This is a genomic window from Neisseria perflava (assembly GCF_024170405.1).
GTDB lineage: Bacteria > Pseudomonadota > Gammaproteobacteria > Burkholderiales > Neisseriaceae > Neisseria > Neisseria perflava_B.
Window position 1 is genome coordinate 1 of the sequence record NZ_JALJYC010000023.1, and the last position, 45897, is coordinate 45897.

The 45897-nt window shown below is 55.1% G+C and carries 40 protein-coding genes and 1 other RNA gene; 25 read left to right on the forward strand and 16 right to left on the reverse strand.

The features are described 5' to 3' along the window. Positions 1-112: 112 nt before the first annotated feature. Positions 113-1222 carry an alpha/beta hydrolase gene (locus J2T37_RS08895; RefSeq protein ID WP_253355243.1) on the reverse strand — a complete coding sequence of 370 codons (1110 nt, stop codon included), beginning with the start codon at positions 1220-1222 and terminating at the stop codon, positions 113-115. A gap of 144 nt (positions 1223-1366) precedes the next feature. Between J2T37_RS08895 and J2T37_RS08900 the strand changes: the two genes are divergently transcribed. Then, positions 1367-2269: a LysR family transcriptional regulator gene (locus J2T37_RS08900; RefSeq protein ID WP_253355244.1), complete on the forward strand. Its 903-nt coding sequence runs from the start codon at positions 1367-1369 to the stop codon at positions 2267-2269. Between the two features lie 58 nt (positions 2270-2327). Here the strand turns inward: J2T37_RS08900 and J2T37_RS08905 are convergent, their stop codons facing one another. The 3 genes from J2T37_RS08905 to bioH are packed head-to-tail and all read right to left on the reverse strand — an operon-like array spanning position 2328 to position 4660. After that, positions 2328-3104, reverse strand: a complete 777-nt coding sequence (locus J2T37_RS08905) for a methyltransferase (protein WP_253355245.1) — start codon at positions 3102-3104, stop codon at positions 2328-2330. Continuing rightward, the gene (locus J2T37_RS08910) at positions 3101-3883 is read right to left on the reverse strand and encodes a hypothetical protein (RefSeq protein ID WP_253355246.1); all 783 of its coding nucleotides are present in this window, start codon (positions 3881-3883) and stop codon (positions 3101-3103) included. The genes J2T37_RS08905 and J2T37_RS08910 overlap by 4 nt, the downstream gene beginning before the upstream one ends. Positions 3884-3916: 33 nt before the next feature. After that, positions 3917-4660 carry a pimeloyl-ACP methyl ester esterase BioH gene (gene bioH, locus J2T37_RS08915; protein WP_301286374.1) on the reverse strand — a complete coding sequence of 248 codons (744 nt, stop codon included), beginning with the start codon at positions 4658-4660 and terminating at the stop codon, positions 3917-3919. Between bioH and J2T37_RS08920 the strand changes: the two genes are divergently transcribed. From J2T37_RS08920 to rnpB, 14 genes are all read left to right on the forward strand, one after another. After that, positions 4659-5384 carry a ComF family protein gene (locus J2T37_RS08920; RefSeq protein ID WP_253355248.1) on the forward strand — a complete coding sequence of 242 codons (726 nt, stop codon included), beginning with the start codon at positions 4659-4661 and terminating at the stop codon, positions 5382-5384. The genes bioH and J2T37_RS08920 overlap by 2 nt on opposite strands. Positions 5385-5450: 66 nt before the next feature. Continuing rightward, the gene (gene trmL / locus J2T37_RS08925) at positions 5451-5915 is read left to right on the forward strand and encodes a tRNA (uridine(34)/cytosine(34)/5-carboxymethylaminomethyluridine(34)-2'-O)-methyltransferase TrmL (protein ID WP_253355249.1); all 465 of its coding nucleotides are present in this window, start codon (positions 5451-5453) and stop codon (positions 5913-5915) included. Between the two features lie 186 nt (positions 5916-6101). Further along, positions 6102-6779 (forward strand): septal ring lytic transglycosylase RlpA family protein, encoded by a 678-nt coding sequence (locus J2T37_RS08930; RefSeq protein ID WP_437179469.1) that lies wholly within the window; start codon positions 6102-6104, stop codon positions 6777-6779. A 109-nt stretch (positions 6780-6888) separates the two neighbouring features. Next, positions 6889-7266: a hypothetical protein gene (locus tag J2T37_RS08935; RefSeq protein ID WP_253355250.1), complete on the forward strand. Its 378-nt coding sequence runs from the start codon at positions 6889-6891 to the stop codon at positions 7264-7266. 87 nt (positions 7267-7353) lie between these two features. Continuing rightward, positions 7354-7938, forward strand: a complete 585-nt coding sequence (gene ruvA / locus J2T37_RS08940; RefSeq protein ID WP_253355251.1) for a Holliday junction branch migration protein RuvA — start codon at positions 7354-7356, stop codon at positions 7936-7938. Between the two features lie 468 nt (positions 7939-8406). Continuing rightward, on the forward strand, positions 8407-10263 hold the full coding sequence (locus tag J2T37_RS08945; RefSeq protein ID WP_253355252.1) for an ABC transporter ATP-binding protein: 1857 nt from the start codon (positions 8407-8409) through the stop codon (positions 10261-10263). Positions 10264-10410: 147 nt separating this feature from the next. Beyond that, on the forward strand, positions 10411-11316 hold the full coding sequence (locus tag J2T37_RS08950; RefSeq protein WP_253355253.1) for a patatin-like phospholipase family protein: 906 nt from the start codon (positions 10411-10413) through the stop codon (positions 11314-11316). A gap of 134 nt (positions 11317-11450) precedes the next feature. Beyond that, the gene (gene prfB, locus J2T37_RS08955) at positions 11451-12554 is read left to right on the forward strand and encodes a peptide chain release factor 2 (RefSeq protein WP_253355254.1); all 1104 of its coding nucleotides are present in this window, start codon (positions 11451-11453) and stop codon (positions 12552-12554) included. A 101-nt stretch (positions 12555-12655) separates the two neighbouring features. After that, the gene (locus tag J2T37_RS08960) at positions 12656-13252 is read left to right on the forward strand and encodes a YdcF family protein (RefSeq protein ID WP_253355255.1); all 597 of its coding nucleotides are present in this window, start codon (positions 12656-12658) and stop codon (positions 13250-13252) included. A 150-nt stretch (positions 13253-13402) separates the two neighbouring features. Further along, a complete protein-coding gene (gene purB, locus J2T37_RS08965; protein WP_253355256.1) occupies positions 13403-14773 on the forward strand; it encodes an adenylosuccinate lyase in 1371 nt (456 codons plus the stop codon). Positions 14774-14886: 113 nt separating this feature from the next. Continuing rightward, entirely contained in the window at positions 14887-15753 is an 867-nt protein-coding gene (rsgA, locus tag J2T37_RS08970; protein ID WP_253355257.1) for a ribosome small subunit-dependent GTPase A, read from the forward strand. A 126-nt stretch (positions 15754-15879) separates the two neighbouring features. Then, on the forward strand, positions 15880-16107 hold the full coding sequence (locus tag J2T37_RS08975; protein WP_253355258.1) for an exodeoxyribonuclease VII small subunit: 228 nt from the start codon (positions 15880-15882) through the stop codon (positions 16105-16107). Then, positions 16091-16987 carry a polyprenyl synthetase family protein gene (locus tag J2T37_RS08980; RefSeq protein ID WP_253355280.1) on the forward strand — a complete coding sequence of 299 codons (897 nt, stop codon included), beginning with the start codon at positions 16091-16093 and terminating at the stop codon, positions 16985-16987. Before J2T37_RS08975 ends, J2T37_RS08980 begins: the two co-directional genes overlap by 17 nt. 163 nt (positions 16988-17150) lie before the next feature. Continuing rightward, positions 17151-17513, forward strand: an RNA gene (gene rnpB / locus J2T37_RS08985) — RNase P RNA component class A. 68 nt (positions 17514-17581) lie between these two features. On the opposite strand, the gene J2T37_RS08990 is transcribed toward rnpB, so the two are convergent. Continuing rightward, positions 17582-19012, reverse strand: a complete 1431-nt coding sequence (locus J2T37_RS08990; protein ID WP_253355259.1) for a basic amino acid/polyamine antiporter — start codon at positions 19010-19012, stop codon at positions 17582-17584. Between the two features lie 428 nt (positions 19013-19440). On the opposite strand from J2T37_RS08990, the gene J2T37_RS08995 reads away from it, so the two are divergent. The 5 genes from J2T37_RS08995 to cydC all read left to right on the forward strand — a co-directional run bounded on the left by J2T37_RS08995 (position 19441) and on the right by cydC (position 25770). Further along, positions 19441-20985 carry a cytochrome ubiquinol oxidase subunit I gene (locus J2T37_RS08995; protein ID WP_253355260.1) on the forward strand — a complete coding sequence of 515 codons (1545 nt, stop codon included), beginning with the start codon at positions 19441-19443 and terminating at the stop codon, positions 20983-20985. 9 nt (positions 20986-20994) lie between these two features. Further along, positions 20995-22128 (forward strand): cytochrome d ubiquinol oxidase subunit II, encoded by a 1134-nt coding sequence (gene cydB / locus J2T37_RS09000; protein WP_253355261.1) that lies wholly within the window; start codon positions 20995-20997, stop codon positions 22126-22128. A 112-nt stretch (positions 22129-22240) separates the two neighbouring features. Next, entirely contained in the window at positions 22241-22372 is a 132-nt protein-coding gene (gene cydX / locus J2T37_RS09005) for a cytochrome bd-I oxidase subunit CydX (protein WP_253355262.1), read from the forward strand. 1 nt (position 22373) lies between these two features. Next, on the forward strand, positions 22374-24104 hold the full coding sequence (gene cydD / locus J2T37_RS09010; RefSeq protein ID WP_253355263.1) for a thiol reductant ABC exporter subunit CydD: 1731 nt from the start codon (positions 22374-22376) through the stop codon (positions 24102-24104). Next, positions 24094-25770, forward strand: a complete 1677-nt coding sequence (gene cydC, locus J2T37_RS09015; RefSeq protein WP_253355264.1) for a thiol reductant ABC exporter subunit CydC — start codon at positions 24094-24096, stop codon at positions 25768-25770. The genes cydD and cydC overlap by 11 nt, the downstream gene beginning before the upstream one ends. A 93-nt stretch (positions 25771-25863) precedes the next feature. Here cydC and J2T37_RS09020 read toward each other — a convergent pair whose 3' ends face one another. From J2T37_RS09020 to J2T37_RS09035, 4 genes are all read right to left on the reverse strand, one after another. Further along, complete coding sequence (locus J2T37_RS09020) at positions 25864-26061, reverse strand: hypothetical protein (protein ID WP_253355265.1); 198 nt, start codon at positions 26059-26061, stop codon at positions 25864-25866. A gap of 2 nt (positions 26062-26063) precedes the next feature. Continuing rightward, positions 26064-26834 (reverse strand): DUF3944 domain-containing protein, encoded by a 771-nt coding sequence (locus tag J2T37_RS09025; protein ID WP_253355266.1) that lies wholly within the window; start codon positions 26832-26834, stop codon positions 26064-26066. 16 nt (positions 26835-26850) lie between these two features. Beyond that, on the reverse strand, positions 26851-27810 hold the full coding sequence (locus J2T37_RS09030) for a GTPase family protein (protein ID WP_253355267.1): 960 nt from the start codon (positions 27808-27810) through the stop codon (positions 26851-26853). A 64-nt stretch (positions 27811-27874) separates the two neighbouring features. Then, a complete protein-coding gene (locus J2T37_RS09035; RefSeq protein ID WP_253355268.1) occupies positions 27875-28180 on the reverse strand; it encodes a hypothetical protein in 306 nt (101 codons plus the stop codon). Between the two features lie 219 nt (positions 28181-28399). Here J2T37_RS09035 and J2T37_RS09040 point away from each other — a divergent pair, with 219 nt between their 5' ends. The 3 genes from J2T37_RS09040 (at position 28400) to J2T37_RS09050 (ending at position 29426) form a co-directional block, all read left to right on the forward strand. Further along, positions 28400-28744: a helix-turn-helix domain-containing protein gene (locus J2T37_RS09040; protein WP_253355269.1), complete on the forward strand. Its 345-nt coding sequence runs from the start codon at positions 28400-28402 to the stop codon at positions 28742-28744. A 129-nt stretch (positions 28745-28873) separates the two neighbouring features. Beyond that, positions 28874-29164 carry a type II toxin-antitoxin system RelB/DinJ family antitoxin gene (locus tag J2T37_RS09045; RefSeq protein WP_253355270.1) on the forward strand — a complete coding sequence of 97 codons (291 nt, stop codon included), beginning with the start codon at positions 28874-28876 and terminating at the stop codon, positions 29162-29164. Continuing rightward, entirely contained in the window at positions 29157-29426 is a 270-nt protein-coding gene (locus J2T37_RS09050) for a type II toxin-antitoxin system YafQ family toxin (RefSeq protein ID WP_437179470.1), read from the forward strand. Before J2T37_RS09045 ends, J2T37_RS09050 begins: the two co-directional genes overlap by 8 nt. Positions 29427-29503: 77 nt before the next feature. Here the strand turns inward: J2T37_RS09050 and J2T37_RS09055 are convergent, their stop codons facing one another. From J2T37_RS09055 to J2T37_RS09075, 5 genes are all read right to left on the reverse strand, one after another. Further along, a complete protein-coding gene (locus J2T37_RS09055) occupies positions 29504-31108 on the reverse strand; it encodes a tannase/feruloyl esterase family alpha/beta hydrolase (RefSeq protein ID WP_253355271.1) in 1605 nt (534 codons plus the stop codon). A gap of 88 nt (positions 31109-31196) precedes the next feature. After that, complete coding sequence (locus tag J2T37_RS09060) at positions 31197-32576, reverse strand: glycoside hydrolase family 1 protein (protein WP_253355272.1); 1380 nt, start codon at positions 32574-32576, stop codon at positions 31197-31199. A 144-nt stretch (positions 32577-32720) separates the two neighbouring features. Beyond that, on the reverse strand, positions 32721-33620 hold the full coding sequence (locus J2T37_RS09065) for a homocysteine S-methyltransferase family protein (RefSeq protein WP_253355273.1): 900 nt from the start codon (positions 33618-33620) through the stop codon (positions 32721-32723). Between the two features lie 72 nt (positions 33621-33692). Further along, positions 33693-37853: a translocation/assembly module TamB domain-containing protein gene (locus tag J2T37_RS09070; protein ID WP_253355274.1), complete on the reverse strand. Its 4161-nt coding sequence runs from the start codon at positions 37851-37853 to the stop codon at positions 33693-33695. A 278-nt stretch (positions 37854-38131) separates the two neighbouring features. Beyond that, the gene (locus J2T37_RS09075) at positions 38132-39982 is read right to left on the reverse strand and encodes an autotransporter assembly complex protein TamA (RefSeq protein ID WP_253355275.1); all 1851 of its coding nucleotides are present in this window, start codon (positions 39980-39982) and stop codon (positions 38132-38134) included. Positions 39983-40355: 373 nt separating this feature from the next. Here J2T37_RS09075 and sstT point away from each other — a divergent pair, with 373 nt between their 5' ends. Next, positions 40356-41579 carry a serine/threonine transporter SstT gene (sstT, locus tag J2T37_RS09080; RefSeq protein ID WP_253355276.1) on the forward strand — a complete coding sequence of 408 codons (1224 nt, stop codon included), beginning with the start codon at positions 40356-40358 and terminating at the stop codon, positions 41577-41579. A 100-nt stretch (positions 41580-41679) separates the two neighbouring features. Here the strand turns inward: sstT and J2T37_RS09085 are convergent, their stop codons facing one another. Together J2T37_RS09085 and truC are read right to left on the reverse strand one after the other, a co-directional pair. Then, positions 41680-43548, reverse strand: a complete 1869-nt coding sequence (locus J2T37_RS09085) for a ribonuclease catalytic domain-containing protein (RefSeq protein WP_253355277.1) — start codon at positions 43546-43548, stop codon at positions 41680-41682. 405 nt (positions 43549-43953) lie between these two features. Beyond that, positions 43954-44676 (reverse strand): tRNA pseudouridine(65) synthase TruC, encoded by a 723-nt coding sequence (gene truC, locus J2T37_RS09090; protein WP_253355282.1) that lies wholly within the window; start codon positions 44674-44676, stop codon positions 43954-43956. 156 nt (positions 44677-44832) lie between these two features. Between truC and J2T37_RS09095 the strand changes: the two genes are divergently transcribed. After that, positions 44833-45702: a pirin family protein gene (locus J2T37_RS09095; protein ID WP_253355278.1), complete on the forward strand. Its 870-nt coding sequence runs from the start codon at positions 44833-44835 to the stop codon at positions 45700-45702. The last annotated feature ends 195 nt before the right edge of the window (positions 45703-45897 follow it).

Here is a 45897-nt window from a genome sequence, read left to right on the forward strand (position 1 = left end):
CGAGCTACTCGGCTCAAGATACCGTTTGAAATGCCCCTTTTAGGAGCTTTAAATATATAAGGCCGTCTGAAACGGGAGTGATTTCAGACGGCCTTCGATGCGCGGGGTCTCCTTATTTCAAATGCGCTTTAAAAAACGATTCAAATTTATCAAACGGAATCTTACCTGCCTGTTTGTCATACAAATCCACATGGGTCGCGCCTTTGACGATATACAGCTCTTTGTCTTTACTGCCCAAGGATTTGAACGCGTCTTCGCTGAAATAACGTGAATGGGCGTTTTCGCCGTGTACCAAGAGCGCGGGGGTGCGCATTTCGGAAGCGTATTGCAGAATCGGCATGTTAATCAAACTAAGCGCACCGGTATTTGCCCAAGAGCCGTTCGGATTAGAATTAACCGCACGCGGATGGAAGCCGCGTTGGGTAGTATAAAAATTAGAATATTCTTTCACAAATTGCGGCGTATCGGCGGTAAATTGCTCGGCACGCAGGTTGTTGGCCGGCAGTAAGTCGGCATAGCCGTTTTTAGAGGCTTCCCAACGGGCGTTGTTCATTTGCTGTTTCATTTGATAGCGGCCTTCTGCATCCACGCTGTCGTTATAGCCTTTGGCCATGACGCGGGTCATGTCGTACATGGTGCTGGTGGCAACGGCTTTAATGCGGGTATCGGAAACGGCTGCATTCAAAGCGAAACCGCCCCAGCCGCAGATACCGAGAATGCCGATTTTGTCGCGGTTGACATTGCTCAGACTGCCTAAATAATCCACAGCCGCGCTGAAGTCTTCAGTATTGATGTCGGGGCTGGCCTGATTGCGCGGTTCGCCGCCGCTCTCGCCGGTGTAAGACGGGTCAAAGGCGAGGGTCACAAAGCCGCGTTCAGCCAATTCCTGCGCATAAATGCCGCTCGACTGCTCTTTGACTGCACCAAACGGACCGGATACGGCAATGGCGGGCAGTTTGCCTTTGGCGCGTTTCGGGATATACAAATCACCGACCAGGGTAATGCCGTAACGGTTTTTAAACGCCACTTTCTGATGGCTCACTTTATTGCTTTGCGGGAAAATCTTATCCCATTCGCTGACCATAGACACAGGCAGGGTTGGGTTTTGCAAATGGGCTTGGGCATGGTTCACGGTTTGGCTTCCTTGTGTGGGGGCAGCGGCTGCGCTGAAAGACAGAGTGGCGGCAGTGGCAGCGGTTTTTAAAAAATTGCGGCGTTGCATGATGTTGATTCCTTGTAGAATGTTGAATAATGATTCGATGGAATGCATTGTAGGCCGTCTGAATTATTCCGTAAATTGAATATATCTGATTACTGTGTTCCGTATTTTGATATAATTAAACCGTTTTTCAGACGGCCTTTTGATATGAACAAACTCGAAGCCCTGCGCCTGTTTTGCGCCGCCGCCGAAAGCGGCAATTTCCGCCAAACCGCCCTGCATTTAGGCGTCTCGCCGCAAGCCGTTACCCGTGCGGTGGCATTTCTCGAACAAGAGTTTGGCGGGCTGCTGTTTGTGCGCAATACCCGCCATACCAGCATTACCCCGTTTGGGCAGGAAATCTATGCCGAAGCCCGCGCCGCGTTGAATCATACCGACGCGCTGTTCCAGCGTTTCAGTGAAAAAGAGCGTACGCGGGAAACCGGGCTGGTGCGCGTGGCCTTGCCCGAAGTGGATGATTTCGGCGTGTTGGAATATGTATTGGACGGATTGCGTGATTTTCCCGAGATTGTGTTGGACTGGCGCAGCGGCAATGCTTTGAGTAATACCGACCGTGAGCAGATTGACGTCGGTATCCGTGTCGGCCCTGCGCCGGACGGCGATTTCATCATCAAACCGTTGGCTGCGTTGCACCTGCAAACCGTCATGGCGCCCGCGTTGGCCGAAAAATTGGGCGAACCGGCCACATCCCACGATTTGCAGCAGCATTTTCCGTTGGTCGGTATGCTGAACATCAACAGCGGCAGATTATTTGAATACGATTATCCCGACGGCAGCTTTGCGCCCGAACAACCCGCTTTTATCACGCCCAATGCCGCCCAAGGATTACAGGCTGTATTGCAAGGGCGCGCCGTTGGGCAGTTTGCCGCATGGACGGTGGCGGAGCATATTCGGGCAGGCCGTCTGAAAACCGTATTGCCATCGCAAGAAATGACTTTGCACGACTGGCAACTCTATGTGTACCGCCCCGGCCGCCACCGCGATACGGCGCGGGTAAAACGGGTGTTTGATTTGCTGGCAGAGGCGGTGGAACAGAAGATTCGGGAATAAAAAATGCCGTCTGAAAATTCAAGATTTTCAGACGGCATTTATTTTTAGATAAGCAGCATTACCGCTTCGGATAAAACTTCACTTCGCTTTCCCCCTGCGGCAGCGCCAGCTGTTTTACCGCGTGGCCGTACACCGTTTCCAGCGTTACGGTCAGCGGCTCGCCCTGTGCAAAAAAATCATCCACAGCACGGCGGGCGGCGGCTTCGTCGCTGAACACGCATGCCTGCCATAAGCCCAGCGTATCCATGTCCTGCCAGAAAGTTTCTGCCTTGCGGTAACGCAATTCCAGTTTGGCGGTGTCCATTACCGGATCGTAAAAGCCGCTGTCGGCCAGCATATCGCCGAGGTCGTGCATATCCAATAAAGTCGGCGTTTGGCAGGTAATGTCGAGCGTATTCAGACGGCCTTTCAGCTCCGCCAGCGTGTCTATGCCGAAGTGGGTAAAAAACAATAAACCGTCGGTTTTCAAGGCCTGCGCCCAGTTACGGAATACTGCCGGCAAATCAGCCGCACCCATCAGCCCCAAGTTTGCCCACAACATATCCGCCCACGCTTCGGGCAGCGGGTCGGTCGGGCTTTGGCAGGTCTGCGGCAGGGTTTTGTGGGTCAGTTTCTGCCAAAAACCGGGCGTGCGTTCGGCTGCTGCGGCCTGCAAAAAATCGGGGCGCGCGTCGTATTCGGCAAACGCTGCCTGCGGATAACGCTCCGCCAGCAGGCGGCGGCTGATGTCGGCGTCGGCGGTGGCCAATAAAATCTGCTGCGGCACTTGGCGCACCAGTTGCAGGCGCTCGTCGGTGTGTTCGGCAAGATGGCGGTGGATGGGGAGGTCGGTCATGGTTGGTGCTTTGGGTAAAAGGGTTTCAGACGGCCTTGTGAATCTTGATCGGCTTCTGAGGGGAACATGATTTTGATCATGTACCGGTGGGCTGCATGGACTTCTTTTTGTCTTGCAGACGGATGGGAAACTCGGAAACAAACTGTTCCGGTGTCTAATTCGAATTTCCATAGATATTTATTGGCAAAACCCTCAAAAATTTTTTGGTTTTGAATGTTTTTGCCGTTATCCTGCTGTAAATATTTTCGGCGCGAAGCCACGCTTTTGCCACCACCTGCAAAAATGATTACATCAGGTTTTAAAATCTCAATCTGAGCCATCAGCAGTAAGCCAGAGATATGCTCTATTTGCTTAAAATAAGGAGATTTTCTAGGGGATTTTTTCTTATGGGCAAACGCATAAGTATTGGCCCATGCAAGGCCGTCTGAACCATATGCTTTGCTGATTTTGCGTATAAAATTGAAAAAAGAAAGTCCCTTACTGTTTCGGGGCTGCTCCTGTCGCTTGAGGAGGTAGCCTTGACTCCACTCCATGCCCTTTTGAATATATTCCGCTAAATTAAATTCAAAGACGTCAGTATCATTGTACCAACCTCTGGTTTCCCTCCCGACAACTAAAATTTTATATTTTGCGTGTTCATATGATTCGGGTACCCCTGCTAAAAATAATTTATCTAATCCATTTTGCTTATCTAAAGCAGTTTCCATCAAAAAATTTTGATGTTCTGGTGTATTCAAAATTTCATAATAACAGTCAAATAATCGTTGTTGTAAAGACATAAGTTTTCCTGTTTATTTTATGATGATACGAAATTAGAGATTATCCACAAACGCCGTCCACAAACGCACAAACTCTTCCGCATGGCTGAGAAACGGCGCGTGGGCGGCTTTGTCGAGAATATGCAGTTCGCTATCGGGCAGGTGGCGGTGCAGATATTCGCCCATGCGCGGCGGGGTGATGGCGTCTTTGTTGCCGTATATCAGCAAGACGGGGGCGCTTATGTCCGGCAGCAGGGAGCGGGCGTCGGCGCGTTCGGCCGCATCCAGCGCAGCTTGCAGGGCGGCCGGGGTGCCGAGGGCGGCAACATCGGGCAAAACGCAGTCTAAAATTTCGGCGGCGTTGGGCGTATGCAGTAACTGTAATTGTAGAAACTGTTTGATATACTTGGCATAATCTTTTTGGAATGCGCCTATCATCTTGCCCAATGCCGGTTGCGACAAGCCTTCGGGATAGCAGTCTGCCGCCAAAAATTTGGCAAAACCGGCGGTCAGGCACAGCGAAGCCACTTTGTTGGGGTGGCGGGCGGCCAGATACAGCGCCACCAAGCCGCCGAGCGACCAGCCGAGGATATGCGCCGGTTCGCTGATGTCGGCGGCGTAGCGGTCGGCAACGGCGGCAAGGTTGATGGGTGTGTCAAACGGTGCGCCGCCGTGTCCGGGCAGGTTGAGGGCGCGGCATGTCCAATCGGCGGGCAGGCGCGGTATCAGGTCGTCAAACACATGGCGGTTGGCCGCCCAGCCGTGTATCAGATAAACTTTTTTGGCAGCGTGTGGCATGGATATTCTCACTTTATGGCGTAAACTCAAGTCGATACGCGCCCGACAATGTGTATTATGCCACGATTCGGCGGCTGGCGTTTCAGACGGCCTGTGCGCGGGCTGCATGGACGATTTGGCGACGCACTTTACCGACGCGGCCAACTGCTGCCCTTTGTGTTTCCGCCGTGTGGCGGGCGGGGCGGTATGCGGGCAGTGCCAGCAGAAGCCGCCGCCGTTCAGACGGCTGTGGGCGTCGGCGTATTACGAAGCACCCGTCAGCAGTATGATTCATGAGTTCAAACACTTGGCCGATTTGAGTCTGTGCCGCCCATTGGCCGACATCATGATACGCCACGCGCCCGACTGGTTGGTGGCGGAACACATAGATTATGTGTTGCCCATGCCCTTGAGCAAGGCGCGGCGGCTGTATCGCGGCTTTAACCAAAGCGAAGAGCTGGCGGCGGTATTAGCGCGGCATTACGGCTGGACGGTGTTGCCGCGCGATACGCTGGTGCGCACGGACAAGCCGCCGCAAAGTACGCTCAAAAGTGACGAACGGCAGCGAAATGTGCGCAATATTTTCAAAATCAAAAGAACGCTGTCGCAGAATTGTAATATTTTGTTAATAGATGACGTATTCACCACCGGCGCGACACTGGGCGAATTGGCGCGAACCTTGAAAACATCAGGCGCGGCGCAGATTTTTTGCTGGACGCTGGCGCGTTCCCAATTGAAAAGTTAAGCCAAGATTTTTGACAGCCCGTGTCTGCTTGTGGCATTGTAACCGCTTAATAAGTGACTGATTTATATGTTTACTGTCGTTTTGTACCAACCGGAAATCCCGCCGAACACCGGCAACATCATCCGCCTCTGCGCCAATACCGGCGCGGATTTGCACTTGGTGAAGCCGCTCGGATTCCCGCTCGATTCCGCCAAAATGAAGCGTGCGGGCTTGGATTACCATGAGTTTGCCAAGGTTGCAGTACACGAAAATTTCGATGATTGTCTGAAGGCGTTGGCCGGACGGCGCATTTTTGCGCTGACCACCAAAGGCACGACCAGTCCCGACCAAGCTGAATTTCAGCCGGGCGATGTGTTTTTGTTCGGGCCGGAAACGCGCGGGCTGCCGTCTGAAATTCTCGACAGCCTGCCCGCAGCACAAAAGCTGCGCCTGCCCATGCTACCCGAAAGCCGCAGCATGAACCTGTCGAACACCGTTGCGGTCATGCTGTTTGAAGCGTGGCGGCAAAACGGTTACGCAGGCGGCGTGTAGGCCGTCTGAAAAATCAGTCTGAGAACTTGTTTTTACAAGTTCTGACAAGCGTATCCGCTTAATACCCGTTTGCCGTCTTTTCAGACGGCCTGTTTGTCGGATTGTCCGTCCTGAGGGTCTTAAGCCGATCCGCTTCGCGCCAAAACAGCGGCGCATTGCGTGATTAACTCAAGAATGGATCTCGTTTTGACTTTTAGCAAAAAGACCCTCTCTGCCGCACTGCTTGGCCTTGCCATCAGTGCCTTGTCTCTCAACACCGCATCCGCCGGCGGTAAAGTTTATAAAGTGGCGGGTAAAACCTACAAAACCATGCATGCCATGCCTGCCTCGTTTACCCAAACTGGCCGGGCTTCATGGTACGGCAATCAATTCCACGGCCGTAAAACCGCCAGCGGCGAGCGTTACAATATGCACGCCATGACCGCCGCCCACCGCACCCTGCCGCTGGGCAGCATGGTCAAAGTCACCAACACCCAAACCGGCAAAAGCGTCATCGTCAAAGTGAACGACCGCGGCCCGTTCCACGGTAACCGCGTGATGGACTTGTCCCGCGCCGCCGCTTCCCAGCTGGGTTTCGTCAACCAAGGTACGGCTCATGTGAAAATCGAGCCGGTCGGCGCGGCTAAATCTGCAGCGGCTGCCAAAAACATTTTTGTTGATTTGAAAAGTTTCGGTACCGAGCGCGAAGCGCAAGCCTATCTGAACCAAACCAGCCGCCATTTCGCCAATGCGAACATGAAGCCGGATTTATCGGTAGAAAAACGCAACTACGAATACACCGTCCGCATGGGTCCGTTTAGCGCGCAAAACCGCGCCGACGAAGCCGAAGCTGTGGCGCGTACCATGCCGCAAACCGCGATTTAAATATGTTTGTATTCAGACGGCCTGTTTATTTGAAAATAAACAGGCCGTTTTTGTTTGGCGGTATAAAGGCGTAAAATAAAGCCGTTCCTACCATTGAAAGGATGAATCCATGCTTTCCTTCAATATCTATGCCATGACTATGGCCGATTACCGTGCGTTGGCGGACAAGCTCGCCGCCGGCAGCATCAATCCGCTGGTGTTTCAAGACATTCTGGCGCAACACCGCGTGGTGTCCGGCTACGATTACGAAACCGCCGCCTACATCAACAGCCTGATTGAATCGGGTTGGGCGGTCGTACCCGTGCGCCTGAACGAGTACACGCAATGTTTGGGTGTGCAGTCCGGCTTGCTGGAATCCGTGCTAAACGAGCGAGTGGCCTTTATCGAAGCCAATCTGCTGCCCGATATCCGCCAAGTGAATAAAAGCCTACTGGCCAAAGCCGCCGAGCCGAACGAATGGACGGTGGTGCTGGTGGAAGAAAACTAAAAAGCCGTGATTTGAATTTTGTTACAATGGAGGCTGTCTGAAAAATCATGCATTTTCAGACGGCCTTGTTTACTTTTGGGAATCCCTATGATTAGCAGACTGACCGGCAAACTGGTTGAAAAAATCCCCCCGCAAATCGTGATTGATGTCGGCGGTGTGGGTTACGAAGTCGATGTCTCGATGCAGACCTTTTACAGCCTGCCCGCGCTGAATGAAAGCGTGCAGCTTTATACCCAGCTGGTAGTGCGCGAAGACGCGCATTTATTGTTTGGTTTCGCCACGGCCGCCGAACGCGCCACTTTCCGCCAGTTGGTCAAAGTCAGCGGCATAGGCGCGAAAACCGCGCTGGGTATTTTGTCGGCGATGAATGCCGACGAGCTGGCGCAGGCGGTAGCGGAAGAAGACATCAAACGCCTGTCGTCCGCGCCCGGTATCGGCAAAAAAACCGCCGAACGCATGGTATTGGAGCTGCGCGGCAAGCTGGTATCGGAAACCGTTTCAGACGGCCTGTTTGCTCCCGCGCTGCTGGCAGACGAAACTGACGACATTGTCAGCACGCTGTTGGCGCTAGGCTACAACGAACGCGAGGCGAGAGCGGCGGTGAAAGGGATTGCCAAGGGTACGGAAGTGGGCGAGGGCGTAAGGTTGGCGTTGAAGAATTTGTTGAAATAAGAATAAAGTGTTTTCTGCCTGCTGATTACCGATGGAAAAACCGCCTGCTTTTAAAGGCAGGCGGAACGTAAAGTTTTTTGTTTATGCTACTCCGTTATTGACTGAACAGCAGCACAAGCATTAAGATAGCCTTAATGACTGTACTGAGTTTCAGTCTGAAGCAGCCTTTAGAAGCGGTCTGTTTCATCTTGAAACCATCCTTTCTAGGGCTGGTTTCAAACAAAAAGCCCCGCTCCAATCGGGGCTTTTTGCTGTCAGCCCCAAATGCATTATAAATATGCAGATAAAATGAGACAAGATGATTGTTGCCGCCTGCGCAACAGAGTGTTCCCATTTGTGCGCTTTCTCTTCCCGGCCGCTTTCGGTACAATTCCCTTATCCTGAAAAATTCCCACAAAACAGCCCTTTTTTTCAGACGGCCCAGCCCGCTAATCAGGCCGTCTGAAAACAGGGCGTATGCTCAACACAATGATTAAAAAAATATTTTCCTGGTTCGAGTCGCGTATCGACCCTTACCCCGCCGCCGCCGCGCAAACGCCTGAAAAAGGGCTGTTCCGCTTTATTTGGAGCAGCATAGCGGGTGTGCGCAAATGGATTTTGATACTCGGCCTGATGACCGCGCTGACCGGCATTATGGAAGCGCTGCTGTTTCAATTTATGGGCAAGGTGGTCGATTGGCTCGGCCAATATACGCCGTCCACCCTGTTTGCCGAAAAAGGCTGGGCGCTGGCGGGCATGGCGGCGATGATGCTGTTTTCCGTGGTGTGGACGTTTTTCTCGTCCAACGTGCGCCTGCAAACCCTGCAGGGCGTGTTTCCCATGCGTCTGCGCTGGAACTTCCACCGCCTGATGTTGAACCAAAGCCTCGGTTTCTATCAAGACGAATTTGCCGGACGGGTGTCGGCCAAAGTCATGCAGACCGCGCTGGCCTTGCGCGATGCCGTGATGACCGTGGCCGATATGGTGGTGTATGTTTTGGTGTATTTCATCACTTCCGGCGTGATTTTGGTGGCGCTCGACGGCTGGCTGCTGCTGCCGTTTCTCGGCTGGATCGTCGGCTTCGCGTTGGTGATGAAGCTCTTGATTCCGAAACTGGGCAAAACCGCCGCCGCGCAAGCCGATGCGCGTTCGCTGATGACCGGCCGCATTACCGACGCCTATTCCAATATCGCCACCGTCAAACTCTTCTCCCACGGCGCGCGCGAAGCGGCCTACGCCAAGCAGTCGATGGAAGAGTTTATGGTCACGGTACACGCGCAAATGCGCTTGGCCACTTCGCTGCAAACGTGCAGCTTTATCGTCAATACCGCGCTGACCCTTTCTACCGCCGCGCTGGGCATTTGGCTGTGGCAACAGGGCAAAATCGAAGTCGGCGCCGTGGCTACGGCCACTGCGATGGCCTTGCGCGTCAACGGTTTGTCGCAATACATCATGTGGGAATCCGCCCGCCTGTTTGAAAATATCGGCACTGTCGGCGACGGCATGAGTACCCTTACCAAGCCGCACACCATTGTGGATAAACCGGGTGCGCTGCCGTTAAAGGTTAGCCGTGGCGAAATCAAATTCGACCATGTGGACTTCTCCTACGAAGCGGGCAAGCCGCTGCTCAACGGTTTCAACCTTACCATCAAACCCGGCGAAAAAGTCGGCCTGATCGGGCGCAGCGGTGCGGGCAAATCCACCATCGTCAACCTGCTGCTGCGTTTTTACGAGCCGCAAAGCGGCACGATTGCCATCGACGGGCAAAACGTCAACGACGTGACCCAAGAGAGCCTGCGCGCGCAAATCGGTTTGGTAACGCAAGACACCTCGCTGCTGCACCGCTCCGTGCGCGACAATATTGTGTACGGCCGCCCCGACGCCACCGACGAACAAATGTTCCAAGCCGCCGAACGCGCCGAAGCCGCCGACTTTATCTCCAACCTTTCCGACGCCAAAGGGCGGCGCGGCTACGACGCGCATGTGGGCGAACGCGGCGTGAAACTCTCCGGCGGCCAGCGCCAGCGTATCGCCATCGCCCGCGTTATGCTCAAAGACGCGCCGATTCTGCTGCTGGATGAAGCCACCAGCGCACTCGACTCCGAAGTCGAAGCCGCGATTCAGGAGAGCTTGGACAAAATGATGGAAGGCAAAACCGTGATTGCCATCGCCCACCGCCTCTCCACTATCGCCGCGATGGACAGATTGATTGTGCTCGACAAAGGCCGCATTGTGGAAGAAGGCAATCATGAAGAGCTGCTGGCGAAACACGGCCTGTATGCCAAATTATGGGCGCACCAGAGCGGCGGTTTCCTAAGCGAGCATGTGGATTGGGAACACGATTGATGGTTGAATGATTAATGCCGTCTGAAAATATAAGGTTTTCAGACGGCATTTTGGTTGGTGTGGTAGGGGTAAAACCCGCCCTACAATCCTCTCCCCAGATATGCTATCCTAAACCCTTTGATTATCCTGATAAAAGGCCGTCTGAAAATGTCCGCTTTGACTACCTTGTTCCGCACCACATTGGCTATGGCCGCCGCACTGACGCTGGCCGCCTGCCCCAGCAATACCACCACCACGCCGAAAACCCAACCGGCGGCCACCGCCAAACCCAAACCGCAGGCCGTTATCGGCTTGGCGCTCGGCGGAGGCGCGTCTAAAGGCTTTGCCCATATCGGTATCATCAAGGTATTGAAAGCCAACAATATTCCGGTAAAAGTGGTGACGGGTACGTCCGCCGGTTCGATTGTCGGCAGCCTGTACGCCTCCGGCATGTCGCCCGACCGTTTGGAGCTGGAAGCCGAAGTGTTGGGCAAAACCGATTTGGTGGATTTGACCCTGTCCACCAGCGGCTTTATCAAAGGCCAAGCCCTGCAAGACTATATCAACCGCAAAGTCGGCGGCAAACCGATACAGGCCTTTCCGCTGAAATTCGCCGCCGTTGCTACCGATTTTGCAAGCGGCAAAGCCGTGGCGTTTAACCGTGGCAATGCCGGACAAGCCGTGCGCGCCTCCGCCTCCATTCCCAACGTGTTCCAGCCTGCCGTTATCAGCGGCCGCAAATATGTGGACGGCGGCCTGTCGCAGCCCGTACCCGTCACCGCCGCCAAAGGGCAGGGCGCGAATTTCGTGATTGCGGTGGACATCTCTGCCAAACCGTCGAAAAACACCCAAGCCGGATTTTTTGCTTACCTCGACCAAACGCTCAACATCATGAGCACCTCTGCGCTGCAAAGCGAGCTGGCTAAAGCCGACGTGGTCATCAAACCGCAGGTTTTGGAACTGGGCGCCATCGGCGGTTTCGACCAGAAAGCGCGTGCCATCAAATTGGGCGAAGACGCGGCGCGTGCGGCATTGCCGGAGATTAAGCGCAAGCTGGCGGCGTATCGGTATTGATTGGATTGTTACATAGCAAGGCCGTCTGAAAAAACCGTTGTTTTCAGACGGCCTTTCTGTCTTATCATGGAAAAAAACACCCAAATCCCGTACAATACGCTCCTAAAAATCTGAAAGTAAAGCACAAGAAAATCATGGAAGCCGAACGCATTAACCAGTTAAACAACACGCTCAATGATTTGGAGCAGCGCAGCGCGGACATCCGCGTGTATATGGACTATCAGGGCAAGAAAGACCGCTTGGAAGAGGTTGTCGGCCTGTCGGAAGATCCCGAGTTGTGGAACGATCCCAAACGCGCCCAAGAAATCGGCAAAGAGCGCAAAATTTTGGAAGGCATTGTCGTTACGCTCGACAACATCGCCAGCGGTATTGAAGACAACCGCATGCTGATTGAAATGAGCGTGGAAGAGGGTGATGAAGAAGGTTTCGCCGCCGTAGAAGAAGACGTGGCTGGTTTGGAAAAACAGATGGCCGACCTCGAGTTCAAGCGTATGTTCAACCAGCCGGCCGACCCGAATAACTGCTTTATCGACATTACCGCCGGTGCGGGCGGTACGGAAGCGGAAGACTGGGCGGGCATGTTGTTCCGCATGTATTCGCGCTATGCCGAGCGCAAAGGTTTCAAACTCGAGATTCTGGAAGAAGACGACGGCGAAATCGCCGGTATCAACCGCGCCACCCTGCGTTTGGAGGGCGAATACGCCTACGGCCTGTTGCGTACCGAAACCGGCGTGCACCGCCTCGTGCGCTACTCGCCGTTTGATTCCAACAACAAACGCCATACCTCGTTTGCTTCCGTCTTCGTGTATCCCGAGGTGGACGACAGCATCGAAATAGAAATCAACCCCGCCGATTTGCGTATCGACACCTACCGCGCTTCCGGTGCGGGCGGCCAGCACATCAACAAAACCGATTCCGCCGTGCGCATTACCCACGAGCCAACGGGGATTGTGGTGCAGTGCCAAAACGACCGTTCGCAACACGCCAACAAAGCGGCGGCGATGGATATGCTCAAAGCCAAGCTGTACGAATTGGAAATGCGCAAGCGCAACGAGGAAAAACAGGCGCTGGAAGAGGGCAAATCCGATGTGGGTTGGGGCAGCCAAATCCGATCGTATGTACTCGATTCCTCGCGCATTAAAGATTTGCGTACCGGCCATGAAGTCGGCAACACCAAAGCGGTGCTCGACGGCGATTTGGACGGCTTTATCGAAGCCAGTCTGAAACAGGGCGTGTAATGGAATGGAAGGCCGTCTGAAAATATTTTCAGACGGCCTTTGTGTAAGGTGGGTTTTTAACCCGCCGTTTTATAAGCCTCTGCGACTGCCAAAATTGGAACATGATGAAAAAAATGCTGATAACCTTGTTTGCGATGGCGCTCGTCCTGTTCTCCGCTGCCGTTTATGCCATGTACCGCAGCGAGCAGGCCGCTTTGCGGCAAGCGGCGCAGAGCGTGCCGCAAAAAGCAGATGTCGCGCTGGTGTTGGGCAATGCCGTCAACCGGCGCGGCAAACCCAATCCCTGTTTAAAAAGCCGTGTCGAAACAGGCGTGTGGCTATACCGCGCAGGCTTGGCTGGCAAGCTGTTGATGTCGGGCGGCACCGACGGCGACGGTGCCAATGAAGCCGAAACCATGCGGGATATGGCGGTTAATCTCGGTATGCCGTCTGAAAACATCATCATCGAAAACCAGTCGGAAAGCACCTACGAAAACATCGCCTTCAGCGCACCGCTGTTGGCGGATACGGCCGATGTGATTATTGTCAGCGACGGTTTCCACCTTGCCCGCGCCCGCTGGCTGGCGGCGCGGCATTGGCAGGGTAAAACGGTGCAGACCTTCGCCTCCGGCAGTTGCGGCGATTCGGGATTGAATCACGGGCGCAAGCTGCTGCGCGAAGTATTGGCGTGGGGCAAAGCGCTGGTGTTGCACCGCTAAGGCTAATATCAAAAGGCCGTCTGAAACAGGAAACCTGATGTTTTCAGACGGCCTTTGCCGCGCAAATCATGTATAATTGCAAACAATTTTCCCTTATTCCGATGGGCGCCGCGCCTGTCGTTCCCTGTTTGATTCCCTTAGGAAACCGCCATGATTAATCCGATTGCCGCCCTGTCGCCTTTAGACGGCCGTTATGCCAAATCCGTTGAAGCCCTGCGCCCGATTTTCTCCGAATACGGCCTGATGAAAGCCCGTGTCAAAGTCGAGCTGGGTTGGCTCAAAGCCTTGGCCGCCGAGCCGAAAATCACCGAAGTGCCCGCATTCAGCGATTTTACCATCGCCGAAATCAACAAAGTGGCGGCCGAATTTTCTTTGGACGACGCGGCGGCGGTCAAAGCCATCGAAGCGACCACCAACCATGATGTAAAAGCCATTGAATACTGGCTCAAAGAGCGTTTTGCCGGAGTACCCGAAGTGGCGGCGGTGAGCGAATTTATCCATTTCGCCTGTACCAGCGAAGACATCAATAATTTGTCGCACGCCCTGATGTTGCAGGAAGCGCGTGAGCAGGTCTTGCTGCCGAAGCTGGCAGAAATCACCGCCAAGCTGACCGAAATGGCGCACGAATTGGCCGCCGTGCCGATGATGAGCCGCACCCACGGCCAACCGGCTACCCCGACCACAGTCGGCAAAGAAATCGCCAACGTCGTCACCCGTTTACAACGTCAGGCCAAGATTTTGGCGGCGCAGGAATTTTTGGGCAAAATCAACGGCGCCGTGGGTAACTACAACGCGCATATGGTGGCCTATCCCGACGTGGATTGGGAAACCCATTGCCGCAACTTCGTTGAAATCGGACTCGGCTTGACTTTCAACCCCTACACCATCCAAATCGAGCCGCACGACTACATGGCCGAATTTTTCCAAGCCGTCAGCCGCGTAAACACTATTCTGATCGACTTCAACCGTGACGTTTGGGGTTATATTTCATTGGGTTACTTCAAGCAAAAAGTCAAAGCGGGCGAAGTCGGCTCCTCCACCATGCCGCACAAGGTCAACCCGATTGACTTTGAAAACTCCGAAGGCAACTTGGGCATGGCTAATGCCGTCTTGGGTTTCCTGTCGGAAAAACTGCCCGTTTCCCGCTGGCAGCGCGACCTGACCGACAGCACCGTATTGCGCAACATGGGCGTGGGTATCGGCTATACCGTGTTGGGCTTCGCCGCCCACCTGCGCGGCCTGAACAAACTCGAACCCAATCCGGTAGCGATTACCGCCGATTTGGACGCCACTTGGGAACTTTTGGCCGAGCCGATTCAAACCGTCATGCGCCGCTACGGTGTCGCCAACCCGTATGAAAAACTGAAAGACCTCACACGCGGCAAAGACGGCATTACGCCCGAAGTATTGAAAGTGTTTATCGAATCGCTGGAAATTCCGAGCGAAGCCAAAGCGCAACTCTTGGCATTGACCCCAGCGCTGTATGTGGGCAAAGCCGAAGCGCTGGCCAAACGTATTTGATTCAAGCGCAGCGTGTGTAAATGACCGAGGCCGTCTGAAAGCAAAAGATTGTTTTCAGACGGCCTTTTGCGTTTCCTGTAAAATAAGCGCTTTCCTGCTCGAAACCGATTGCCATGACCGACACCGCCCAAATCATCACCAGCTACGGCCGCCGCTACATCGTGCGCACCCCCGACGGCAAAACCTACGAAGCCTCCACGCGCAAAAAGCGCGTCGATTTTGCCTGCGGCGATTTTGTGCACATCAGCCCGATTAACGGCGAACAGGTCGTGATTGAAGACTACCTGCCGCGCCAAAGCCTGCTTTACCGCCAAGACGCATGGAAAACCAAGCTGATTGCGGCGAATGTCAGCCAGCTTTTAATCGTCACTGCCGCCGTACCCAGCCCGAGCGAAGCGCTGTTGCAACGCGCATTGCTGGCGGCGGAAGCGGCGGAGATACAGGCCGTAATTGTGTTAAACAAAGCCGATTTGCCCGAAACCGCCGCATGGCGCGAAAAGCTGGCGTTTTACGAAACGCTGGGCTATCGGGTGGTAGAAACCCGTGCGCTGGAAAACGCCGACGCGCTCAAACCGCTGCTGAGCGGCCACACCAATATCCTGCTGGGGCAAAGCGGCATGGGTAAATCCACCCTCACCAATGCGCTCTTGGGCAACCAAGCCGCCCGCACCGGCGATATTTCCACCGCCCTCGATTCGGGCAAACACACCACCACCCATGCCCAACTGTATGATTTGGATAGCGAAACCCAATTAATCGACTCTCCCGGCTTACAGGAATTCGGCCTGCACCATCTCGCTGCTACCGATTTGCTGCACTACTTCCCCGATTTGAAACACCTGTCGGGGCAGTGCCGTTTTCACAACTGCACCCACCGCGCCGAACCGAATTGCACCGTGAAAGCCGCCGCCGAAGCGGGCGAAGTGAAAAAAGAGCGGGTGGAATTTTTGCAGCGCATTACCGATGAATTGCTGCGTTAAGCCATACGTGATACCAAGCCGTCTGAATAACGCAATATCGGCGGGAAAACCGCCGCTTCAGGTTTCAGACGGCCTTTGCGTATTTAAAAATGCTACAATACCGCTTTGCCTTTGCGAAGAAATACCATGAAAAAAACCGCCGCTCCCAAATCCTTTGAAGAAGCCGTCAAACGCCTTGAAACCCTGACCCAAGCCATGCAAAGCAGCGATATGCCGCTGGAAGAGGCGCTAGCCGCCTATCAGGAGGGCAACGAGCTGGTGCAATACTGCCAAACCAAGCTGGCGGAAGTGGAACAAAAGCTGCAAGTGTTGGACGGCGGCGAATTGAAGGAGCTGAATCTTGAGCACGAATGATTTGAAGGCGTGGCAGACCAAAGCCCAAGCGCAGACCGAGCTGGTGTTGGCGCGTTTATTGCCGTCTGAAAAACAAATTCCCGAAAAATTGCACGAAGCCATGCGCTACGTGACCCTCGGCGGCGGCAAGCGTTTGCGTCCGCTGTTGGTGTTGGCCGCGTCCGAATTGGGCGAGGCCGATATTGCGGCGGTGGAGCAGGCAATGGGCGCGATTGAAATGGTGCACGTTTATTCGCTGGTGCACGACGACATGCCCGCGATGGACAACGACAGCCTGCGTCGTGGCAAGCCCACCTGCCATGTGCAATACGACGAAGCCACCGCGCTTTTGACCGGCGACGCGCTGCAAACGCAGGCGTTTGAAGTCTTGAGCCGCCCGACCGGATTGCCCGCCGCGCGCCAGTTGAAAATGTTGTCGGTATTGGCGCAAGCCGGCGGCAGCCTCGGCATGGCGGGCGGGCAGGCGATTGACTTGGCCAATGTTGGCCAAGCCATGACCCAAGCCGAATTGGAGCAGATGCACCGCTTGAAAACCGGCGCCCTTATCCGCGCCGCCGTGGTCTTAGGCACACTCGCCTGCCCCGATTTGGACGATGCCGCCATCGCCCGCCTCGACGACTACGCCGCCAAACTCGGCCTCGCGTTCCAAGTCATCGACGACGTACTCGACTGCGAAGCCGATACCGCCACGCTGGGCAAAACCGCCGGTAAAGACGCCGACAACGACAAACCGACCTATGTCAAACTCATGGGCTTGGAAGCCGCCCGCGCTTACGCCGAAACGCTGGTGGCCGACGCCGTGGCCTTGTTGCAGCTGTTTGGCGACAAAGCCGCTCATTTACGCGGACTGGCGGAGTTTGTTACGGCGCGGAAGAATTGAGTTACGCCAAAAAAGCGTAGGTTGGGATGAAATCCCAACGAATGACTATTTGTTCAAATATTGGGTTGACTATCCAACCTGCCGTTTTACCGTCAGCGTTCAGGCCGTCTGAAACCACATTCAGACGGCCTTGCTCAAACCGTGCTATAATCCGCCCCGCATACGGCTCAGACAGACAGTCGCCGCGCAGCGCGTAATGCCTGCGGGGAGGAAAGTCCGGGCTCCAAAGAGCAGAATGCCGGCTAACGGCCGGGCGCGGTAACGCGACGGAAAGTGGAGCAGAGAGCAGAACCGCCGATGGTTTCCTTCGGGGAACACAGGTAAGGGTGAAAAGGTGCGGTAAGAGCGCACCGTGCACTTGGTAACAAGGCGCAGCAGGCTAAACCCCATTCGGAGCAAGACCAAACAGAACGCATTGACGCGGCTCGCCGAGCGTTCGGGTAGGTTGCTGGAGCCTGTCAGCAATGGCAGGCCTAGAGGAATGACTGTCCGACGACAGAACCCGGCTTATCGTTTGAACCGTGTGCCCGAATAGAAAACAATGCCGTCTGAAAATCACTGATTTTCAGACGGCATTGTTTTATACGGATACGGTTAACCGTTTAAGCTGGCTACAAACTGATTTACCGCCGGTACTGCCAACACCGCCAACAGCAGCAGAATCACTTTTTCATAGCCGTTCAAGCGCAAGCTGCCGTGGTGTTTGTATTGCGAATAAAGATACAGCAACACGCCCGGCAGATACAGCAACACGGAAAACAGCAGGTATTCCGTGCCCGCCGCATACACAATCCACAGCGCGTACAGCGTGGCAATCAGGCCGATGAATTTGTATTTGAAAGACAAATTTTGCTCAAATGACAGTTTCAGCAGATATGCGCCAATCAGTAAATATGGCACTAAAATCATGGAGGTGGAAATCAAGAGCAGCGCTTCGTAGCTGTTGCCGGTCTGCCAAACCAAAAACAGACAGAGCTGCACCGTCAGCGTGGTAAACAGCAGCGAGCCGTGCGGCACTTCGTTTTTGTTCAGCTTGATAAACGAGGCGGGGAACGCGCCGTTTTTCGCGCCCATATGCGGGATTTCGGTGGCGTAGAGCGTCCAGCTCAAATAAGACGACACCACCGACACAATCAGACACACGCTAATCAATACCTTTCCCCAGCCGCCGACCATATACGCCAGCACGCCCGCCATTGACGGATTGGACATGGCGGCAATTTCCGAGCGCGGCAGAATGCCCTGCGCCAACAGCGTAATCGCCACATACAGCGCCAGCGTAATGGATGCGCCGATGACCGTGGCGCGGCCGACATCGGCGCGGCTTTTGGCGTGTTTGGATAACACCGCCGCGCCTTCAATACCGGTAAATACCCACAGCGTAATCAGCATGGTGTTTTTTACCTGGCTCAAAATGCCTGCGTCGGGGTTTTCCGGCGTAGCCAAACTCGCGCCCGTCCAGTCGCCCATAAACACATCGCTTTTGAAAAAATAAGCCGCCAAGCCGATAAACAAAACCAGCGGAAACACTTTGACAAACGTCGCCACCAAGTTCACGCCCGCCGCTTCTTTGATGCCGCGTGCCACCAGCCAGTAAATCAGCCAAGCCACTGCTGATTCGCCGAGAAAGGCGGCAAAAGTGTTGCCCTTACCGAAAATCACCGCGTCGGGCGTGTCGGTAAACGTGCCGACGGCTTCAAACGCCACCACCAGATAGCCGACAATGCCGATGGTGGTACACAGCCAATAGCCCCACGCGGAGAAAAAGCCCATCAGGTCGCCGAAACCGGCGCGGGCGTAGGTGTAAATGCCGCCGTCAAGCTCGGGGCGCAGGCGGGCGAGGCAGGCGAAGGAAATGCCGAGGAAGATAATGCCGACGCCGGTAATCAGCCAGCCGATAAGCAGGGCTTGCGAACCGGCCACCGCCGCCATGTTTTGCGGCAGGCTGAAAATGCCCGAGCCGATCATGGAGCTGATGACCAGCGCCGTCAGCGCGGCCAGCCCGATTTGGGATTTGGAAGACATAAAGTGTTCTCTTATTTTAAAAGGTGGGGAAGAAGAAAAAATCGGATTATAAAACAAAGGCCGTCTGAACATGCAGTTTCTATATATTCAGACGGCCTTTGCGGGTAAAAAGGGTTTGGGTGGAGGAGGGGAGGGTAGGTAGGCCGTCTGCAAAATATTGCACGACCGTTGACGTGTGTTTTATTCTGGAATAATATTCTAATACAATTATTATTTTGAATTAATACAAAATATGGGATGTAGCCATTTTCAGACGGCCTTGGCCGCTATGCCTATCGGGTTTTACAGGCATTCCTTTTCCCTATCGTGCGTTAAAAGCGTAAAATAGCGGAAATTTAAAAAACCGGCTGTGTGGTCGAAGCTGTTTTTCTTATGAAAACAACGGCTTCGCATACGGCTTTCACACCAACATCAGGAGTTTCACCAAAATGGATGTCGTCGATTTATCCCGCCTCCAGTTTGCCGTGACCGTTCTGTATCACTTCCTGTTTGTGCCCTTTACCTTGGGCATGTGCTGGATACTGGTGATTATGGAATCGGTTTATGTCATGACCGGCAAACAAATCTATAAGGACATGACCCAATTCTGGGGCAAACTGTTCGGTATCAACTTTGCGCTGGGCGTGACCACCGGCCTGACCATGGAGTTCCAATTCGGTACCAACTGGTCGTATTACTCGCAATATGTGGGCGATATTTTCGGTGCGCCGCTGGCGATTGAAGGTCTGTTAGCCTTCTTCTTGGAAGCCACGTTTGTCGGCCTGTTTTTCTTCGGCTGGAACAAACTCTCCCGCCGCCAACACTTGGTCGTCACCATTCTGACCGCTTTGGGTACCAACCTGTCGGCCTTGTGGATTCTCGTCGCCAACGGCTGGATGCAAGACCCGCTGGGGGCGTCGTTCAACTACGAAACCATGCGCATGGAAATGCACAGCTTTGCCGAAGTGGTGTTTAATCCGATTGCGCAAAACAAATTCGTGCATACCGTTTCCGCCGGTTATACCTGCGCCTCGGTGTTTGTGTTGGCGGTATCGAGCTGGTATATCTTGCGCAAGCAGGATATGGAATTTGCCAAAAAAAGTTTCCGCATTGCCGCCGCTTTCGGCTTGGCTTCGATTCTTTCTACGCTGGTGTTGGGTGACGAATCCGGTTACAGCGCCGGCGAAGCGCAACACATGAAATTGGCCGCCATTGAGGGAACATGGGAAACCGAACCCGCGCCTGCGCCGTTTAACGTGATTGCCTTCCCCAACCAAAAGGAAATGAAAAACGATTTTGCCATCGAGATTCCCTTTGTCGGCGGCATTATGAACACCCGTTCGTTTGACAAGCAAGTGCCGGGCATACGCGAATTGGTGGCGGAAAACCGCCAACGTATCGAGAGCGGCGCCAAAGCCGTGACTTCGTTGGAAGCGCTGCGCCAAAACCGCAACGACAAAGACGCGCTGGCCGTGTTTGAAGCGCACAAAGCCGATTTGGGCTTCGGCCTGCTGCTGGAAAAATACACGCCCGACGTAGGCAAAGCCACGCCGCAGATGATGGACCAGGCGGCTTTGGATACCGTCCCCGAAGTAGCGCCGCTGTTTTGGATTTTCCGCGTGATGGTCGGCTGCGGCGTGATTATGCTGGGCTTGTTTATTTGGGCGATGTGGTCTTCCGTGAAAAACAATTTCACCCAAAAACCGCTGCTGCTCAAAGCCGCGATTGTGTGCCTGCCGTTGCCGTGGATTGCGATTGAATCGGGTTGGTTTGTGGCCGAATACGGCCGCCAGCCGTGGACGATTTACGGCGTCTTGCCGACGCATGTTTCCGCTTCTACCTTGTCGGCTTCGTCTTTGTGGTGGTCGTTGAGCGGCTTTATCGCCCTCTATACCGTATTGCTGATTGTCGAAGTGTACCTGATGCAGAAATACGCGCGTCAGGGCCCGGGCAGTCTGGGTACCGGCCGTTATCAAAACGAATCCGCACACTAGGAGCGCAACATGGATTATGAATTTTTCAAAGTGATGTGGTGGCTGTTTATTGCCGTGCTGTTAATCGGCTTCGCCGTGATGGACGGTCACGACATGGGTATCGGCATGATGTTGCCGTTTGTGGGTAAAAACGACGTCGAGCGCCGTGTGATTGTTAATTCCATCGGCGCCCACTGGGAGGGCAATCAGGTTTGGCTGGTGGCCGGCGCCGGTTCGATTTTCGCCGCATGGCCGATGGTGTACGCCACCGCCTTTTCCGGCTTTTATTGGGCGATGTTGGCGGTATTGTGGGCGATGTTTTTCCGCCCCGTCGGTTTCAAATACCGCAGCATGGTATCCAACCCGACTTGGCGCAATACTTGGGACTGGGGCTTGTTTGTCGGCTCGTTTGTGCCCGCGCTGATTTTTGGCGTGGCCTTCGGCAACCTGCTTTTGGGTGTGCCGTTCCATTTCGACAACAACCTGTATTCCTACTACACCGGCTCGTTTTGGGCGCTGCTCAACCCGTTTGCCTTATTGTGCGGTCTGGTGTCTGTATTTATGATGTTGGCGCACGGCGGCCTGTATCTGGCGCACCGCACCGAAGGCGTGATTCGCGAGCGCTCGCTTAAAGTGATGACCGTAGCGGCTGTGATAACGCTGGTATTGTTTACCGCCGCCGGTTTTTGGGTGGCCGGTATCGACGGCTACCGCATTACCAGCGTGATTGATACCAACGGCTTCCCTGATGTCTTGGGCAAAACCGTGGAGCTGGCCAAAGGCGCGTGGTTGGATAATTTCCGTGCCGAACCTGCTTTGTGGGCAGTACCGGCAGCCGCCTACGTCGGCCTGCTGCTGGCGGTATGGATGGCGCGTATGGGCAAAACCTTTACCGCATTCTGGTTTTCCGCCATCGGTTTGGGCGGTATTGCGGCCACGGCGGGTGTGGCGATGTTCCCGTTTATCATGCCCTCCAGCAGCATGCCCGCTTCCAGCTTAACCGTCTGGGACGGCACTTCCAGCCACTTTACGCTGATTGTGATGACCTTTGTGGTATGCATCCTGCTGCCGATTATCGTGATTTACACCTCATGGGCATTCCGCGTCATGCGCGGCAAAGTGACCGCCGAGTATATCCGCGAAAACGACCATACGCTGTATTAAGCAGCCGCTAGGGTGGGTGCAACCCGCCTTACACAATCAGATTAAAACATTATTTTTCAGACGGCCTCTCCTGTTTCCAAAGCAAAGGCCGTCTGAAAACAAGGAGTCAACAATGTGGTATTTTGCATGGGTTTTGGGCTTGGGCTTTGCCGTTTTGCTCGCCGTCGTCAATGCGATGTGGGGCGAGTTTGAGGAAGAACGCGCCGCCAGCCTCAAGGCTAAGGCGCAACAGGCCGAGTCGTAAGATGAAACGGCAGATTCTGCCCCATAAAAAGCTGCTGGCGCAATGGGTGAAACCCGTGCGCCGGCGGCTGCAATTAAGCTGGCTGCTCGCATTCGCGGCAGCCGTTTTGTTTGTGGCGCAGTCTTACGCGCTCGCGCAGCTTTTCGGCGCATGGCTGCAACAAGGCTTTGCCCGCCAGCCTTTGGATATGAATCTTTTGGCGCACTGGCTGCCCGTGTTGCTGGGCTGCTGGCTGCTGCGCCCGCTGTTGAACCTGCTGCGCGACAATGTGGCGTTTGGCGCAGCCTTAAGCGTGAAACGCCAAGTGCGCCACAGTCTGTTAAACGGTTTGGCGCATTTGGGCGGCGGCCGCCACCGCTACGGCAGCGACGGCGAACTGAGCAGCCGCCTGACCGACCAAATTGATGCACTGGAAGGCTTTGTCAGCCGCTATTCGGTGCGGAAACTCACCGCCGTGACCACGCCGCTGTTGCTGCTCATTGCCGCCGCCACGCAGAGCCTGCTGGTGGCGGGGATTTTTGTGGTTACCTTTCCGCTGTTAGTCGTGTTTATGATTGTCATCGGCCACCTCACCGCCCGCCAAAGCGCGGCGCAGCTGGGCGCATTGGCGCAGTTGAGCGGGCGTTTTCTCGATTGGGTGCGCGGTATGCCCACCCTGCAACGCCTGCAGGCCGACACGCTGGCGGCGGACGACATCGGCCGCAGTGCCGAGCAATACCGCCGCCGCACCATGAAGGTGTTGCACATCGCCTTTCTTAACAATGCCGTATTGGAGCTGATGGCTTCGGTATCCATCGCGCTGGTGGCGGTGTACCTCGGTTTCGGGCTGCTCGGCATTCTTCCGTGGGCAAAAAACACCATCCCCGTCGATTTTACCGCCGCGCTGTTCTTGCTGCTGCTCGCGCCTGAGTTTTACGCGCCTATGCGCCAGCTCGGGGCGGATTACCACGCCAAAGCGCAGGCTGAAGGCGCGGCGGAACAGCTCTTGCCCTTGTGGAACGCCATCGCCGAAGCCCAAGCAAGGCCGTCTGAAAAAACTACGTTTTTACAAATAGATAGTCATACGCCGCCTGCGATTTCGATGAGCAATATCTGTATTCGCGGAGAACAAGGGCGTATGCGCGTCAGCGGTTTTTCCGCCGACATCGCCGCCGCCACGCGGGTGGCGCTGGCGGGGCAGAGCGGCAGCGGCAAATCCAGCCTGTTGCAGATGCTGTTGGGCTTTGCCGCCTATGAAGGCCGTCTGAAAATTGACGATACCGATTTTGTCGCGCTGGATAAAACCGCATGGCAGCAGCAGGTCGGCTATCTAGCGCAAAGCGCGGCGTTTCTGCCTGCCACGATTGCGGAAAACCTGCGTTTGGCCAAAGCCGACGCAAGCGATGCGGAATTGACGGAAGTGTTGCAGGCGGTGGAACTGTGGCCACTGGTGTCGCGTCTGCCGCAAGGCCTCGACACGCCCTTGGGCGAACACGGGCGCGGCTTGTCGGGCGGACAGCTGCAACGGCTGGCCGTGGCGCAGCTTTTATTGCGCCCTGCCGGACTGTGGCTGCTGGACGAACCGGCCGAACACCTCGACCCCGACACCGCCGCGCGTCTGAACGCCTTATTGGAAAGCCTCAGCCGGGGCAAAACCGTGATTTGGGTCAGCCACCATGCCGACGAGCTGCCGTGGCTGGATAAAGTCATTGTCATGCCGTCCGCAACACAGGGAGCGCACTATGCCGTCTGAAAAACATCAAGCGGATAAACCGATTGCCCTGCGCGATTTGCTGCGCCGCCACACCGATATGTGGCTGATCAGCGGCTTGCTGGGCGTGGCCGCCTGTACCGCCGCCGTCTGCCTGCTGATGGTGTCGGGCTGGTTTCTTGCCGCCTCCGCGCTGGCGGGGCTGGTCGCCCTCGGCAGCCACCGCTTCAACTACATGCTGCCCGCCGCCGTTATCCGGATGCTGGCGATTATCCGCACCGCCGCACGTTACGGCGAATTGTCCGTATCACACCATACCGTGTTCGGCCTGTTGAAAAACCTGCGCGTCAGCGTGTTTACCTGCTTGGCGGCGCAGCCCTTGCAGCCGTGGCGCGGTGCAGATTCCGCCCGCCAAATGCACCGCCTCGTCAGCGACATCGACACCCTAGACGAATTTCCGCTGCGCGTAGTTGCGCCTTGGTTGCAGGCCGCTTGTTTGAGCGTATTGCTGGCCGCCGTTATCAGCATTGCCTTGCCCTCGGGCGGCGTGTGGGTCGGGCTGCTGTTGCTCGGCGTGTTGCTGCTGCCGCTGGCGGCGCTGCGCTTGGGACAACGCGACGCGCTGTGCCAAAGCGAAATCGGTGAACAGCGCCGCCGCGCCCTGCTGCACCCCTTGCGTATGCTGACGCGGCTGGTGTTGTGGCGGCAGTGGACGGCGCAGCAGCAGCCCTGTTTGCAGGCCGACGACGCGCTCACCGCCGTGGCGCAGCGTATCCGCCGTACTGCCAACATCTTAAGCCTTCTGGCGCAATGGTGGTTTGCCGCCGTGTGCGCCGCGCTGTTGTGGCTCGGCGCCGCCGCCCTGCAACAGGGGCAGACAGACGTGCCGTGGCTGCTGGCGCTGCTGCTGGGCGTATTCGGTTTGCAGGAATACGTTTTGCCGCTGTGCAGCAATTTCAGCGCCTACGGCTTCAGCCGCGCCGCGCAAATGCGGATTAACGCCTTAATCAATGTTCCTCCCGCCGTTTCAGACGGCCTACCGCTGCCGCAAGGCCGTCTGAAACTGAGTGCGCAACACCTGTCCGCCCGACTGCCCGATGCCCTTATCGGCCCGCGTGTCGTGTCTTTTGACATAGCCAGCGGCACACCCTGCTGGATTATGGGTGCTTCCGGCTGCGGCAAATCCACGCTGCTGTCGGTATTGGCGCAGGAACTGCCGCCGCTTGCGGGCAGCCTGACCCTCAACGGCGCCGACAGCCGCGATTTCGACTGGCGCGGGCAAATCGGCTATCTCTCACAATACGCGGACATCTTCGCGCAAACGCTGGCGCAAAACCTGCGCTTGGGTAAACCCGACGCAACCGACAGCGAACTGACCGCCGCGCTGGAAAAAGTCGCCCTGCAAGACTGGCTGGCGCAGCTGCCGCAAGGTTTGGACACCCCGTTGGGCGAATACGGCGCGGCCGTGTCGGGCGGACAAGCCCGCCGTATCGCCCTCGCGCGCCTGCTGCTCACCCCCAAACGCCTGCTGCTCTTAGACGAACCCTTCGCCGGACTCGACAGCGCCAGCCGCCACACTGTCTGGCAGGCCGTGCGCGACCACCAGCGCGACGGCTTGCTGGTGGTGGTCAGCCATCAGATGTGGGAAGAGATAGAAGCGGCAGACCTTTGCCGCGTAGTATTGCCGGAGGCGGATTATTCGGTATAGTTTTTTAAAAACAATGATATGATGGTATGGGAAACATAAAAGGCCGTCTGAGAAACAGAAATTTATTCTGTTTCTCAGACGGCCTTTGGGTCGTTAAATACGGAAAATATCAGCCAATTTTCCTAATAGCGACGGCAGGTGGACTTGGGATTCGGATTTGACCGCACTGCTGCATTTCGGGCAGTGTTTCTGTTGGCGTATATCACCGGCATGGATGACATCGGAAACCTGATTCCAACTGCTTTTCCAGCCGCATTTCGGGCAGCAGATACGGATGTAAAAAGGGAACATGGCTATAATCCGAGCTCTTTTTCAAACTGTTCGCGCAGATGTTGCAATTCCCATTCATGCTGCTGGCGCAAAATAGCCACGTTTAATACGGCAGGCATGGTTACGCGGTAGGCTGGGTCTGCGAGGTCAACAGCCGTCCATACGGTGGTAATCGCCCAGCCAATCGGCCCGGTTAAGATGGACAAAGAACGGGTTAACGCTGCATTACCGGCAAAAGCGAGGCCGCGACCAATCAGAAACCTCAAAGTGGCATTGGCAACCATCAGGCTGAGTTTGTAGGATTGGAAACCGCCTGCTTTAAAAGCTGTCATCAAAATCGCCAACAATGCATCTTTGGATAAGTTGGCTGTTGCCGCAATCCCTGCTTCTTTTGCCAATGCAGCCAAATCCTCCGCTGACATTTTTTCGGCAGAATCTTCCAATACCTTCATCAATAATGCCTGTTCGATTTTGGCAACAGGGCTTTTTTTGTTGTAATTGACTTTGAATTTGTCGGCAACATCGGTTAATACTTCCCGATACAGCACGCCTTTACCGAATCTGGCTAAAGTAGCAAAGGTATTGCCGCCGAATGTTTGGATTTCTGCCGCAATCTCGCGCCAATACATTGAATGATTAGGATAAAAGCGTTTATAGTTGTCATTGCCGCTTAATTCTTCTGTGTAACGCTTGTTGCCGTCTTTGTCGTAAATCAGGCATTGCACCAAGCCGTCCAAATCGCGGGCTTTCAGGTCTTTCAAGAAGACCAAATCGGCATCATCACGGTAAGCCATTGTCGAATCCTTTCTTTTATTTTTTACTAAAAATACTGAATAATGTTTTCGCAACGGTTTTTACATTTTCCGGTGTAATCATTTCTTTTGCCGCTTCTTTGACGGCATTTAGTGCCATGTCGGCCAAATCAGAAAGCGTGCTTTTTATGGTGTTCCAAAAAGAATCTTCAACCGTTTCTTCAATTTTTTTGCTGTAATCTTCTTTCCCATCATTGCTGGAGAAATTCTGCTTATCGTCATTAACATCGCTCATAAACACAAAGCGTTTTTTCTCGGGTAATTGTTCGAGAATATGGCTGAGCAGTTTTTCCAGATTGTAAGGGTGCTGTTCTTCATCACCGTCTTTGTAACCGGCGGCGTAGTAAATCGGCTCGACATCCAAGCCGGTATCGGCTTTAATCCGTTCTCGGGTAGATTGGACTTTTTCTTCCAAAAAGTCAGTTAATGCTTGTTCCGGTTGGTTGGTTTCATGATTCCAATGGCGGCCTTTCATGGCCAAATCTGCCTGATTGATACCGACCAGCAGACGTTGTTTGCCTGTTTCTCCCAAATTCGGGTACACAACATCCTTGATAATGGTATAAGCCGAGCTGTAATCGCGACTACTGCCGTCAATAATCAGTAAGACCAAATCAATCAGCGCCAAGCCATTTTTGTCTTTTTCATTCAACTTTTGAACGATCGCTTCTTTATAGCGCTTATCGTTTTCTTCGGAATCACCAAATCTGGGTGTATCCCAAATCACGATATGATCGAACTCAAAAGATTCCAGTTGGGAGGTTTCCGGCTTGGTGCCTTGACCAACTTTTGCCGTATCCATATCAAACAACGCATTAATGGTTGAGCTTTTGCCTACGCCTGTACCGCCAACCAACAACACGTTGATTTTGGTATTGCGTATAGCGGCTGTTAATTTTTCCAACTGCTCTTTATTCAAATGTTTCAGCATTTCTTGGATTCTGCTATTGCTATTCATGTCAAACTCCTGAAAAGTTAACGGCGTTGCCGTATAAGTGGTAAAAGTAAATGTCATCAAATTGCTATTGGCTTGTCGTGGAACGGTGCGACTGCCGCCATTTGCGCCATTTCAAAAAATCTTGCCATTCTTCATCCGAGACAATATCGATTTCCTGCCCGTCTTCGGTGCGGACGGTTTGCATATTCTCATCGGCGGCTTTGGTACTTGGCCTATGCACCGTATTGCCGCGCACTGCCCGTTCTTGTTCGAGAAAGGCATAAAACTCTTCGGGCGTGTAACGCTTTTCTTTGGCGGTAATGGTGTAGTGTTTGGTAAACCATTTGTAGATGAGATACCAAAGGGCAATGCCGAGTAGGATTTGCAGCATGGTGGTTTCCTTGTTCGAAAGGGCATAAGGTCATTTCGGGTACGGGTTGCGCGGATATGTCGCACTACGGGTGCGGTTGTGTAAATTTTTGTTTGTTGCGTTTTGCTTATGCCTGTGGTTTATTTTAGCTTAAATTAAGAAATATTTGCCTATTTATAAGAAATTTATTCTCTTTTTATTGCCGTCTGAATGTCTGATAGTTGCTGCTTAGGAGCGGATATGACTTTGAAAGCACAGCAGGCTGTTGAAAAGGCCATCGGGCAGGCGATTATGAAGCACCGGAAGGCGGTGGGCATGACGCAGGCGCAGTTGGCGGAGCGTTTGGATTTGAGCAATGATGCGGTGTCACGCTTGGAGCGGGGCAATATCGGGCTGTCGGTGGTACGTTTGCTGGAGTTGGCGGAAATTTTCGGCTGCGATGCGGCGGATTTGTTGAATGACGGCAGCCGCAGGGTGCGCGATCAGGCGGGGCAGGTGCTGAATCTGTTGGAAAAGTTGGATGAAGGGGAGCGTGTCGGACTACTGCGGATTCTGGAGCAGATGGTGGCGTGGAAAACCGAATAAAACGGATGTTTGGAAAGGCCGTCTGAAAGCAGAAAACCGCATCTGTTTCAGACGGCCTTTTGCTGCACTTGAATATAATTTGTCATTACATCATAATGGCAACATAATGATTTTTTGAAAGGTAGGGCAATGGGTTATTCAAATTTCAATATGCGGCTGGACGACAAGTTGCGCGCCCGTGCTTATCCTGTATTGGCGCAATACGGCCTTACGCCCAGTCAGGCGGTCAGGATGTTTTTCAACCAAATCGGGGGAACCGGCAAAGTGCCGCTGTCGTTTGACTGGGCGGCCGACACGCTGGGTGCGAACGGTGAAAAAATGTTGCGTGAAAGCATCGCTGATTTTGAAAACGGCGATTACAGCAGTCATGCCGATTTGGAGGCGCTGAATCAGGCGATGGCGGAGATTGGCCGTGACTAAGCGCAGATTTGAGATGAGCAATGCGTTTAAGCGTGATTTGAAAAAGCATTACTTGTCGTTAATCGGCGAAGCATGGACAGAGGTGTCGGTATGTTTGCTGTACGCCCGTCTGATACCCGAAAAATACAGAGACCATCCATTGACCGGCAATTTCAGCGGTTTCCGAGACTGCCGCATCAAGCCCGATTTGGTGCTGGTTTACCGCTTGTCAGACGAAGCGGTGGAGTTACACCGGCTGGGAACGCATTCCGATTTGTTTTAAAAATGGACAAGGCCGTCTGAAAACGCCGCAGATTGCGCGTTTTCAGACGGCCTTGTTTTGATTGGCGGCTATTGTTTTTAACGGCAGGCAAAACTTTCCGCTTTATCCTTATCCCCGCCGACATAGGTTGCCACTTTCGGATAGGCGCACAGCGGCATGCTGCGGTTGGCGAAGGCTTTGCCTTGGGCAAGCATGACTTCTGGCGCTTTACCGTTATCGTGCCATTGCTCCAGCGCGGTGAGCGGGTCGAAGTCGTCAAAGGCTTGGCCGCCGCCGCAGTGGGTCATGCCAGGTACCATAAACATGCGGCTGAACGATTGCGCGTCGGGCGTGTCGCGCTGCATGCTGACAAACCAGTCGCGCTGGTCTTTGGCGGAAAACACGGGGTCGGAAATGCCGGTGACGATGATGAATTTGCCGCCGTTCGCTTTAAATGCGCTCATGTCGGTGGCGGTGGCGTCGTTGATTTTGCCGGTGGCGTAGGTTTTCGGCGTGTCGGTGTCGAAATTGAATTTGCTCAAGTCAAAATCGGGCACGGGCGGGCTCATGAAATACCATTTGAGTGAACCGGCGCCGAGCGTGATGTTGCGCGCGTCGGGTTCGGCGGTTTGCGAAGTGCCTAATTTCCATTTGCGCCAGCCGTCGGCATTAATCCCGCTGTCGTAGAACCAGCCGCTGTAAATGGGTTCGCCTTTGCTGTTTTTGGCGCCGTCGAACACGGCTTTGAGCGCGGCGGTTTTGGTTTTGGACAAGCCGGCCATTTCGGGTTGGAAGTCGCAGCTTTCCCACGCGTTGATGATGCCGTCTTTCAGGCCGTCTTTGGCGTCGCAGCGGTTGAGTACGGCTTGGCTGACTTTGTCCAAATCGGCTTGGGTGAAGGCGTTGGCAAGGATTTTATGGCCGTCTGAATTTTTCGGCGCGGCTTTGAGCAGATGGTGGGTGTCCCACACTTCGGCGATGGCGGCGCGGGAGAGGCGGAAGCCGGGGTTGGCGGCAATCACACCGTCAAATTCGTTGGGATAACGCTGGGCGGCAATCATGGCCTCACGCCCGCCGTTGGAGCAGCCCATGAAATAGCTGTGCTGCGGCGCGGCTTGGTACATTTTTTGAATCAGCTGCTTGGCCACGGCGGTGACTTTGCCGGTGGATTGGTAGGCAAAATCCAAACGCGCTTGCGGGTCGGTGCCGAAATTGGGGGTTGGGTTGGGGTGGCCGCCGTCCATGCTGACCACGGCGTAGCCGCGCTCCAGCGCGGGGGTGGCGGTGGAGGAACGCACGGGAATGCTGCCCAGCGCGGGGGCGACAAAGCCGTCCACACCGCCGCCGCCTTGGAACAGGAATTTGTTGTTCCATTGCGCGGGCAGGCGCATTTGGAATTTGGTGCCGTAGTGCTGGCCGTCCACGCCCGTGCGCGCGCCGATTTCGCCTTCGACGATACAGTGCGCACCGGCTTTGCTGGCGGTGGTGGCGCCGCCGGTCAGCGAGGACATTTTGTCTGCATCGACATTGCCGTCGGCCGACCATTCGGCTTTGGTGATTCGGGTGTCGGCGATTTGGGCGTTTTTGAGGGCGGTGCATTGTTTGGCGGCGGCAGAGTCGGCGGCGTTTTGCGGCGGCTCGGCGTGGCTGCAGGCGGTGGCGGCGAAGGCGGCAGATAGGGCGAGAATGAGTTTGCGGTTCATCAAAGATTCCTTTCGGGATAAAAAAGGGAGGCGAGGCGGATAGGCCGTCTGAAAATGGAAAGTAGCGTTTCAGACGGCCTTATCCTAATCATAAGCGGTTGTTGGTAATCAGGTTTTTATACGCATAAAAACTTTGCTTCGGAATGCGCGCCTGGGTGTCGTAGTCCACATAAATCATGCCGAAGCGCACTTCGTAGCCGCGTTGCCATTCGAGGTTGTCGTGGCTCGACCAGACATGGTAGCCCTGCACGTTGGCTCCTTCTTGCCGCGCCTGCAAAAGGGCAGCGGCATGGTTTTCGATGTAGCGGCAGCGTCCGGCGTCGTTGATTTTACCGTCCACCAAAACATCTTCGCCGACAAAGCCCGCGCCATTTTCGGTGATGTATATCAGCGGGTTGCCGTAGTCGTTTTTAATCCGCATAAGGAGGTTATAGAAGCAGTCGGGGCGCACCGGGCCGTTCATGGTCATTTCGCCGTCTTTGTCAAACAGGGTCGGCGCGTAGTCTTCGCCGCTGCCGTCGTGACGGATGTAAAACGGCGCGTAGTAGTTAATCCCCAAAAAGCCGAACTGCGCCGCGCCGATAGCGGCGGCATCGCCTTCCTGAATGCCCGCGTCGCCGCCGGTGGCCGCCAGCAAATCGAGCAGGTCTTGCGGATACTGCCCTTTGTACATGGCGTCGAGATACCAGCGGTTGAGCAGCGCATCCACCCATTGCGCGTTTTTGATGTCCAGCTCGCTGCCGTTTTCCACGGCTTCCACCGGTGAAAACGGCACGGCCACGCCGCACACGCCCGCATAGCCGCCTTCGCGGAAAATGCGTTGTGCTTCGGCACAGGCGAGCAGGATGTGGTTGATGGTTTTCAAGCGTTCGGCCAGGCGACTTTGGCTGCACAAGAGCGCGTTTAATACACCGAGGTCTTCGCCGTTGACAAAGGCTTCATGCGCCTCGCGGAAGGCCATGTCCACCGTCGGCTCGTTAATCAAAACAAACACTTCGCACAAATCGGCAAAATTTTTAAACACCACCTCGGCATAGCGGGCGAACCATTTGACCGAATCGCGGTTGAGCCAGCCGCCGCCGGCCGCCAGCGCAGCGGGGTAGTCCCAATGGTAGAGGGTAATCATCGGCTGAATGCCGTGGTCGATGAGGTCTTCGATAAAGCGGCGGTAATGCGCCACGCCGTCGGGATTGACCGGGCCGATACCGTCGGGAATGATGCGCGTCCACGAAATCGAAAAGCGGTAGCTGTTAATCCCTGCCTGCTGCATGAGTTTGAGGTCGGCCAAATACTGCTTGCGGTCGTAAAAATTAATCGCCACGCGTGCGGACACGCCGATACCGCCGTAGTAGTCACGCTCCAAATAATCGTCCCACACGCAGCGTCCGCGTCCGTCGTCGCTTGTATGCCCTTCCACCTGATAGGCGGCGGAAGACATACCCCAGAGAAATCCGTTTTGTCCGAACATCGCTTATTCCTTTCTCAAGCTGTGCTATGGCACATGATAATCCAAATGCTTTATGGTTTTGCACCCAATGCGACAGCGTTTGCGTTAACACAAAGGCAAAGGCCGTCTGAAAAACCCTCAATGGTTTTCAGACGGCCTTTGCCATTATTTCAATTTTTCTGACAATACGGCGATATGTTCCGGCCCTATACCGCAGCAGCCGCCGACAATGCTTGCGCCTGCGTCGCGCCATTCTTGCGCCCAGTGCAGGTAGTTGGGCGGGGTGGTGTCTTGGCGGATTTCGTCGAGGCCGTCGTTGGCGGCGTTCATCTCTTCGGCTACCGGTTCAAAGGCATTGGCGTACACGCCTATCAGGATATCTTTGTTTTGTTTGCTAAAAACATCATGGGCGGTTTGCACGGCAGCCAGCATGACTTCGGGGCGGCTGCAGTTGAACAGCAGCGCTTGTGCGCCCAAATCTGCTACTGTTTGCGCAGCTTCGGCCACGCTTTCGCCCGAACGCAATACGGGGCGGTCGTGCTCATGCGTGTCTTCCAGCGTAAATGACACCCAAAACGGCTTGCCGTCGGCGGGCAGGCGGCTTTGCCAGAATCGGGCTTCGGCGATGCTGCTTTGCGTTTCTGCCAGCCAAATATCGGCATACGGCGCCAAACCGCGCAGCAGCGGATCGGCAAGGGCGGGCGCGGCTTCTGCGTCAAACAAATCGGGGCGGTAAGAGCCGAAGAGCGGCGGCAGCGAGGCGGCCACTTTGACCGCTTTGCCGCTTTGTTCCACCGCTTCCCTTGCCAAACGTCCGGCCGTAGCAGCCAGCGTTTCGGCCTCTTGCCAAAAGCGTTCGCCGATATGGAAGGGCACGACGGCGTAGCTGTTGGCGGTAATCACTTGCACACCGGCGCGGATATAATCCGAATGGGTATCGCGCACGGCTGCGGGGGCTTCGGTCAGCGCCAGCGCCGACCACTCGGGTTGGCGGAAGGGTGCGCCGCGACGGTGCAGCTCGCGGCCCATGCCGCCGTCAAGGATGATGGGGGAGGGGGGAGGCATAGGGGTTTCCTTGTATCGTAAAATGAAATATGAGGCCGTCTGAAAAAAATCATTTTTCAGACGGCCTGATGTTTATTTCGCTTTCGCGGTGTCGCCGTCTTCCGGCACTTTTTTCTGCCACGGCAGGGAGTCAAAGCGGATGGTGTATTTCAACTCGCCGCCGGAAGATTCGGTGCCGATACGCGCCACGGCTTGGATGGCGTGGGTCAGTTGGTACACCAGTTTGGCCGACTGCTCGGCGCTGGTCATGCCGAATTCGTAGCCGAGGTACAGCTCGTTGGTGAGCTGTTTACCCACGGTCAAGACCTGCTCGGCGGGGTTGAGTTCGCCGGTTTGGGTGTCGCGGGTCTGGCGGCTGGTAAAGCCGAGGTCGTCCACCAGGCCGATACGGTCGTTGAGCTGACCGACCAAGAGGGCGCTGGCGGCGGAGGACAGGGCGGCATTGTCGCTGTCGCTGCCGCTGCTGGTGCGGTTGAGCACCAGCCACGACAGTTTGTCTTTATCGCTCATGGCCTCGTCAGCCACCAGATTGACACGCGGATTGCTCAGGTTGCCCAATACTTCCACCCCCGCGCCGACAGACGACAGGCGGCGCACGGCGCGGATGTTGAGATTGGGGTCGGACAGCGGACCGACGAAGGAAATCGTGCCTTTGGTAATGTCCAAATCCTGCCCGTAGGCTTTGTAACGGCCGCGCACCACATGAATCGTGCCGATACCCTGCACGCTCTTGCCCGGGCGGGCGGTGAGCTTGAGCTTGCCGCCGAGGGTCACGTTGAGGCCGGCGCCGATAAAGCGCACGTTGTTGTTCAAATCCAAATCCAAATCCATGTAGATGGGTGTGGCGGCGCTTTGGGTTTTTTTGGTGTCGCCCAAGACGACCACGTCGTCATCCAGCGTCGGCATGGAGGCGGCCTGCATACCGAACATGCCGAAATCGGCTTTCAAAGCGCCGTTGAGTGCCACGCCTTTGGCGGGGCTGTATTGCACGCGGGCTTTGCCGCTCAGTTGCAGACGGCGGTTGGGGCGGGAGAGGGTGCGGTATTTGTCGAACACGATGTTGAAATCCACATCCGGCTCGGCACCGGCCAGTGACACGCCGCCGGTCAGCTCGACCGTGCCGCCACGGTGGAACTTGAGGCTGTCGATGACCCAACGCTGGCCTTGCAGGTGCGAGCGCAACACGCCGTTGTCGAGAATCAGCCCCTGTGTCTGGTTGCGGTAATAGAGGTTATTGCCGTTGAGCGTGCCGCCCAGTTGCGGATCATTCAGACGGCCTGCCAGCGTAATCGCGCCGGTGACGTTGCCTTTGAGGGTTTGGCCGACGGGCATGAAGTTGCGAAATACTTCCAAATCCGACACGTTCAGGTTAATCCGCCCGCCCAGCGGCGCGTTGGCAAAATCGCTGCCTTGGCCGATGGTAAGGTTGCCGTCGGCGCGGCCGTAGTTGGTAACGCCGTTGAGGGTGGTGTTGACGGTGGGCGCGGCGGTGCGGCCGCCGATAACGGCCGAAGTGGTAAAGCGGCCGCTCAAGCCTTGCGCGGTAGCGGGCATAAACATGCGCAGGGTGGTCAGATCGGGAATGTTGAGATTGACCTTGCCGCTTATCGGCGCGTTGGCAATATTGCCGCCGAACTGCTGGGCAATACCGACGCTGCCGTCCACGCGGCCGAAGCGGGTGGCGCTGTCCACGGTGGCGTCAATACGGCCGTTTTGGAAACGGGTGCGCAACGACAATGCGCTCAGGCCGAGTGTCTGCTTGTCGGAAATCGTGATGTCGCCGCCCTGACGGGTAATGTTGAGGTAGCCGTGCGCGTTTTGGCTGTACGACAAATCCCAATCGCCACCCAAAATCAGATTGTGCGGCACGGGCGGGGTGTAGAAATTGTGCAGCTCGGCCATGTGCAGGTTTTGCGCACTGCCTTTGCTGGTAATGCCGGCTTTTTTGTCCCACACGAAGTTTTGCAGATTGATGCTGCCGCCCATCGCCGCCCAGCGTGCCGGACTCATGGCCACGCGCTCGGCACCGGCTTCCAACGTCATGCGGTTTTGCAGCTTGAGGTTGAACGCGCCGCTGATGTCGAGTGTGCTGACCGTGCCTTTCCATTGGGTTTGGTCGGCGTTCAGGCCGCCGTTGGCATCGATTTCCAGCTTGTAGCGCTTGCCGTCCAATGCCATGCTGCTGCCGCCGTGAATGCGGTGGCTGAGGCCGGTGCCGTTGACAAACAGATTAACCGCGTCGATGGCGGTCGGCGATTCACCTGCCAACACAATCTGTTCGCCCTTCAATTCGGCGGCTAGCTGCTTGCTGGTATCGGGCGAGCCTTTCAGTTTGAAATCCAGGGTTTTGACGTTGAGCACGTCGGCAATACGGAAAGCGCGCGCCTGACCGGTCAGGTCGGTTTCCAGCGATTGGGTGCCTTTGGACAAATCGCCTGCGATGTAGCCTTTGGCGTTGAGCAGGCCGCTTAAGCCGAAGCCGAAGCGGGACAAATCGGGCGCGCTGATGTTGAGGTTGAGGCGGTCGCCCGCTTTGCCGAAGCTACCGCTGGTGTTGATGACGTTGGTGCCGAGCTTGATGTCGGTGTCGGCACGGCTTAAGTGTTGGTTTTCGTACAACACATCGGCTTTGCCGCTCAAAGACACATTGTTGAGCGTACTGGGGGCAAACTGCATTTTGCCGCCGAAGGCTTGTTTTGCCAATTCGCCGGTCAGCGCAATCGTGCCGTTGACGCTGCCGCGCGGCAGTTGCGGGTCGATTTGCCCTGGGTTGAAGGCTTTGCTGGTGATGTCGAGCTTGAGCGCCTGGTTTTTAAACAATTCCAAGAAACCGGCAGCGTTCAATTCGCCGCCGCCTTCGGGCAGGATTTGCAAACGGGTCAGATTCAGCGTTTGCTGCCCCAGTTTCGCGTCGGTGGCGATGGAGAGCAGGCCGGTGGCGCGGGCAAAGCCGCTGTTCAAATCCCATTCGATGTCGGGCGAAGCGGTCGCGCCTTTGACATTAATGCTGCCGTTCAGATGGCCTGCGATTTGGGTTTGCACGGCATCGTCTGCGCCGACTTCATTGATACCCAAAGCCAAATTCAGCGTATTGGCGGCGCTGTCGATGGTGCCGCCGACATTGACCACGCCTTTTTGCAGCAGGGTCACATCGGTGTCTTTGATGGTAACGGCGCCGTTGTTGTCCACGGTAAAGTCGCCCAAAATGGTGCGCACGGGTATGCCGCCGGCGTCGGCAAAATCGGCCAGATTGTTGCCCAAATCCAGCGAGCCTTCCAGCGCCATGCCTTTTTGGGCGGAGGGGACGATAATCGCGTCGAAATTCAGCTGCGCCTTGGGCAGCGAGGGCAGGAAGGCGGCCGGATTGACGTGGAAGCCTTTGCTGTGGATTTCACCGACGATTTTGTTAAGCTGGGTTTCAAACGGATGTAAGACGGAGCGGGCGAACAGGTGGACATTGTCGCCGTCCAGCAGAATATCGGTGTTGACGTCTTGCAGCGAACCCCACAGGCGCACCGTGCCGTGTACGGTTTCGCCTTCCAATTCGCCTTTGGTATAAATGGCGGTGTTGACAGGGAAAGGCTTTTTCAGGCTGACGACAACGGCACCGGCGGAAGTGCTCCACGGCGATTTTAATTCGGTCAGGTCGAGGCGGTGTCCTTGTTCATCGTAATGATAGGCCGTCTGAATTTTTTCCACATACACGGTCTGCTTGGCAAAGCTTTTGCCGGTGCTGATTTTGCCGGTTTCCACGCGGTCGAGCGACACGGGCACGGGCAAATCAATGCTGTCGGGCAGCCCTTGCGACGGCTCTTTTTCGGTCGGCGGCGTGGGTTTGCTGACGATGGCGATGTCGCCCGCCACGATTTTGGTAATGTGCAGCTGCGGGCGGGTGAGTTCAGACGGCAGCCAGTCGAAACGGAAACTGCTGATTTTGACATCGGCACCGTCGGTTTCAATCAGCCAGTCGCTGCCGTCAAATCCCTCCAGCAGCGTGCCTTGCAGCGATTTGGAAGAAATGTTGACACCGAACCACGATGGAATTTGGTACAAACCGAAACGCAGGCCGGATTCCGTGCCGACCAGCCAGGCGGCAAAACCGAGCAGGATAAGCAGCAGGCACAACAAACCCCCTGCCAGTTTGCGCCAAGGGCGGCGCTTCTTCGGCGGGGTAGGGCGCTCGGACGGCGCGGCCGTGGAGGGGACGGGAGCGGTTGCCTGTGTTGCGGTCATGATTTAGATAAAGAATAAGGTAAACGGATTGCAGCGGTTTTCAGACGGCCTTTGTATTAGGGTCTGTTGACATTTCATCACGCGGCAATATTTGTGCGTAAAAACGCGGCTGCTGCGTTAAAAATGCTCGCAAGGTATCCAACCATGCTGCGCTTTTTGCCTTGCATCCGCGCTTTTTCACATCAAATCTTGTTTCGCGGATGAATTGTCAACAGACCCTAGTAAAAGGCCGATAGGCCGTCTGAAAAATAGTCTGTTAAACAGCGGCGGCTGTCAAATCAAAAACGCGTGCCCAAGCTGATGGACCAGCGCACTTTTTTGTCTTGGTGGCCGTAGGCGATGTCAAACGAAAACGGCGCCACCGGGCTGAACCAGCGCACACCCACGCCTGTGCCGTGTTTTATGGTCATGTCTTTGAAATTATTGGCGACATCGCCCATATCGTGAAACACGGCGGCGGAGAAGCTCTGGTTAATCGGGTATTGGTATTCCAAGCTTGCCACCATCAGGGCGCGCTCGGGGATAACGGTATCGTTCGGGCCGTCTAAACCAATGCTGTTTTGCTCGTAACCGCGTATCGACGAAGCGCCGCCGGTACGGAACATCAGGGTATAGGGCACGTCTTGGTCTTCCTTGGCATACACATAACCGGCCTGTCCGCGTACCACAAACGTACCGATTTTTTTGTTTTCCGGCGTGAAATAATAGCCTGCGCTGCCATAGGCGCGCGCCATAAAAGTAGAAGACAATACTTTGCCTAAAGTCGCGCCGATTTTGCCGTCGAGATAATAGCCGTTTTCCGGCCGCAGGGTGGTTTCGATGCTTTGACGGCGCCAAGAAGCGGTCAGCATGGTGGCGTGGCTGCGGCTGGTAACAAACCCGCTGGTCGGCACTTTGCGGTCTTCAATCACAAATTCCAAACCGATACGCGCGTCGATGTTGTTTTTGTCGCGCACATACCAAACGCCGCTGGTCAGGGCGCGCGTTTCCAGATTTTGCGTGGTGGAGCGGTTGTAGCCGATATTGCTGGTCCAATATGTGCCGTTGCTGCGGCGCGGCTGGCTGATACCGGCGGAAAGGGCGGTTTCGTATTTGTCCATGTCCCAAATCACCGAGCCGATGTAGCCTCTATTAAACAGATTGTAGTAATCATAGCCCACGCGTCCGCCCAAACCGTCTTCCGAATCGTAGCGCACGCCCAAATCCAGCTTATGCCGCTTCATTTCGGTCACATTCACTTTGACGGGTACGCGGTCGCCTTCGAGCCGGTCGAAATCGGCCTGCACCGCCGCGCCGGAATAGCGGCTGTTTTGCTCCAGCGCCTGTTGGAAATCCAGCAGCATGTCTAAGTCATACGGCTCACCCGGATGGAAACGTGCCAAACCTTCCACCACGCTGGCGGGGTAGCGCTTTGTGCCGGTAATTTCAAAATCGCCGAAGTAAATCGGCTGCTTGCTGTCCACCACCACATTCAAATCGGCGGTGTTGTTTTCCGGATTGATGGTGGCTTGGGTGGAAGACAGTTTGGCCAGCGGGTATTTTTTCCGCGCCACGGCCGCCAAGACTGCCGTTTTGCTGCTGCTCCAACTGTCTTGCTCGAAATAGCTGCCGACGGGCTGTTTCCAGCCGCTCATGGCATTTTTATAGTAGTCGGCCAAATCGTTGTCGGACAGCATGTCGCCGGTCAGCGCCACGCTGACGTTATCAACTTTGGTGCGCGGGCCGGGCGTAACTTTGACGGTATAGCTGCTGCCTTCGTCTTTGACGGTGGTGCTGCTGTTGAAATAGCCTTTGGTGCGCAGGATGGTTTGGACGTTGTCCGGCGTTTCTTCCGCCAAAAAGCCGACCTGCTCTTTATCCAGCTCTTCTTCCTGCTGTTGGGTAATCAGTGGCAGGTATTCGGTCAGGGCAGATTTGACATCGCTGTTGTCGGTGTCGATGTTGACGGCGTATTTGGGCGTCAGCTTGACCGATTCGGTTTGATTGGGCGAAGTCGGCGGCTTGGGGCGCTCGGATTCGGGGATACGCTCGTAATCATCCGCTTTGGCTTCAAACGAATCGGCCGCCAGCGCCTGCACACAGGCAAGCGACAGCGTGGTCAGAATGAGCGGGTAAATCGGCTTGGTCATGGGTCGGATTCGGTCAAACGGAAAACAACGGGGTATGGGGTAACAAGACATCTCAAGGTGGGATTCTAACATCTTTTGCGCGGCCTTTTGAAATCGAGACCGCAGGTAAGCGCAGCGCCGAGGCCGTCTGAAAGGAAACGGCGGACAGGATTTGCCAAATTGTTGACAAAATTCATTCAAGCGGGCATAAGCGTTGTATAATTGTGTAGCAGATTAATCTTTTAATTTTAAAATATTTAATAATAAATGACAAAAAAAATTAAAATTTGAAACTAAATAGCCATTTATTAGATTGTATGCCGAAAATATCACGGTGTTAGATTTTTTATTTTAGAATGTTAGACTTTCTTAACATACATAGAAAGACTCAATCATGGCAAGTGGCAATCCGCTGATGAATGCGGTCAACAGCATTAGCCTGGTCAAACAAATCGTGGTCGGGCTGGTTTTGGGTATTTTGGTCGGCTGGGCGGCGCCCTCAGCCGGTTTGGCCGTTGGCTTGTTTGGCGCTTTGTTTGTCGGTGCATTGAAAGCGATTGCGCCGATTTTGGTGTTTGTGTTGGTGGTGTCGGCGATTGCGCAGCACCGTGAGGGCAATGAAGCCCATATCAAACCGATTTTGTGGCTGTATCTGCTGGGCACGTTTGCCGCCGCTTTGGTGGCGGTTATCGCCAGCATGGCTTTCCCGACCACGATTATTTTGGCTTCTGCCGGCGATGTGTCCACCGCGCCGCCTTCCGGTATCGTCGAGGTATTGAAAGGTCTGCTGATGAAGCTGGTGTCCAACCCGATTAGCGCATTGGCGGACGCCAACTATATCGGTATTTTGGCTTGGGCGCTGGTATTGGGCGCGGCATTGCGCCGCCACGGTTCGGACACCACCCGCCAAGTGGCGGCGGATATGGCCGATACCGTCTCTACCGTCGTCAAATGGGTGATTAAATTTGCCCCCATCGGTATTTTCGGCCTGGTGGCGACCACCATTGCCGAAACCGGTTTTACCGCTTTGGCCAGCTATGCCAAATTGCTGGTGGTGCTGCTCGGCTGTATGCTGTTTATCGCCTTTATCGTCAACCCGCTGATTGTGTGGACGCAAATCCGCCGTAATCCTTATCCGCTGACGCTGATGTGTTTGCGCGAAAGCGGCGTGACGGCTTTCTTTACCCGCTCTTCCGCTGCGAATATTCCGGTTAATATGGCCTTGGCGAAAAAGCTGAATTTGCACGAGGACACCTATTCCATCTCCATCCCGCTGGGTGCGACCATCAACATGGCGGGCGCGGCGATTACCATTACCGTCTTGACGATGGCGGCGGCCAATACGCTGGGCATCCATGTCGATTTTCTGACTGCATTGCTGTTGAGTCTGATGGCCACCGTCGGCGCCTGCGGCGCGTCTGGCGTGGCCGGCGGCTCGCTGCTGCTGATTCCGATGGCCTGCAGCCTGTTTGGGATTTCCGACGATATTTCCATGCAGGTGGTGGCCGTCGGCTTCATCATCGGCGTGATTCAGGATTCCGCCGAAACCGCGCTGAACTCTTCTACCGACGTATTGTTTACTGCGGCGGCGGATATGGGACGTCAGCGTAAGGCTTAGTCTTTGATTATCTGTCGTAAAATAGGAAAAGGCCGTCTGAAAACGCAAAATGTTTTCAGACGGCCTTTTTGTCAGATGGTTATCCGTTATTCATTTAGATTCAGACGGCCACGCTTTGCGGCGCTACCGCTTTCACATAATTCAAGGCGATAAACTGTTTCTCCGAATCCACTTCGGTAATGTTCAGCAACACCTGCGATTTGGGCAGTGTATCAAACGGGATACCGTTGGCGCGTGCCACCAGCGGCAGGCCGTCTATGCGCACCAAATCGTCTTTCCATACAGTTGCCACCAGCTCTTTTGTGCCCTGCTGCTCCAGATACACCAAACTCCAGTAGGCTTCCATCTGGCGTTGGAAATCGGCGTAAGCGGTGTAGGCGCTGTCGAAATCGCGCAGCGCGGCGAAGAGTTCGGCATCGTTTTTTTGGAACAGCGGCGCGGCGGTGTCGTCAATCAGACTAATCAGCTGCTTTTGGTTGATGTAGTCGGCGGCGCGGCGCAGCGGCGAGGTAAACCAGCCGTAATGCTGCACGCCCATGCCGATGTGCGGCTCGGATTGGGTGCTCATGCGCACTTTGCCGGAAGGCTGTACGCGGAACAGGCCGGGCAGCTTGTTTTCGTCCAACATCTGCGCCCAAGTGGAATTGGCCAGAATCATCATCTCGCTTACCAGCGTATCAATCGGCGCACCGCGTTCGCGGCGGGATACCGACACCGTGCCGTTTTCATCCACCTCAATACCGTAATCGTATTGCGGCGCACGGTTTTCTTCGTATTTGCCGCGCGCTTTTTGCAGGGCAATGCCGAATTGGTAAAACCAAATCAAATCCTGATGGTGGGCAAACATGGCTTGGCCGTCTGAATCCAAACCGTTCTGCGCATTAAAATGCGGATCGATGGCTTGGATACGCAGGTTTTCCGCGATGTTGACCGCTTCGATTCTGCACACCGGTTCGCCGACATTGAAATCCGCATCCACCTCAAAATAAATGCTGACGGCGGGGCGGTATGCACCCGCGTCGAGGCTGAACGCGGCAATCCAGTTGTCCGGCAGCATGGTGATTTTGCCGTCGGGGAAATACACCGTGCTTTGGCGCTCGGCAATGGTTTTTTCCATGTCGCTGCCGCGAGTGATTGCCAGCGACGGCGCGGCGATGTGGATACCCACGCGCTTTACGCCGTCGCCCAAATCGGTCAGGCTCAAAGCGTCATCCACTTCGGTGGTGGAATCGTCATCAATCGAAAACGCCGCCACGTCTGCCTTAGGCAAGTCCGCCAATGCGGGCACGGCAATTTCGGGGAAGCCCGTGCCTTTGGGGAAATATTTCATCTCAAAGCCGTCGAGCAGGTATTGCGGAATCGAGGCGATACCGCCGGTTTTTTTCGCCAGCTCGTAAGCGGAGATTTTCAGCGCCTCGGCCGCTTTGCTAAACGCCTTGTAGGTCAATGCCTGCTTGTCGGACGCGTGCAGAATCGTTTTCAAATCCGCCGCGATTTCAGACGGCATGTCGCCCGCCTGCAAGGCCGCCGCCCACGCCTCGATTTGCGCGTCCTGCTGTTTCTTGCGCTCGATGGCCGCCAGCGCCTGTTTCAGCGTTTCTTCAGGCGCGGCCTTGAATACGCCTTTGGCCTTTTTGTAGAAATACATCGGCGCGGCATATAGCGCAATCAGCGTGGCCGCCAGCTCGGTTTTGCTGGGCGCATGGCCGTAATATTCTTCCGCAATCGCCTCGGCGCTAAACTCATCCGCGCCGCACACTTCCCACAGCAAATCGGTGTCAATATCCGCCGCTTCCGCCTGCGCCTTGTCCAAAAACGCCGCCATATCGCCGTCAAACTCAGCAAACACATTATTGGCCTTCACTTTGGTGCGTTTGCCGTGTTGGGTATCCACTTGGTAGGTGGCATCGTTTTTCTGCACAACCGCAGCCACTTTAAACTGGCCGGATTCTTCGTAAAAAATATTCATGTAGGGTTTCGGTGTTGGAATTTTTTGAGTGGGGGATTTTAACAGAATTATGGGGAAATGCCGTCTGAAAACAAAATAGAAAAACCGCCTGCTTTTGAAGGAAGGCGGGAAAACAGATGTTTTATTTTAACGGCATGCTATTGACTGAACAGCAGCACAAGCATTAAGATAGCCTTAATGACTGTACTGAGTTTCAGTCTGAGGCAGCCTTTTGGAGAGGTCTGTTTCATCTTGAAACCATCCTTTCTAGGGCTGGTTTCGCAATAAAGCCCCACTCCACTGGGGCTTTACTGTTTCCAGCCCCACGCGCATTATAATGATAATGCGATAGGCATACAATGCCGTCTGAACGGGGTTTACCGTAATCTCTGATTGCGCTTTAAAACCTGTTCAGACGGCCTTTTGCTATCCTGTGTTTTCCTCTTTTCCGAATATCGCCAACCATACCGCCCACTGCTCATCTATCGGTGCGACAATTTCTACCGCTTTCCCATCGCCCAATCTGTGAAAACACAAAGAACGTGCGTGCAACATCAGCCGCTGCGTGCCGACATGTGCGGCAACGGCGTGGTTTTGGCGCAGGTCGCCATAATTGGTGTCTCCGACAATGGGGTGGAAAATATGTTTCAGATGGCGGCGCAGCTGGTGTTTGCGGCCGGTGTGCGGCGTGAGTTCCGCCCACGAATAGCGCGAGGTGGGGTAGCGCTGCGCCGATTGGAACGGCAGTTCGGTACGCGCCAGACAGCGGTAGTCGGTGACGGCTTCTTGCAAAGTTGCTTCAGTCAGCGCTTCGGCGATTTGGTCGGGCTGGTATTTGAGCGGGTAATCAATGGTATCGTGGTCGCCCAAATGACCGCGCACCACCGCCCAATAGGTTTTGATGGTGGTTTTCTGCTCAAACTGCTGCGTTAAAGCGCGGGCGCTGTCGCTGTCGAGCGCAAACAGCAATACGCCCGAGGTTGGGCGGTCGAGACGGTGCACGGGGAATACGTGCCGCCCGATTTGGTCGCGCAGGGTCTGCATGACAAAGCGGGTTTCGTGGCGGTCAAGCCAGGAGCGGTGCATCAGCATACCGGCGGGTTTGTTGACGGCAATGCAATGGTTATCTTGATAAAGAATCTCGAGCATGGGAAAGCGGCGCAGGCCGTCTGAAAAGTCAAAAGCGGATTCTGCCACAGGATTACCGGTTTGGGCATGTTTTCAGACGGCCTGCTTGTGATAATCGGCGGCGGCACCATATTCAAGCAGTTAAACCACACATAATAAAATGAAAAAGGAATCATCATGCGCACCATCCGCAAAATTTACGATGCGCCTACCAAGCATTGGGTGGGCGACGGCTTTCATGTCTCGCCGCTGTTTTCCCATATGGCGGAAGAGCGCCACACCAATCCGTTTTTAATGTTTGACTACGCCATGCCGATGGAGTTTGCGCCGAACGCGGGTCAGCCGCGCGGCGTGGGCGCCCATCCGCACAAAGGCTTTGAAACCGTTACCATCGCCTACTACGGCGAAGTGGCGCACCGCGACAGCAGCGGCGGAGGCGGCGTGATTGCGCAGGGCGACGTGCAATGGATGACCGCTGGTGCGGGCATTGTGCATGAGGAATTTCACGCCGAATCCTTCGGCAAACGCGGCGGCCTGTTTGAAATGGCGCAGCTGTGGATAAACCTGCCTGCCGCCCACAAAAACACCCCGCCGCGTTACCAACACTTGGCCGCCGCCGATATTCCGATGGTGGAGCTGGCCGGCGGCGCGGGCAGTCTGCGCCTGATTGCGGGCGAACGCGACGGCGTGAAAGGCGCGGCGGAAACCTTTACCGAGCTGAACGTATGGGATGTGAAGCTCAACCCGAACGGCGTGGCCGAACTGAGCGTTCCCGCCAAGCACAACCTCACCATCGCCGTGCGGCGCGGCAATGTGTGTTTTAACGATGAGGCACAAGCAGGCGCAACCCAACTCGTAACCTTCAATAATGAAGATGGCATAGTCCGGCTGCGAGCCGATGGAGAAGGTGCGGAACTTTTGCTCTTGAGCGGCGTGCCGATTGACGAACCCATCGCCGCCTACGGCCCGTTTGTGATGAACACCCGCGCCGAATTGGTGCAGGCCTTTGCCGATTACAATAACGGCAAGTTCGGTCATTTAGCATAAGGTAAAAGCGGCAAGGCCGTCTGAAAAACCGCGCTTTCCGGTTTTCAGACGGCCTTTTTGCCGTATTTCCCCGCCCGCCGCAAATCCGTTACAATAAATCTAGGGGCTGTACTAGATAACTAGATTTATTCAAAATCATTTAGAATAAATCCCATGAAAAAAAGTCGACTGAGCCCTTATAAGCAAAACAAGCTA

Coding starts and splice junctions, on each gene's coding strand:
- J2T37_RS09025 (WP_253355266.1), bottom strand. CDS start 26,834: ATGGCTTACCGTGATGATGCCGATTTGGTCTTCTTGAAAGACCTGAAA.
- J2T37_RS09095 (WP_253355278.1), top strand. CDS start 44,833: ATGCGCACCATCCGCAAAATTTACGATGCGCCTACCAAGCATTGGGTG.
- J2T37_RS09075 (WP_253355275.1), bottom strand. CDS start 39,982: ATGACCAAGCCGATTTACCCGCTCATTCTGACCACGCTGTCGCTTGCC.
- J2T37_RS09055 (WP_253355271.1), bottom strand. CDS start 31,108: ATGAACCGCAAACTCATTCTCGCCCTATCTGCCGCCTTCGCCGCCACC.
- ruvA (WP_253355251.1), top strand. CDS start 7,354: ATGATTAGCAGACTGACCGGCAAACTGGTTGAAAAAATCCCCCCGCAA.
- cydB (WP_253355261.1), top strand. CDS start 20,995: ATGGATTATGAATTTTTCAAAGTGATGTGGTGGCTGTTTATTGCCGTG.
- J2T37_RS09040 (WP_253355269.1), top strand. CDS start 28,400: ATGACTTTGAAAGCACAGCAGGCTGTTGAAAAGGCCATCGGGCAGGCG.
- J2T37_RS08895 (WP_253355243.1), bottom strand. CDS start 1,222: ATGCAACGCCGCAATTTTTTAAAAACCGCTGCCACTGCCGCCACTCTG.
- rsgA (WP_253355257.1), top strand. CDS start 14,887: ATGACCGACACCGCCCAAATCATCACCAGCTACGGCCGCCGCTACATC.
- J2T37_RS08900 (WP_253355244.1), top strand. CDS start 1,367: ATGAACAAACTCGAAGCCCTGCGCCTGTTTTGCGCCGCCGCCGAAAGC.
- cydC (WP_253355264.1), top strand. CDS start 24,094: ATGCCGTCTGAAAAACATCAAGCGGATAAACCGATTGCCCTGCGCGAT.
- trmL (WP_253355249.1), top strand. CDS start 5,451: ATGTTTACTGTCGTTTTGTACCAACCGGAAATCCCGCCGAACACCGGC.
- J2T37_RS08950 (WP_253355253.1), top strand. CDS start 10,411: ATGTCCGCTTTGACTACCTTGTTCCGCACCACATTGGCTATGGCCGCC.
- J2T37_RS08960 (WP_253355255.1), top strand. CDS start 12,656: ATGATGAAAAAAATGCTGATAACCTTGTTTGCGATGGCGCTCGTCCTG.
- J2T37_RS09045 (WP_253355270.1), top strand. CDS start 28,874: ATGGGTTATTCAAATTTCAATATGCGGCTGGACGACAAGTTGCGCGCC.
- J2T37_RS09060 (WP_253355272.1), bottom strand. CDS start 32,576: ATGTTCGGACAAAACGGATTTCTCTGGGGTATGTCTTCCGCCGCCTAT.
- J2T37_RS08935 (WP_253355250.1), top strand. CDS start 6,889: ATGCTTTCCTTCAATATCTATGCCATGACTATGGCCGATTACCGTGCG.
- J2T37_RS08920 (WP_253355248.1), top strand. CDS start 4,659: ATGGATATTCTCACTTTATGGCGTAAACTCAAGTCGATACGCGCCCGA.
- purB (WP_253355256.1), top strand. CDS start 13,403: ATGATTAATCCGATTGCCGCCCTGTCGCCTTTAGACGGCCGTTATGCC.
- cydX (WP_253355262.1), top strand. CDS start 22,241: ATGTGGTATTTTGCATGGGTTTTGGGCTTGGGCTTTGCCGTTTTGCTC.
- truC (WP_253355282.1), bottom strand. CDS start 44,676: ATGCTCGAGATTCTTTATCAAGATAACCATTGCATTGCCGTCAACAAA.
- J2T37_RS09065 (WP_253355273.1), bottom strand. CDS start 33,620: ATGCCTCCCCCCTCCCCCATCATCCTTGACGGCGGCATGGGCCGCGAG.
- J2T37_RS08945 (WP_253355252.1), top strand. CDS start 8,407: ATGATTAAAAAAATATTTTCCTGGTTCGAGTCGCGTATCGACCCTTAC.
- J2T37_RS08990 (WP_253355259.1), bottom strand. CDS start 19,012: ATGTCTTCCAAATCCCAAATCGGGCTGGCCGCGCTGACGGCGCTGGTC.
- J2T37_RS09035 (WP_253355268.1), bottom strand. CDS start 28,180: ATGCTGCAAATCCTACTCGGCATTGCCCTTTGGTATCTCATCTACAAA.
- J2T37_RS08910 (WP_253355246.1), bottom strand. CDS start 3,883: ATGTCTTTACAACAACGATTATTTGACTGTTATTATGAAATTTTGAAT.
- J2T37_RS09020 (WP_253355265.1), bottom strand. CDS start 26,061: ATGTTCCCTTTTTACATCCGTATCTGCTGCCCGAAATGCGGCTGGAAA.
- prfB (WP_253355254.1), top strand. CDS start 11,451: ATGGAAGCCGAACGCATTAACCAGTTAAACAACACGCTCAATGATTTG.
- J2T37_RS08905 (WP_253355245.1), bottom strand. CDS start 3,104: ATGACCGACCTCCCCATCCACCGCCATCTTGCCGAACACACCGACGAG.
- J2T37_RS09085 (WP_253355277.1), bottom strand. CDS start 43,548: ATGAATATTTTTTACGAAGAATCCGGCCAGTTTAAAGTGGCTGCGGTT.
- cydD (WP_253355263.1), top strand. CDS start 22,374: ATGAAACGGCAGATTCTGCCCCATAAAAAGCTGCTGGCGCAATGGGTG.
- J2T37_RS08975 (WP_253355258.1), top strand. CDS start 15,880: ATGAAAAAAACCGCCGCTCCCAAATCCTTTGAAGAAGCCGTCAAACGC.
- J2T37_RS09070 (WP_253355274.1), bottom strand. CDS start 37,853: ATGACCGCAACACAGGCAACCGCTCCCGTCCCCTCCACGGCCGCGCCG.
- bioH (WP_301286374.1), bottom strand. CDS start 4,660: ATGCCACACGCTGCCAAAAAAGTTTATCTGATACACGGCTGGGCGGCC.
- sstT (WP_253355276.1), top strand. CDS start 40,356: ATGGCAAGTGGCAATCCGCTGATGAATGCGGTCAACAGCATTAGCCTG.
- J2T37_RS09030 (WP_253355267.1), bottom strand. CDS start 27,810: ATGAATAGCAATAGCAGAATCCAAGAAATGCTGAAACATTTGAATAAA.
- J2T37_RS08995 (WP_253355260.1), top strand. CDS start 19,441: ATGGATGTCGTCGATTTATCCCGCCTCCAGTTTGCCGTGACCGTTCTG.